The 43108-nt window shown below is 69.2% G+C and carries 43 protein-coding genes, 1 tRNA gene and 1 riboswitch; of the genes, 37 read left to right on the top strand and 7 right to left on the bottom strand.

Features of this window, described 5'->3' with window-relative positions; translation table 11 throughout:
• Window positions 1-235: 235 nt before the first annotated feature.
• Window positions 236-360, top strand: a riboswitch (SAM riboswitch).
• Window positions 361-544: 184 nt separating this feature from the next.
• The 7 genes from thrC to G6O54_RS28950 all read left to right on the top strand — a co-directional run bounded on the left by thrC (window position 545) and on the right by G6O54_RS28950 (window position 8725).
• Entirely contained in the window at window positions 545-1828 is a 1284-nt protein-coding gene (gene thrC, locus G6O54_RS28980) for a threonine synthase (RefSeq protein WP_165231470.1), read from the top strand.
• A gap of 69 nt (window positions 1829-1897) precedes the next feature.
• A complete protein-coding gene (locus G6O54_RS28975; protein WP_165231467.1) occupies window positions 1898-2167 on the top strand; it encodes a ubiquitin-like small modifier protein 1 in 270 nt (89 codons plus the stop codon).
• A 57-nt stretch (window positions 2168-2224) separates the two neighbouring features.
• The gene (locus tag G6O54_RS28970) at window positions 2225-3271 is read left to right on the top strand and encodes a ThiF family adenylyltransferase (protein ID WP_165231464.1); all 1047 of its coding nucleotides are present in this window, start codon (window positions 2225-2227) and stop codon (window positions 3269-3271) included.
• 11 nt (window positions 3272-3282) lie between these two features.
• A complete protein-coding gene (locus tag G6O54_RS28965) occupies window positions 3283-4437 on the top strand; it encodes an aminotransferase class V-fold PLP-dependent enzyme (RefSeq protein WP_165231461.1) in 1155 nt (384 codons plus the stop codon).
• 192 nt (window positions 4438-4629) lie between these two features.
• Entirely contained in the window at window positions 4630-5835 is a 1206-nt protein-coding gene (locus G6O54_RS28960; protein ID WP_165231458.1) for a glycosyltransferase family 2 protein, read from the top strand.
• 597 nt (window positions 5836-6432) lie between these two features.
• Window positions 6433-7434, top strand: a complete 1002-nt coding sequence (gene gap / locus G6O54_RS28955) for a type I glyceraldehyde-3-phosphate dehydrogenase (RefSeq protein ID WP_165231455.1) — start codon at window positions 6433-6435, stop codon at window positions 7432-7434.
• Between the two features lie 97 nt (window positions 7435-7531).
• Window positions 7532-8725, top strand: a complete 1194-nt coding sequence (locus G6O54_RS28950; RefSeq protein ID WP_165231452.1) for a phosphoglycerate kinase — start codon at window positions 7532-7534, stop codon at window positions 8723-8725.
• Window positions 8726-8762: 37 nt separating this feature from the next.
• Here the strand turns inward: G6O54_RS28950 and G6O54_RS28945 are convergent, their stop codons facing one another.
• On the bottom strand, window positions 8763-9101 hold the full coding sequence (locus G6O54_RS28945) for a hypothetical protein (RefSeq protein WP_165231449.1): 339 nt from the start codon (window positions 9099-9101) through the stop codon (window positions 8763-8765).
• Window positions 9102-9294: 193 nt separating this feature from the next.
• Between G6O54_RS28945 and G6O54_RS28940 the strand changes: the two genes are divergently transcribed.
• From G6O54_RS28940 to G6O54_RS28925, 4 genes are read left to right on the top strand one after another with little or no spacing between them, the layout of a single operon-like run.
• Window positions 9295-10149: an exonuclease domain-containing protein gene (locus G6O54_RS28940; protein ID WP_165231446.1), complete on the top strand. Its 855-nt coding sequence runs from the start codon at window positions 9295-9297 to the stop codon at window positions 10147-10149.
• A gap of 44 nt (window positions 10150-10193) precedes the next feature.
• Window positions 10194-10763, top strand: a complete 570-nt coding sequence (locus tag G6O54_RS28935; RefSeq protein WP_165231443.1) for a DUF6580 family putative transport protein — start codon at window positions 10194-10196, stop codon at window positions 10761-10763.
• A 22-nt stretch (window positions 10764-10785) separates the two neighbouring features.
• The gene (locus G6O54_RS28930) at window positions 10786-11502 is read left to right on the top strand and encodes a (5-formylfuran-3-yl)methyl phosphate synthase (RefSeq protein WP_165231440.1); all 717 of its coding nucleotides are present in this window, start codon (window positions 10786-10788) and stop codon (window positions 11500-11502) included.
• Window positions 11487-12848, top strand: a complete 1362-nt coding sequence (locus G6O54_RS28925; RefSeq protein WP_165231437.1) for an SGNH/GDSL hydrolase family protein — start codon at window positions 11487-11489, stop codon at window positions 12846-12848. Before G6O54_RS28930 ends, G6O54_RS28925 begins: the two co-directional genes overlap by 16 nt.
• Here G6O54_RS28925 and G6O54_RS28920 read toward each other — a convergent pair.
• From G6O54_RS28920 to G6O54_RS28895, 6 genes are all read right to left on the bottom strand, one after another.
• Window positions 12788-13210, bottom strand: a complete 423-nt coding sequence (locus G6O54_RS28920) for a secondary thiamine-phosphate synthase enzyme YjbQ (RefSeq protein ID WP_165231434.1) — start codon at window positions 13208-13210, stop codon at window positions 12788-12790. The genes G6O54_RS28925 and G6O54_RS28920 overlap by 61 nt on opposite strands.
• A 117-nt stretch (window positions 13211-13327) precedes the next feature.
• Window positions 13328-14548 carry a sodium-dependent bicarbonate transport family permease gene (locus G6O54_RS28915; protein ID WP_165231473.1) on the bottom strand — a complete coding sequence of 407 codons (1221 nt, stop codon included), beginning with the start codon at window positions 14546-14548 and terminating at the stop codon, window positions 13328-13330.
• A gap of 320 nt (window positions 14549-14868) precedes the next feature.
• Window positions 14869-16431 carry a proton-conducting transporter transmembrane domain-containing protein gene (locus G6O54_RS28910; RefSeq protein WP_165231431.1) on the bottom strand — a complete coding sequence of 521 codons (1563 nt, stop codon included), beginning with the start codon at window positions 16429-16431 and terminating at the stop codon, window positions 14869-14871.
• Window positions 16428-17813: a proton-conducting transporter transmembrane domain-containing protein gene (locus G6O54_RS28905; protein ID WP_165231428.1), complete on the bottom strand. Its 1386-nt coding sequence runs from the start codon at window positions 17811-17813 to the stop codon at window positions 16428-16430. Before G6O54_RS28905 ends, G6O54_RS28910 begins: the two co-directional genes overlap by 4 nt.
• 28 nt (window positions 17814-17841) lie before the next feature.
• A complete protein-coding gene (locus G6O54_RS28900; RefSeq protein WP_165231425.1) occupies window positions 17842-20955 on the bottom strand; it encodes a DUF2309 domain-containing protein in 3114 nt (1037 codons plus the stop codon).
• Window positions 20956-21375: 420 nt separating this feature from the next.
• On the bottom strand, window positions 21376-23277 hold the full coding sequence (locus G6O54_RS28895; RefSeq protein ID WP_165231422.1) for a hypothetical protein: 1902 nt from the start codon (window positions 23275-23277) through the stop codon (window positions 21376-21378).
• A gap of 384 nt (window positions 23278-23661) precedes the next feature.
• On the opposite strand from G6O54_RS28895, the gene G6O54_RS28890 reads away from it, so the two are divergent.
• The 26 genes from G6O54_RS28890 to G6O54_RS28765 form a co-directional block, all read left to right on the top strand.
• The gene (locus G6O54_RS28890; RefSeq protein ID WP_165231419.1) at window positions 23662-23883 is read left to right on the top strand and encodes a hypothetical protein; all 222 of its coding nucleotides are present in this window, start codon (window positions 23662-23664) and stop codon (window positions 23881-23883) included.
• 204 nt (window positions 23884-24087) lie between these two features.
• Entirely contained in the window at window positions 24088-25155 is a 1068-nt protein-coding gene (locus G6O54_RS28885) for a Gfo/Idh/MocA family protein (protein ID WP_165231416.1), read from the top strand.
• Between the two features lie 119 nt (window positions 25156-25274).
• Window positions 25275-25345 (top strand) — tRNA-Gln (locus G6O54_RS28880).
• A 147-nt stretch (window positions 25346-25492) separates the two neighbouring features.
• On the top strand, window positions 25493-26719 hold the full coding sequence (locus G6O54_RS28875) for a tyrosine-type recombinase/integrase (protein ID WP_165231413.1): 1227 nt from the start codon (window positions 25493-25495) through the stop codon (window positions 26717-26719).
• A gap of 31 nt (window positions 26720-26750) precedes the next feature.
• Window positions 26751-27422: a hypothetical protein gene (locus tag G6O54_RS28870; protein ID WP_165231411.1), complete on the top strand. Its 672-nt coding sequence runs from the start codon at window positions 26751-26753 to the stop codon at window positions 27420-27422.
• Window positions 27423-27687: 265 nt separating this feature from the next.
• The gene (locus G6O54_RS28865; RefSeq protein ID WP_165231408.1) at window positions 27688-27906 is read left to right on the top strand and encodes a hypothetical protein; all 219 of its coding nucleotides are present in this window, start codon (window positions 27688-27690) and stop codon (window positions 27904-27906) included.
• Entirely contained in the window at window positions 27903-28307 is a 405-nt protein-coding gene (locus tag G6O54_RS28860) for a hypothetical protein (RefSeq protein WP_165231405.1), read from the top strand. Before G6O54_RS28865 ends, G6O54_RS28860 begins: the two co-directional genes overlap by 4 nt.
• A 2-nt stretch (window positions 28308-28309) precedes the next feature.
• Window positions 28310-28807 carry a hypothetical protein gene (locus tag G6O54_RS28855; RefSeq protein ID WP_165231402.1) on the top strand — a complete coding sequence of 166 codons (498 nt, stop codon included), beginning with the start codon at window positions 28310-28312 and terminating at the stop codon, window positions 28805-28807.
• Entirely contained in the window at window positions 28807-30303 is a 1497-nt protein-coding gene (locus tag G6O54_RS28850; RefSeq protein ID WP_165231399.1) for a hypothetical protein, read from the top strand. The genes G6O54_RS28855 and G6O54_RS28850 overlap by 1 nt, the downstream gene beginning before the upstream one ends.
• 30 nt (window positions 30304-30333) lie before the next feature.
• Window positions 30334-30549 carry a hypothetical protein gene (locus tag G6O54_RS28845; protein WP_165231396.1) on the top strand — a complete coding sequence of 72 codons (216 nt, stop codon included), beginning with the start codon at window positions 30334-30336 and terminating at the stop codon, window positions 30547-30549.
• 6 nt (window positions 30550-30555) lie between these two features.
• Window positions 30556-30783 (top strand): hypothetical protein, encoded by a 228-nt coding sequence (locus G6O54_RS28840; protein ID WP_165231393.1) that lies wholly within the window; start codon window positions 30556-30558, stop codon window positions 30781-30783.
• A 12-nt stretch (window positions 30784-30795) separates the two neighbouring features.
• Complete coding sequence (locus G6O54_RS28835) at window positions 30796-32256, top strand: hypothetical protein (RefSeq protein ID WP_165231390.1); 1461 nt, start codon at window positions 30796-30798, stop codon at window positions 32254-32256.
• Between the two features lie 5 nt (window positions 32257-32261).
• Window positions 32262-32894 (top strand): hypothetical protein, encoded by a 633-nt coding sequence (locus G6O54_RS28830; RefSeq protein ID WP_165231387.1) that lies wholly within the window; start codon window positions 32262-32264, stop codon window positions 32892-32894.
• Window positions 32895-33067: 173 nt separating this feature from the next.
• Window positions 33068-34003, top strand: a complete 936-nt coding sequence (locus G6O54_RS28825) for a hypothetical protein (protein ID WP_165231384.1) — start codon at window positions 33068-33070, stop codon at window positions 34001-34003.
• Window positions 34004-34084: 81 nt separating this feature from the next.
• On the top strand, window positions 34085-34600 hold the full coding sequence (locus tag G6O54_RS28820; protein ID WP_165231381.1) for a hypothetical protein: 516 nt from the start codon (window positions 34085-34087) through the stop codon (window positions 34598-34600).
• A 58-nt stretch (window positions 34601-34658) separates the two neighbouring features.
• Window positions 34659-35168 carry a hypothetical protein gene (locus tag G6O54_RS28815; protein WP_165231378.1) on the top strand — a complete coding sequence of 170 codons (510 nt, stop codon included), beginning with the start codon at window positions 34659-34661 and terminating at the stop codon, window positions 35166-35168.
• Between the two features lie 3 nt (window positions 35169-35171).
• Complete coding sequence (locus G6O54_RS28810) at window positions 35172-35567, top strand: hypothetical protein (RefSeq protein WP_165231375.1); 396 nt, start codon at window positions 35172-35174, stop codon at window positions 35565-35567.
• Between the two features lie 11 nt (window positions 35568-35578).
• Window positions 35579-36388 (top strand): LamG-like jellyroll fold domain-containing protein, encoded by an 810-nt coding sequence (locus G6O54_RS28805; RefSeq protein WP_165231372.1) that lies wholly within the window; start codon window positions 35579-35581, stop codon window positions 36386-36388.
• Entirely contained in the window at window positions 36385-37452 is a 1068-nt protein-coding gene (locus G6O54_RS28800; protein WP_165231369.1) for a hypothetical protein, read from the top strand. Before G6O54_RS28805 ends, G6O54_RS28800 begins: the two co-directional genes overlap by 4 nt.
• Before the next feature lie 15 nt (window positions 37453-37467).
• Complete coding sequence (locus G6O54_RS28795; protein WP_165231366.1) at window positions 37468-37713, top strand: hypothetical protein; 246 nt, start codon at window positions 37468-37470, stop codon at window positions 37711-37713.
• Entirely contained in the window at window positions 37710-38561 is an 852-nt protein-coding gene (locus tag G6O54_RS28790) for a hypothetical protein (protein ID WP_165231363.1), read from the top strand. The genes G6O54_RS28795 and G6O54_RS28790 overlap by 4 nt, the downstream gene beginning before the upstream one ends.
• 10 nt (window positions 38562-38571) lie before the next feature.
• Window positions 38572-39105, top strand: a complete 534-nt coding sequence (locus G6O54_RS28785; RefSeq protein WP_165231360.1) for a hypothetical protein — start codon at window positions 38572-38574, stop codon at window positions 39103-39105.
• The gene (locus G6O54_RS28780) at window positions 39105-39599 is read left to right on the top strand and encodes a hypothetical protein (protein ID WP_165231357.1); all 495 of its coding nucleotides are present in this window, start codon (window positions 39105-39107) and stop codon (window positions 39597-39599) included. The genes G6O54_RS28785 and G6O54_RS28780 overlap by 1 nt, the downstream gene beginning before the upstream one ends.
• Window positions 39600-39673: 74 nt before the next feature.
• Window positions 39674-40561 (top strand): phage tail tube protein, encoded by an 888-nt coding sequence (locus G6O54_RS28775; protein ID WP_165231354.1) that lies wholly within the window; start codon window positions 39674-39676, stop codon window positions 40559-40561.
• 18 nt (window positions 40562-40579) lie between these two features.
• Window positions 40580-42232, top strand: coding sequence for a hypothetical protein (locus tag G6O54_RS28770; protein WP_165231351.1), 1653 nt, complete (start codon window positions 40580-40582; stop codon window positions 42230-42232).
• 2 nt (window positions 42233-42234) lie between these two features.
• A partial coding sequence (locus G6O54_RS28765; RefSeq protein ID WP_165231348.1) for a hypothetical protein occupies window positions 42235-43108 on the top strand: 874 nt, incomplete at its 3' end.

Here is a 43108-nt window from a genome sequence, read left to right as displayed (position 1 = left end):
TTAGACGAGTTCCCAGGACATCCTCGTTTATCGCAAGCACACCTGAACCGCGCACGGACATCGGGCCCGCGAGATCGAGGCGGGGACGCTGGAGGTCTCGGAGGCGGCGGGGAATTGTCCCGAAGCCTTCGTCTTCCCCGGTGTCGTCTTGTCGAACGGCGCAGAGACTCGCGCGACGCCCCCTTGACGGGCGGAAGGCCACCGGCATACACTTCCATCTCACAATTCGGCGCGCATCTTATCCAGAGTGGCTGAGGGAAAGGCCCTGTGACGCCACAGCAACCGGTCCACCGATGGTGGACGCTGGTGCTAACTCCTGCCCAGCGCGGCGAGGCCGCGATCCGGTCGAAGAGACGGGATCGTGCCGGCCGCGACAAGGGACAGATAAGATGGTCAGAGCGAACCGCCCCCCCGGCGCGTCACCGCTCCACCACACTCTGTCGCCAACCTGGTCCATCCGCCCCTCTGGATGAGTCGCCCGGATCGACCGCGGGCCCTGCCGCGGTTGCCCAAGACGCCTCATTGCACGAAGGGGAACCTTGCGATGGCCTCGGATCTCGTGACCGGTCTCCAGTGTCGCCTCTGCGGCAAGCGCTACCCCAAGGAAGCCCTCAACTTCTGCACCGAGGACTTCGGGCCGCTGGAGGTCACCTACGACTATGAGGCCGTCGCCCGGACCCTGACCCGCCGGGCGATCGCCGCGCGGCCCCGGACCATGTGGAGGTATCGCGAGCTCCTCCCCCTCGACGGCGAGCCGACCGTCGGGCGGCACGTCGGCTGTACGCCGCTGATCCGGGCGGACCGGCTGGCGAAGGCCCTGGGAGTTCGCGAGCTCTACCTCAAGAACGACGCGGTTAATCACCCCTCGCTCTCGTTCAAGGACCGGGTCGTGGCCGTGGCCCTTTCGAAGGCCGTGGAGCTGGGATTCCGCACGGTCGGCTGTGCCTCGACGGGCAACCTCGCCGGCAGCGTGGCCGCGAACGCCGCGGCGGCCGGGCTCGAGGCCTACGTGCTGATCCCGGACGGCCTCGAGCAGGGCAAGGTCCTGGGCGCGACGATCTACGGGGCCACGGTGATCGCCGTGGAAGGGAACTACGATCACGTCAACCGGCTCTGCTCCCAGATCGCCTTCCGCTACGGCTGGGGCTTCGTGAACGTCAACCTCCGGCCGTTCTATGCCGAGGGATCGAAGTCGATGGGCTTCGAGATCGCCGAGGACCTCGGCTGGCGCGCTCCCGACCACGTCGTCGCCCCGATGGCCGGCGGCAGCCTGATCGGCAAGATCCACAAGGCCTTCCGCGAGCTGGATCAGCTCGGGCTCCTGGAAGCCCCGGCCCGCACCCGGATGTTCGGAGCCCAGGCGACCGGCTGCAATCCGATCGCCGCCGCGGTGAAGACCGGCGCCAGCAAGGTCCGGCCGATCCGCCGGCCGGAGACCATCGCCAAGAGCCTGGCCATCGGCGACCCCGCCGACGGCTACTTCGCCTCCCGGATGCTCCGCGAGTCCGGCGGCTGGAGCGAGGACGTGGACGACGACGCGATCGTTGAGGGCATGACGCTCCTGGCCGAGACCGAGGGGATCTGGGCCGAGACCGCGGGAGGCGTGACCGTCGCCGTGGCTCGCAAGCTCATCGAGCAGGGCCGGATCGACCGCGACGGCTCGACGGTCCTTTGCATCACGGGCAACGGCCTGAAGACCCAGGAAGCCCTCATCGACCGCCTGGCCCGGCCGGCCGTCATCGAGCCCACGCTGGACGCCTTCGAATCGCTCGTCGAGGGCTCGCGGACGAACATCAAGGTGGAGACGGCCGCGCTGGCCGCGGTCTGATCGTTCACGACGCACACGCCTCCCTCCCGATTCACCCCGCCCCGATACGATCCGAAGAGAGACAATCCCATGCCCCTGGTTCGCATCCCGACCCCGCTTCGCCCCCACGCCGGAGGATCCGATCGCTGCGAGTCCGCGGGAACGACCGTCGGCGAGGTGCTCAACAGCCTGGGGGCCACGCACCCCGGGCTGAAGGACCGGCTCTTCGACGGCGACGAGCTGCGACGGTTCGTGAACGTGTACGTCAACAACGAGGACATTCGCTACCTCGACGACCTGGCCACCCCCGTGGCGGAGAAGGACGAGGTCAGCATCATCCCCGCGGTCGCCGGCGGCTGACCGCCCGCCCGACCCTCGCTCCGCCTGAGTTCCCCGCCCGCCTTCATGGAGTTGCTGATGCCCGCGCCGGAGATCGACCCGCTGGACCGCTATTCGAGACAGATCCGATTCCACGCCCTGGGCGAGGCCGGCCAGCGCGCCCTGATGGGAAGCCGGGTCACGCTCTGCGGCTGCGGGGCGCTCGGCACGGTCCTGGCGAATCATCTGGTCCGCGCCGGGGTCGGCAGGCTCCGGATCATCGACCGCGACTTCATCGAGACCCACAACCTCCAGCGCCAGATCCTCTTCGACGAGCGGGACGTCGCCGAGAACCTGCCCAAGGCGGAGGCCGCCGCGCGGAAGCTCCGGGCGGTGAACAGCTCGGTCGAGATCGAGGCGGTCGTCACCGACCTGGACCACACCAACGTCCTTTCGCTGGTGGGGGACGCCGACCTGATCCTGGACGGCACCGACAATTTCGAGACCCGGTATCTGATCAATGACGCGGCGGTGAAGCTGAACAAGCCGTGGGTCTACGGCGGCGTGATCGGCAGCGAAGGGCAGACGATGACGATCATCCCGGGGCAGACGCCGTGCCTCCGCTGCGTCATCGAGACGGCGCCGCCGCCGGGCATGACGCCGACCTGCGAGACGGCCGGCGTGCTCGGCCCGGCGGTCGCCGTCATCGCCTCGTTCGAGTCGGTCGAGGCGATCAAGATCCTCTCCGGCAAGCTCGACGCCATCAATCGCGACCTGATCATGGTCGATCTCTGGGACTGGACCTTCCGCCAGCTCCGGATCGCCGGCCTGCTCGGCAAGGTGGACTGTCCCTGCTGCAAGCATCGGAAGTTCGAGTGGCTGGACGGCGAGCAAGGCTCGCACACGACGACCCTCTGCGGCCGCAATGCCGTGCAGGTCGCCAACCGGCGGGCCGAGCCGCTCGACTTCCCGGAGATGGCCCGCCGGCTCCAGCCTCTGGGCGAGGTCCGGCACAACGCGTTCATGCTCCGGTTCGCCGCCGAGGGGTACGAGTTCACCGTCTTCCCCGACGGCCGCGCGATCATCAAGGGGACCAACGACATCGCCAAGGCTCGCACCCTCTACGCCCAGTTCGTGGGGAGCTGATCGGAACCATCATGATCTACCTCGACAACGCCGCCACCAGCTTCCCCAAGCCCGAGCCCGTCTATCAGGCCCTCGATCGCTTCGCCCGGACGAGCCTGGCGAACCCCGGGCGAGCTGGCCACCGCATGGCCATCGCGGCCGAGCGGACACTCGACGACGCCCGCCACAAACTCAACCAGCTCTTCGAGGGCGAGGCGCCGGAGCGATGGATCCTCACCCTGAATTGCACCGACGGGCTGAACCTGGCCATCAAGGGGCTCGTCCGCCCCGGCGACCACGTGATCACCACCGACCTCGAGCACAACTCCGTCAGCAGGCCGTTGCGGGCGCTCGAGAAGGCCGGCGTCATCCGGCTCACGCGGATCGCCTCGGTGGAGGGGTACGTCCGGGCCGGCGACATCGCCGCCGCCATCACGGACGGGACGTCGCTGGTCGTCATGACCCACGCCTCCAACGTCCTGGGGACCGTCCAGCCGATCGAGGAGGTCGCGACCGCCGTGCGAAAAGCCGGTGCGCTCTTCCTCGTGGACGCGGCCCAGTCGGCGGGCGTGGTGCCCATCAGCCTGCGCGAGCTGCCGATCGACCTGATCGCCTTCCCGGGCCACAAGGCCCTCTACGGTCCCACCGGCACCGGCGCCCTCTATGTCGGACCGCGGACCGACGGCAAGCTCCGCCCCTGGCGCGAGGGCGGCACCGGCGGGGACTCGTCGAGCGAGGTCCAGCCGACGTTGTTGCCCTACCTCTTCGAGGGGGGCACGCCCAACGTCCTGGGCGTCGCCGGCCTGGCGGCTGGCATCGCCTGGGTCGTCGACCAGGGACCGGCTCGGCTCCGGGCGCACGAGGTTGAGCTGCTCCAGGAGGTCGTGGACTGGGTAGATCGGAACGAGGACTGGCAGGTTGCCGGCCGCTGGGACCCGGCGCGTCACGTGGGCGCGCTCTCGCTCCGCGTCCCGGCAGGGATAACTCCTCAGGACATCGGCACGATCCTGGACACGAGCTTCGACATCGCCGTGAGGCCGGGTCTCCACTGCGCGCCTTACATTCACCGGGCTCTCGGCACCGCGCCGGACGGGACCCTGCGCCTGAGTCCTGGTCCCTTCACGACTCGCGCGGAAATCGACCTCTTCATCGGGGCGCTCGCGGAAATCTCCGCCAACTCGTTCTGAGCTCCGATCGGCACGTCTCACCCGATCAACGTGACGATGGCAGTGAGGACAGGAAGAGGACCGTCTGATAAACTCGTCGGTCGAAGCGGCTCGCCGAGTGGCGCCCCGGCGCCACCCTATCGACCGATGTCTCCCGACGAGTGCCTCCTGGAATCCCTGTCTCTCGAGGGCCGCGGACCGCGGTCACGTTGAATGAGCTTGCCTGCGTGGCTCGTGGCCGCCCTCTTGCTGATCAACCTGGCCGCCCTGCCGTTCGTCGCGTTCCTGTTGCTGACGAGCCTCGTCGCCGTCCTGGGCGGAAGGCGCGGCGGCGCGTCCGTCCAGCCGGCGGAGCGGTTCCTCGTCATGATCCCGGCCCACAATGAGGAGGGGGGCATCGGCACGACGGTGAGCAGTTGCCTCGCGATCGATTATCCCGCGGGCCTGTTCGAGGTGCTTGTCATCGCGGACAACTGCACGGACAGGACCGCGTCGGTCGCTCGCGACGCCGGGGCGACGGTCGTGGAGCGATCCCACGAGACGAAACGGAGCAAGGGCTTCGCCATCGAGTATCTGATCGAACGTCTCAAGGAGTCGGGCCGGTTCGAGCAGCTCGACGCCCTGGTCCTGGTAGACGCCGATACGGTCGTGGAGCCGAACATCCTGCGCAGCTTCGCGGACCTGATCCGATCGGGGGGGCGCTGGGGTCAGTGCTATTACACGGTGGCCAATCCGGATGCCTCGTGGCGGACCCGACTGATGACGTATGCGTTCGCGCTCTTCAACGGCGTGACGCCGCTGGGACTGTCCAGGCTCGGGCAGAGCGTGGGCTTTCGCGGCAATGGGATGTGCCTGACCACCGAGGGGCTCCGGCGCGTCCCGTGGACGTCATACGGCCTGGTGGAGGACATGGAGTTCTCCTGGAAGGTCCGGCTCGCCGGCGAGACGATCGCGTTCCGCCCCGATACGGCCGTTCGCGGCCTGATGCTCAGCCAGGGAGGGAAGGCCGCCGCGGACCAGAGGCAGCGCTGGGAACATGGTCGCCGCGAGATCGCCCGACGCTTGCCGGCCGCGATCCTCCGCTCCGATCGCCTGGGACTGCTCGAGAAACTTGCCTGCCTCATCGAGGTCAGGATGCCCACGATGATGATCCTCCTTCCCCTCATGGCCGCCCTGCTCGCCGCCAACGCAGTCGTGATGTGGACCACTCAGCCGGTATGGATCGTCGCCACGCTCGCGATCCTGAGCGCCATGATGGCCGTGGCGATCGTCGCCACGACGCTGGGTCCTTTCCTCTGCTTCGGGCTCCCCTGGCGCTATGCGCTGTCCCTGGCCTATGTGCCCGTCTACGCCTTCTGGAAACTGCTCCTGGCTCTCCGACCGCGCCCCGATCGATGGGTGAGGACGGTTCGCGAGTAGGCGGGCGGCCGTCGAGCCTCCGGTCAAGCCTCGGGACGCCGTTTCACGGGGATGGGATGCGGAGGCGGCACGCTTTCGAGGATCGGACCAGAGCCGAGGTGGTTGGCGGAGGTGATCCACCGCGGCAACCCAGCGGGACGGGCCGACCGCGACGCCTGTCGAGGATCGCCGTCGCCGTCGGATACGAGGACGTCCCCGGGAACCGGCCCCAGTCCCAATTCCTTCCGAATCGCGAGGATCGGAACGCCCGGGCGAGTACGATCGGAAAACCGAGATTCTCGGACCGGGACGGGGCGCCTTATCTAGGGAATCCGGAACGTCTTGAAGCCACGATCGGCGGCCGCAAGCCGCCGCGGCAACGGCCCAGACTCTTGCGAACGGGCCGAAAATACGGTCTGATCTGTCTATGCGACCAGACGGCCGGATGACCGAGCGGGTCCTCTCCATTCCATGAATGCGATGCCGTATGCATGTCCTCTCCAGGCCGACTCGTGCGGCGGAGATCGCGACGGCCACGGGGTCGAAAGCGGTCGGGGGGCGTCGTGGTGCTGGTCGCGAACAGCCAGATAAATGGCAGAAAGAACCAGGAGTCCAGTCATGGCAGTTCGTGTTGGTATCAACGGGTTTGGTCGTATCGGTCGGCTCGTCTTTCGTGTTCTGGCCGCGCACCCCTCGGATTATGAGGTGGTCGCCATCAATGATCTCGCAGACCCCAAGCACCTGGCGGTCCTGCTCAAGTACGATAGCGTCCACGGCCGGTTCAACGGCACCGTCGAGGCCGGCGAGAAGGCCCTCATCGTCAACGGCAAGACGATCCCGATCCTCACCGAGCGCGACCCGGCCAATCTCCCCTGGAAGAACCTGGGCTGCCAGGTCGCCCTCGAGTCCACCGGCTTCTTCACGAGCCGCGAGAAGCTCCAGAAGCACATCGACGCCGGCGCCGACAAGGTCATCCTCAGCGCCCCGGCCAAGGACAAGCTGGACGCCACGCTGGTGATGGGCGTCAACGATCAGATCCTCGACAAGTCGATGAAGATCGTCTCCAACGCGTCCTGCACGACCAACTGCCTGGCCCCCATGGCCAAGGTCCTCAACGATACGTTCGGTATCGAGAAGGGCCTGATGACCACGATCCACGCCTACACCAACGACCAGCGGGTCGCCGACCAGATCCACGAGGACGTCTACCGCTCGCGGGCGGCCGCCGTCAACGTGATCCCGACCAAGACCGGCGCCGCCAAGGCCGTCGGCGAGGTCATCCCGGAGCTCAACGGCAAGCTCACCGGCTTCGCCGTCCGGGTCCCCGTGCCCGACGGGTCGATGACCGACCTGACCGCCGTGCTCAAGAAGCCGGCCACCAGGGACGAGGTCAACGCCGCCATCAAGGCCGCCGCCGCCGGCCCCATGAAGGGCATCATCGAGTACAACACGGATCCGATCGTCTCCAGCGACATCGTCGGCAACCCGCACTCCTGCATCTTCGTGCCCGACCAGACCCTGGTGATCGAGAACCTGGTCAAGGTCATCGCCTGGTACGACAACGAGTGGGGCTATTCCTGCCGGACCGCGCAGCTCATCAGCAAGCTGGGCGCCCTCTGAGCGCCGCCCGACAACCGACTCCACCACGACGGATCCGGCCGGGGCCTCCCCGACCGGATCTGTTCACGCGCACGGGCCATCATTTCAGGGAGTTCCCATGTCCAAGCAGACAGTCCGAGACCTCGACGTGAAGGGCAAGAAGGTCCTCGTCCGCGTCGACTTCAACGTGCCCCAGGCGAAGGACGGCGAGGTCGCCGACGACCGCCGCATCCGCGCCGCGTTGCCGACCCTCAAGGACGTCCTCGACCGGGGCGGGAGCCTAATCCTGGTCAGCCACCTGGGCAGGCCGACGGGCGACCCGGCCAAGGACGAGCCGTTCCGATTGAACAAGGTGGCCGACAAGCTCGCCGAGCTGATCGGCCGGCCCGTGAAGAAGGTGAACGACACCGTCGGCCCCGAGGCCGAGGCCGCCGCGAAGGAGCTGAAGCCGGGCGGGATCCTCGTCCTCGAGAACGTCCGCTTCAACAAGGGCGAGAAGAAGGGCGACCCCGAGTTCGCGAAGAAGCTGGCCTCGCTCGCGGATGCCTACGTGAACGACGCGTTCGGCACCTGCCATCGCGACGAGGCCTCGATGGTCGCGGTCCCGGAGCAGTTCCCGGCCGACCACCGGGGCATCGGCTTCCTCGTCGAAAAGGAGCTGAAGATCCTGGACACCCTGCTGGCGAACCCCAAGAGCCCCTACGTGGCGGTGATGGGCGGAGCCAAGGTGTCCGACAAGATCCTCGTCATCGAGAACCTGCTCAAGCAGGTGGACAAGCTCCTGGTCGGCGGCGCGATGACCTACACCTTCCTGAAGGCGCAGGGCCACTCCGTCGGTAACAGCAGGGTGGAGGCGGACAAGCTCGACGTGGCGAAGCATGTCCTCGAGCTCGCCGGCTCCAAGCTCGTCCTGCCCGTGGATCACCTGATCGCGGACAAGCCGGCGGCCGACGCCCAGATCAAGGTCGTGGAAGGCCCGACGATCCCCGACGGCTGGTTCGGCATGGACATCGGCCCGAAGACGATCGAGCTCTATGCGAAGATCATCAAGGACGCCGGCACCGTGGTCTGGAACGGCCCGATGGGGATGTTCGAGGTCGAAGCCTTCGCCAAGGGGACGAAGGCCGTCGCGCAGGCGATGGCGGATTCTCCGGCCGTGACGGCCGTCGGCGGCGGCGAGTCCGCGGAGGCCGTCGAGAAGTTCGGCCTCGCCGAGAAGGTCAGCCACGTCTCGACGGGCGGCGGCGCCTTCCTCGAGTCGCTCGAGGGGAAGTCCTTCAACTCCCTCGGCGTGATCCCCGACGTGAAGTGAGCCGGGCCCGGGCCAGGGCCAGGGTCCGGACCCGCGATCAGCGGGCCGGCTCCGGGGGCGCCCCGACGACGATCTGCTTCATCTCGTTGTAGATCCCGGAGGGTACGCCGATGAACGTCGCCCTGGCCGCCTTGACGACCTTGTTGTTGCCCCCGTCATCCCAGTAGTCTCTCGGCTTGTACAGGATCGGGTGCCGATCCACGTAGCCGGTCGACTGGGCGGGCGGGGCCTCGACGACCGGCGCACCGGAATCGAGCGTGCCCGAGAGGGTGGTCTCAGGCGCCGCGGCCTTCTTGGAGCCGATCCCGTGGCAGCCTGCCGAGGTCAAGATGAGGGCGGGAAGCAGGAGCCTCCCCGGCCAGCGTCCGACGCGCATCCTGATCCGTCCTTTCCGAAGAGGGCGGCGTGTGCCGCCTGGGAGATCGCGAAATGCTCCGTCCATGGTGTCTTCAAGGATAGCCGACCGCGGCGGCGAGTCGGGATAATCTCTGAGCGGCCCGGTGCCGGAGATGTCGAGATTCGCGACCTTGCCGGCTCTTCGGGCGGAGGAGACTGAGGAGGGATGGTCGATGAGACCCAGCGGACCGGCTCGCGAATACATCGCCTTCGACCTCGAAACGACCGGCCTCTTCGCGCGGATCGATCGCGTCGTCGAGATCGCCGCCGTCCGTTTCACCGAGGCGGGGGAGGAGATCGGCCGGTTCGAGCGGCTCGTCAATCCCGGCCGGCCCATGGCCCCCGCGGCCCAGGCGATCCACGGGATTTCCGACGCCGACCTCGCGGACGCGCCCGGCGCCTGGGAGGTCCTGCCGGAATTCCTCGACTTCCTGGGCGATGATCGAACCACGGCCCTCGTCGCCCACAACGCGTGGTTCGACGCGGGGTTCCTCGGCACCGAGCTCCGCCGTGCCCGACTGGACGCGCCGGGCCACAGGGTCCTTGACACGCTCCCGCTGGCCAGGCGAAGGCGGCCGGAGCTACCCCGGCACCGACTCGAGGACCTGGTCCGGATCCTCGCCATCACGCCCCGGAGGTCGCATCGGGCGCTCGATGACGCGCTCTGCGTCAAGGATCTCTGGCTCGTCCTGGACGGCCCCGCCAGCCCGGCCGGGACTCTGGTCTCCTATCCGATCCATTCGGTCGAGGAGACGCCGGCGGCACCCCTGGGCTGGGACTTGCTCTCGTTCGCGATCGAGTCTCGATGCGTCGTCCGGATCGAGTATGATGGAGGGACCAAGGGCCGCGCCCCGCGACAGATCCTCCCGCGACGATACGTCCGCAAGGGGGGGGAGGCCTATGTCCTGGCGCACTGCCAGAAGGACGGGTTCGAGAAGGCCTTCCGCCTTGACCGAATCCTCCATTGCGAGCTCGCCGCCGAGCCCCCGCTTGTCCCCGTTGTTGAAGCCGGCCCGTCCGGCCGATAAACTAAACCACCGAAGCTCACGCGAAATCCTGCTCGGAGAATGAGATGCGAATCCTTGTTGCGCTTGCCCTGGCTGCCGTCGTGGTCGCTCTGAGGCTCGATCCCACTCACCAGGTGAACTTCGTCCCCATCGGGGCCCTGGCGCTCTTCGCCGGGAGTTGCCTCCCGTTGCGATTCGCCTGGGCTGTCCCCGTCGCGGTGATGGGCCTATCCGACCTCGTCCTGGACCATGGCACCGGACGTCCCCTCTTCGAGGCAACCCGGCTGCTGGACTACACAGCCCTCGCCCTGATCCCCCTGCTCGGCACCCTGACGCGCCGCTCGAAGGCCGACCTCTACCTGGTCCCCGGGCTGGCCGTGGCCGGATCGTTGATCTTCTTCGTCCTGAGCAACCTGGGTTCCTGGATCGACTTGCCGGGACTCTACACGCGCGACCTCGCCGGCCTGATGGACTCGTACTGGAAGGCAATCCCCTTCTATCGCAACTCGTTCCTGGCCGATCTCGTCGTGGCCCCGGTCGTCTTCGGCGCCGGCTACCTGGTCGAGCGTGCCTACCGGCGGATGCCGGCCGCCCAGGCGATCGCCCCGGAGACCGAGAAGCCCACCGCCGCCTGACAGACATGGCCGACCAACCGACATGGCGCAACTGCTCGTGAGCGTCCGCTCGGCCGCCGAGGCGGCCCTGGCCCATCGAGCTGGGGCCTCGATCATCGACGTCAAGGAGCCCGACGCGGGCCCGCTGGGCATGTCCTCGTGGCGCGACTGGATCGCCGTCCGACAGGGCCTGGGAGGGTCCGTGCCCGTGAGCGTTGCCCTCGGCGAGCTCTCGGACTGGATCGGCCCGTCGCCTCCGGCCGTGCCTCCCCATGCATGGCCCGGCCTGGCCTTCCGAAAGGTCGGCCTGGCGGGGTCCAGCCCGCGCTGGCGGGCGGAATGGGCCGAGGTCCGCGAGCAACTGGGAGACGCCGGGCCGGCATGGATCGCCGTCGCCTATGCCGATTGGAAATCCGCCGGAGCCCCCTCGCCGGACGAGGTCCTCGAGGCGGCGACCGAGTCCGACGCGATTTCGGGCCTGCTCCTGGACACCTGGTCCAAGGCATGCCCGCTTCGGATCGACCCGGAGCTGGTGGCCTGGTCGCGACGCGTCCGCGCGACCGGGAAGCGGCTCGCCGTCGCCGGGGGCCTCGATGCCGCGGCGATCCCCGGCGTCGCCTGCCTGAGGCCGGATATCGTCGCCGTCCGAGGGGCGGCCTGCGGTGGGGGGGACCGCCGGTCGTTCGTGGAACCCGAGCGAGTGGCGAAACTGGCGATGCTCGTAAGACGCCTGGAATTGACGCCGTGTCGAGACGATTGAACCAGCGGACCTTCCGCTTCATCGAGCGTCCCCAACGCCTCGCACGCCGATTCAAGGCCGGCATCCTCGCGGCCACGGCCCTGCTCGTCGTCCTGACGATCGGCGGCTCCTCGCACGGACGCAACGCGATCGCGTGGCTCGCCTCGCGCGGCCGATGGGCGGCGATCCGGGCCGTCGGCGGAAAACCGTCTCGCGCCGAGATCGACGCGGATTGGGCCCGCAGGCGCCGACATGACGTCGAACAGGCAAGAATTCGATTGCGGAAAACCTACGATCAGTACGACCCCGCAATGCGACGCCTGCTCGACTATGCCGGGCTCGATCCCGACCACGCACTGCTGCGGTGGGGGAATTTCGATCGGGTCGTCTATCTCCCCTCGACGGTCTTCGAGCCGGACGAGGACGGCCGATCCTACCGGCTCCGTCCCCTCACCCGTTCGGTCTGGATCCGGAATCTCAAGCTCAAGGACGGACTCCTTGCCTACTTTCCGCTTCCGGACGGCCCGCAGCTTGACGAGCTGGTCCAGGCGGCCGGCGCCGTGCTCGTCAAGACGTCCCGTCAGACGACCAGTTCGTGGGGCCTGCGGGGCCCGGAGCCGGAGCTTGCGGCCGATCTGCGGGGGATCGTGCTCGGCGACTCCTACATGCAGGGACTGTTCGTCGGCGACGACGAAACCCCGGTGGAATGCCTCAAACGCGAGCTGTCCGCGACGCTCAAGCGACGGGCCGAGATCCTGAACACGGGCCACCTCGGGTACTCGCCGGAGCAGGAGTTCTTCACGCTCCGGAGTCTGGCCGAGCGATTCCCGCCTCGATTCGTCGTCCTCAGCCTCTTCGCGAACGATTTCGGCGAGCTGTTCGAAGTGCTCGACGGCCGGGGAGACTGGGAGGAAAGCCGGTACTGGATCGAGCAGATCCTCGACTATTGCCGGACCCGGGGGATCGTCTGCCTGGTCGTCCCTGCCCCCTGGGTCAACCAGCTTCGGGGGCCTCGTCGGACGGGCCATTACCCGGGACGCCTCCCGGATCTCATCGACGTGGACTCGCTCGCTTATCTCGATCCCATCGAGGCCTTCGCCGCCGAGACGCTTCGGCTGTCCACCGGCCCGAAGGCATCCGCCGGCGCCGTCACGGCCAACCCGCTCTTCAATGGCGGCCTGGGCGATGGCCATTTTTCCGGCGCGGGATGCCGCCTCTGGGCGAAATCCGTCGCCGAGCGCCTGATCCTGCTGCTCAATCGGGAGGATTCGCCGCCTCGTGCGAGTGCCAGCCTCGGGTCGTCCGGTCACTCGCCGATGATCTTCACGAGCACCCGCTTGGGCCGCCGGCCGTCGAACTCGCCGTAAAAGATCCGCTCCCAGGGGCCGAAATCGAGCTTCCCCCGCGTGATGGCCACGACGACTTCGCGGCCCATGATCTGCCGCTTCATGTGGGCGTCGGCGTTGTCCTCCCCCGTCCGGTTGTGGCGGTATCGTTTGGGGGAGGCGTCGAACGGTGCCAGCGCCTCGAGCCAGTCCCTGTAATCCTCGTGCAGGCCGGGCTCGTCGTCATTGATGAAGACGGATGCCGTGATGTGCATGGCGTTAACCAGGAGGAGCCCCTCCTGGACCCCGGACTTGCGGACGATCTCCTCGATTCGAGGGGTGAGGTGGATGAACCCCACGCGCTCGGGGTGATGGATGGTGAGGTACTCGGTGTGTGACTTCATGCAGGTCTCGGGATCTCGTGATTCGTGAGTCGTTCCACGCCTACTTCCTAGCAGACGGCGTGCCGCCCAAGCCGGCACACCGCGAAGAGCGCCGGTGGTCGGAGTCCTGGCATCGCCTCAGGCGATGGGGAAGTTCCGCGTCACCGCCTTGGCGATCTCCATGTAGACGGGGATCCCGATGGTGACGTTGTACGAGAACGTGAGGCCCAGTGAGGCGGCCAGGGGGAGCGTGGGGCTCGCCTCGGGGATGGCCAGCCGCTGGACCGCCGGGACGGCGATGTAGGAGGCCGCGCCGCAGAGGACCGAGAAGAGGACGTAGGTCCCGAGGTCGAAGGGGACCCCGGTCGCCCAGGAGTAGGCATGCGCGACGACGATCCCGATCGTGGCGAAGAGGTTCGGCGCCAGGATTCCAAAGAGGACGTAGGGCAGCCCCGCGGTCTTCAGGTCCTTCAACTTCCGGGAGGCCGTCATCCCCATCTCGAGCAGGAAGAGGCAGAGGACGCCCTGGAACAGGTCGACGAAAAAGCTGTCGTCGGCGCGGGTGACCGCCTGGCCCTGCAACCCGCTGATGAGGCCGATGATGATGCCGCCGAACAGCAGGTAGAGGCCCGTATTGAGGAAGACCTCGTGGAGCAGCTTGCCGCTGATCAGCGGGGGCTTGCTCCTGACGCCATTCTCGCCCGCTTCTTCGTCGGGATGTTCCATCTTCTCGAGCGCCAGCTCGGCCTCGGATTCGACGTCCTGTTCGCGCTTCGTGGCGACGTGGGGACCGGGCTCGGCATGGGTCGGAAGCGGCGCGGAGCCTATGTCGTAGCCCGGTTCGTCGGGCATGTTGCCCTGGGGGTCCATGCCGTGGCTCCGGAGCCTGGCGATGAGGAAGAGGGCCACCAGACAGCCGGGGACTTCCATGACGGCCAGCATGACCGGCATGTAGGCCGCGTAGGCGACGTTGGCCGTGGTCAGCACGCCAAGGGCGGTCACGAACGTGCCCGCCGAGTCGGAGCCGTAGTAGCCCGCCACGGTCGCCTGATCGACCCTCCTCATCCGGGTCACGGCCCGGAGGATCAGGTAGGCGAGGACCCCAATGACGCCGTTGGTCAGGAAGCCGAGGAACATGAATCCCACGATCGAGCCGAGGTGTCCGGGATCGAGATGGGCCAGCTCCTCGCCCCCGTGCCAGCCGATCGCGATCAGGAGGTAGATCGTCAGGGCCTGGTACATGACGTACGGGAATTCGAAGTGCACGCGGAGGATCGGCACCAGGAAGCCCAGGTAGAAGAAGAGCAGGAGGGGCTTGAAGAGGTTGTGGCGGAAGTTGTTCCAGAACTCGGCCAGCATCGACCGGCCCTCGGGCTTCTCGGCCTCCGCGGGCGTGCCCTCCTCGACGGTCACCCGGGAGGCGGTCACCGAATCCAGGATCGTGACCCGCGAGCCGGGCTTCACGTCCTTCAGCTCGGAGACCCCCGAGGCGCCGGACTTCAGGGCCGTGGTCTTGTTGAAGTTGACCACCACGTCACGCTGGGCCTTCTCGTCATGGATGACCATCCGCGAGTTGTCGCGATCGATCGATTTGACGGTGCCTCGGATCTCGTCCGCGAGCAGCGGGAAGCCGACGACCAGGGTCGCGACGCCGAGGATCGCCGAGATTCGCAATAGTCTCATCGGTTCGAGCTCCTTGAACGTGAAACGGGCAGGACTCCCTCGGGCGCCCTCGGGATGGGGCGGCCGGAGATCGGCGACGCGAGGCCAGGTTCGATGCCGCCCGGTGCCGCCCCCGCCCGCCTCTCCGGCCCGGCCGAAGGAGGGGCTCCGTCGTGTTCGCCGGCGCCGGGGGCCACGTATTCCCTCCGTTCCTTGAGGATGGCGACGGCCGCCTCGTGTCGCGTGGTGACGCCGGGCTGGGGGAAGATCCCTCCGCCGAGAATGAGGGCGGAAAGGGTCAGCAGGGCGAATCGCTCCCGCTCCACGATCTTCAGGGGGATCGTCGATCGGTGCTTCGCCCCGGTGAACAGGATCAGGTAGGCCCGCACCACCGCGATGCCGTTCAGCGCCGCCGCCGCGACGACGACGAATCCCACGTACGGGCTCGCCTCGACGGCGCTGTCCACCAGCAGCTCGGCCGAGATGAACCCGACGGTGCCGGGGAATCCCACGCAGGCCAGCCCCGTCAGCAGGAAGCAGACCGCGAGCGTCGGCGAGTGCTCATAGATGCCCAGGTGATTCATGAGCGGAAGGCGGCCGTATCTCGACTCGAGCGCCCGCATCGTCAGCCCGAACCCGCCCAGGGACAGGATCACGCTGAACCAGAGGCAGAGCGACGCGGTGAGGGACATCTCCGTGTGCAGCTCCAGCCCCACCAGGACGAGCGACGCGTGGCTCAGGAAGAGATTGGCGAACATCCGCTGGCAGTCGCGCTGGATGGCCGCCATCCCCGCCGCATACGCGGCCGTGAAGAGCGAGGCGATCCCGATGCCCTGGAGCACCCACGCCGGCGCGATCGGCAGCACCAACCGGACCGCCGCGTAGACGCCGGCCAGCGGCGCGACGAAGAGGATCGCCACGCCGAAGGAGGCGTGTTCGAACCAATCCGTCACCCAGCAATGCGCCGGGACCGTGCCGCTGCGGACCAGGATCGCTGCCATCAGCATGACCACGGCCCAGATCGGCGGCGCCCCCCCGAGATTGGCCTCCACCCCGGCCCAGCCCAGGACCAGGAGCGTCACGAACAGGGCCATGTGCACCACGTAGACGCGCGTCGGGCGGCGGCGATTCCGGAGCTCGAAGTAGGGGGGGACCGTGCAGATCGAGAGCAGCCCCACCAGCAGCCAGGACGCCCTGCAACTGAACATGGCCAGGAGGATCGACTCGGAGGCCAGCGACCACGCGAACGAGAATCGCCGCATCCGGACCCGCGTGGTTGCCAGCGCCGTGAGGAAGTGGAGCAGGGCCGCCGCCGGGACCAGCGGCGCGCTCAGGTCATCCAGCGTCAGCAGGTCTCTACCGAAGAGCCGCGGCTGGAGGCTCGCGGCCCGGATCGCATCCGGATCCGCGCCGGTGTGGAAGCCCAGCCATGCCAGCACGCTGAAGGCGAAGACCGCCGCCGTGAATCCGAGCCCGATGCGGGCGGCTCGATGGGGATCCCGCACCCGGCCGACGGCGAGCGAGCCGACCACGCAGGCGCTGATCGTGATGTCCAGCCAGGGAAGCTCCAGGACGCTCATGAAGACTCCTCGATCGCCCCGAAGTGCGGCTTCTTCTCCTCAGACTCGCGCGATCGCTCCCCCGCCAGGAAATCCGTCCAGCGCCGCTCGAGCGCGTCGAGTCGACGCATCAGGGTCACGAACGGGACCGCGACGAAGTCCCTGAGGATCGCATCCAGGTATCCACGCTCCAGCGCCAGTCGATAGAGCCAGTCTCGCCGGCCCCGCCGCGGCCCGCCCCAGTCCGCCCTCCGCGGCAGCCGCCCGCCGATGGCGTCCTCGATCGCGTGGTAATCGCGGAGGATCGTCGGGGCTCGTACGAACTGGAGCGTCCGCAGGCAGGCGTGGCCCAGGATGTGAACGAGGGCCACATAGCGAAATCCGAGCCCGATCTCCGCGACGATGATCCCCACCTGCGAGAGGGACGCGAACGAGAGCGCCGACTTGATGTCGGTCTGGACGCTCCCGGCCAGGTAGGCGAAGACCGCGGTGTTCAGCCCCAGGAACGCGACGAGGGCGGCCAGCGGCGGGCTCGCGTCCAGCAAGGGGCTGGCCCGCAGCAGCAGGAACGCCCCGAGGTGGACCGACAGCGCCCCGTAGAAGACGGCGCTCGATGGCGTGGGCCCTTCCATCGCCCTCGGGAGCCATCCCGAGAAGGGGACCAGGGCCGACTTGCCGGACGCCGCCACCAGCAGGAGGATCCCGACCAGGAACGCCTGGTGGCCGGTGAGCGACGTCGCGACCTCCGGCCACAGCCCCGAACCCACGAGCTTGTCGAAGTCCCCCTCGCCGCGCAGGTGATGCATCGCGACCGCCGCGAGCAGCAGCGCCGCGTCCGAGATCCGGTAGATGATCCAGACCCAGAGCCCGTTCCGCGCCGGGCCCAGGCGGTGCTGGAAGAACGCCACCAGCAGGGCCGACGAGAGGCCGACCAGCTCCCACCCCGCGAAGAGGGTCTCGATCGTGCCGGCCAGCGACGTCACCACCATCCCCAGCACGAAGGTCGTGTAGAGCACGAAGAACCGGTTGTACCCCTCGTCCCGGTGCATGTACCGGCTCGCGAAGGCGCCGATCGTCCCGGAGAGGGTGAACGACAGGATCGCCATCGGCACCGAAAGTCGGTCGAACACGAACTTGATCGCGAAGTGGTACTGGCCCGGTATGACCACCCAGTCGCCGACCTCGATCGGGACGTGCCGCACGCCGCTCCAGAGCATCAGCCCAAGGTTCGCCAGCGCCGCGACCAGCCCCGTGACCGTGCCGGCCTTAAGGACCCGCGTCGTCGTCGATTCGCTCAGCACCCGCCCGAGCAGCGAGCTGATCCCGAGGATCAGCACCAGCAGCAAGGGGGCCGCGATCACGACATCCCCCAGGCCAATCATGACCTTCTCCACGGTCGGCATGTCCGGCAGACTCCTCGATTCCCCCGCCTCAACCCCGAGGCCCGATCTCCGCGAACTCGAGATGATCGCGCCAGCCCCGATACCAGCGGACCGACGACTCCGCCGACGGCAAGCCCGCGGCCTGCGGGCTATAGGGCCGGAACTCCCCCCCCTGATAGGATGCGAACTCGCCGCTGACGGGATCCAGCAGCGCCAGGCGGACCCAGCGGTTGCGGCAGAGCCGGCCGATGCCCTCCATCCGGTCCATGATCCGGGTCATCACGGCCGGCGTGGTCTCTATGATGAACAGCAGCCGCACCGGCTCGTGGCTCTCGACCATCTGCCAGGGGAGGCCCGTCCGCAGGTCGCTGGCCGCACCCTCCATGACCCCGAGCATCGCCGAGACGTTGTGCGGCAGTTTCGTCCCCGCGCCCCAGCCGTAATTGTCCACGTGGGAGAAGTAGTATTCCAGGTTGATGCCGCCGCAGACCGGGAACACCGCCCCCAGGATCCGTGCCAGGATCGTCCCATCCTCATCGTCCTGGCGCGGGTCGTACGAGGCCAGGAAGGCGCGACGGTCCAGGTAGAGGCCCCGGGACGACTCGCGCCGGCCCACGATGCAAACGGCGTTGGTCGCGTGCCCCCACTCCGGCCGGACCTGCGCGAGGTCCTCGGCCCGGCCCTCCACGTGCTGGCGGGCCGCCTCGAACGTCAGCGACAGTGGCGCCAGCTCGAACCGCCGGCTCCGCTCGTGGGCGTTGCGGGCGGCGGCGGCCTCGATCCGGGAACGAAAGGTCAGGAATTCGTCCGCGAGCGACTCCGGGACGAGATCCGCGTCGTAGAACGCCATCGACTCGTTCGTCGTGTTGTGCATCCCCCCCACGAAATGCGTCCCCGCCGGCACGGCGAGCCCCCGCCCCGCGAGGATCTCCCGGACCCCGGGGTGGTTCATGATCTGGGCGAACGCCCGCGCATTGGGACCGCCCCGTGCCCCGCCGCAGGCCCCGCAATCGTAGGCGGATTCGTGGGGATTGTTGATCGTGGAGGATCCGTGGCCGATCACGAAGACCAGCGGCGAGACGTACCGCGTCATGGCGATCTCGCGGAGGACCTTCTCGGCGATCGCGGCCATCTCCTCCACGGTGAAGCCCAGCCCATCCCCCTCCGGCCCGGGGTCGCACCCGCCGCGTTCCAGCCGGAGACGAGTCGAGGGCGCGGAGTCGACGAACCGCCCGAAGCGACGCCTCACTCGAGAGGTCGTCCGGGGGAAGAGCGTCCGGGCGACCAGCGGGATCGAGGCGAGGACCCCCACGAGCGTCGCCAGGAATGCACCGAAGGTCAGCGAGCGGCTGCCGACCTGGAGCTGGTACGACGCCAGCCCGAGCGCCCGGCGAAGCCGCTGGCGGACCCTCCGGCTGTCGCCGACGACGTCCTCCACGACCCAGTTTCGCGGCTGGACCATCCCCGGGCAGAGCGGCATGAAATGGGCATCGGTCGCCCCGCGATAGTACATCGGGACCGCGAAGTAGCCGGCCGTCCCGAACGTCTGGACCTCCGGCAGCAGCTCCTCGAGATGCCGCCGGATCGACTCCTCGCGCTCGTCGAGGCAGAAGATCGCCTGGAACCGTGGCTCGGCCGGCGTCGGCGCCGGCCTGCGGACGTGGAGCGCCACGGCGTCGGCCGCCTGGGTGTAGAATCGCCGCTCGTAGGCGAGATGATACACCCGCCGCCGCTCGAGGCTCCCGAAGGACTCGATCTCCCGGAGCATCGCCCCCCATTGCTCTCGCGTCAATCGATACAGGACGTCTGGGGGCAATCCCCGGAGCTGGACGAGCTGGAAGACGAGGAACGCACGCTGCTCCACGCTCGGCTTCGGAGGCCAGGGGAACTGGAGCCGGCAGACTTCGCGCAGGACGTCCAGGGCGACGGGCTCGCCGAATGCCTCCGCCGCCGTGTAATCGAGCGCGTAGCGGTCCAGGATCAGGCGGACCGCCAGGAATTCCACCAGGCTCCCCGCCGGGATCGGATGGACCACCCGGTCCCTGCGGGACTCCACCTCGCGGATCATCCCCGCCCAGCCCCGCAGCGCCAGCAACGTCGCCGAGATGAACGGCTCCCAGTGGGACGGCCCGACGCCGAGCTTCCGGAGCGACTCGCGGATGGAGGCGAGCGGCGTCACTCCGGCCTCGGATAGCTTCGCCAGCTCTTCCGACAGTCCCCGCATCCAGCGGTCCGGCGGGCCGTAGGGCTGGCCGTAGAGCCGGCAGAAACAGCGGAAGAACCCCTCGTCGCGGCCGGGCATCGACCAGCCGGCCATCCCCTGGTCCAGGAACGCGGCACAGAACCGGATCAGGAGCTCGTTGACCGGCCGGTCGGCGTCGAATCCGGTCGCCACCATGAGCTTGTCGCGATGCCGGATCGGCTCGGGGGCGGCCGACCGGTAGAGGGGCAGGTCGCGGACTCCGTCGCAGCAGAGCCTCCAGAGGGCCTGGACCGTGAAGCCCTCCCATTCGGACTCGCTCCAGTGCTCCATCCGCGAGTCGTCGAAGCGCTCCAGGAGCTCCTCCAGATCGCCGGGCCGCCGCGGCTCGGCCGGGGCCGTCACGACCGATGGGGCGTCGTCCTCGGCCTCCGCCGAGGTCCGCAGGTCGCGAATCACCCAGCGGCGGGTCTCGGCGATGAGCAGCGCCCGGTCCGCCGCCGAGACCTCCTGGCGGACGCGACGGAGCCCGTCGGCTTCCGCCACGAACCAGACCAGCTCGTCCGTCGGCGCGAATCGAGGGGGATGCTCCAGCATCTCGAGCTGCAGCTCGAGCCTGGTCCCGAAGCAGGGGACCTCCCGGCTTGCGGCGTCCCCCAGGTCCTGGACGAGCGCCTCGCGGAGGTCCTCGAACCGGATCCGCCCTCGGAGCAGCTCCTGGCGATAGCGATCCTCGCTCAGGTACGGCTCGCAGCCGTAGATCTCCGACGCCCGGTTCAGGGCCTCGTTGAACGGCAGGTCCTCGAACGCGTGCAGCGTGTTGTGGTGGATGAAGACGGTGATCGGGCCCTGCGCGGGCAGCAGATGGCCAGCGTGCTCGATCATCTCGCCGAGGTGCCCGAGGTCGTCCTCGAGCCCCTCTCCCGACGCAGAGACCGGCTGCCGTAGGCTCGAAGCGGACATCAGCGACACGCCGCCGTCATGACGGCGGGCTCCTTCACGGATAGCGATCATCCAGGTGAATGCGGGTGGTCAATCCCCGCGCCGGGCGACCTCGCCCCTCTCGTCGTCAGACGGATCGCGACCGGCGACGATCCCCGCCCGGCCCCGCGGTGCGAATCGATAGACGTCGTCACTCATGTTCATGGGCGCAGCGGTCCGCCACCCGTCGGAAGAATCCGGAAATCATCGAGGCTGCCCGGGTGGGAGAGGATGGGCATATGTCTCGAATCGATCTTTCATCGCAGATTGGACGCCGCAGAGAGCCGGCAAGTCCGACGATAGGATCATACCGGAAGCGCCCCGGTTCGGGCAAGTCCGACCGCGAGGGGAAGGAAACGTAGCAAGACGATGAAAAGGAGCTTCAGGCGGCGTCCCCGGCGATCATCTCGGGCTGCGGGCCAACGGGAGCCGCTCGCCCGAGGCCGATTCGGGATGCGGCGGTATCTCCGCCCAGGCCGAGACCCTTCGGCCCCGTGAATCGACGCCCACGGCCCGCACGACGATCGGGCCGGCCGATGCCACCTCGCCGGCCAGTGGCACGGGGCGAGAACGAAGGATGCCATGGCCGGCGAGGGCGGACGACCCGAAGGTGGACGCGATTCCGAGCATGTCCAGCCGCCCGCGAGCGACATCCACGGCACGCGGGGACGCGGCCGGCACCAGCGGCCCCCAGGAGAGCGCGACCAGCCGCAGGGGCTGGCCGTCCCGCTCGCGGACAACTCCGCGGAGTTGGGGTTCGCCGCCCGCGGAGGCGGAGACCTCCGCCTCCAGCCGCAGCGAGGGGAGCCCGCTCGGGAGCGGCACCAGGGTCACCTGAATGTCCGCTTCCTCCGGCCCCTCGATCTCGACCTCGACTCCTCCCGAGGCGCGAGAATCGAGCACGACATAGTGGCTGCTCGTCCCGGCCGTCGACCATCGATGCGGCTCGCCTCCCGGCTCCACGATCGACGCGCGAGGCCCCCCGAGCTGCCACTCCTCCTGGTCCGCGGACGAGGAGGCGTCTCCTCCATTCACCCCACGCCCTCCCGCTCCAAGGCCGGCGAGGAAGAGTTCGACCGACCAGTCGCGGTAGAGATCGGAGAAGCGGCAACCGGTCGCCGCCTCCAGGTTCTCCGTCCCCGACAGCGGCGATTGGATCAGCGTCGGGATCAGGTCCCGACCGAATCGCTCCGCACACCATCTCAGGAACAGGTAGGTGCTGCCCCGATTCCCGTGGCTCCGGAACAGGTCCGCCGCGTAGTAATCCCCCACCACGAGCTGGTAACGCTCCGGACCGGCCAGGTAGGCTGCCACGCGATAGTCGATGTTCGTCCGCGAGAAGGCGTGCATGTCCTCGGCCAGGTGGGCGATCGCCTCGTCGAGCCACCCTTCCTCCTCGATGCCCGGGGATTGCTCCTTCGACCGGCCGGCCGACCTGGACTTGCCCCCGAAGACCACGGCGTGCATGTACTCGTGAGCCAGGATCGTCCTCAGGTAGGGCCCGGCCGTCAGCCCGCTATTCACGTACATCATGTCGCAGCGGTTGCCGAACGGCGGCGCGAAGGCGAGGTCCAGGTCGGAGACCCGGACGAAGCCGTCCACGGCGTGCCGGCCATTCCCGAGCCGCCCGAGCCAGCCGGAGACCAGCACCGTGAACCGGCCGTCGCCGTCGACGTCATCCGCCAGCCCGGTCGCCTTCGAGGCCACGGGGTAGATCCGATCGTCGAAGGTCTCGACGATGTCCTGGAGCAGGTCGGGCCGGACCGTGGCCACCTCCTCGGCCCCCACGTAGACCTGGACCCGCTTCCCAACCGCCCGCAGGACCCCCCGGACCTCGCCGTAGTTGCTCGCGTTCGTGACGTCGCCGTCGCGCATCATGAGCTGGAATCGACGCTCCCGCGGAGGCGTCCCCTTCAAGGGCTCCGCGACCGGCTCCCCCCGATAACCCCGCAGTTGGGGCGGCCGACGCACGGGCGCCTCGGGCCGCTCGATCCGGCGCGAGCCCGGCGTCGCCAGGGCCGTCGCCCGGAGCTCGATCGGGAAGGGACCGGGGCGACGAGCCAGCGACGAGACGACCAGGAGCGATTTCTCTCCCGGCCCCGTCACATCCCAGGCCAGGCTGGCCCGCCCTCGATTCACCGCGACCGGGACCGGCTCGGCGAGTCGATCCCCGACCGGAACCGCCGCAACCGTCGGATGGCTCGTGTCGGTCCCCGCACGCACGCCGGCCAGCACCACCATAAGGGCTGTCACCAGGAGCCCCAGGATGCGGACCGAGGCAAGCGAGTGAGGCGAAAATCCCATTCGAGATCACCAGGCCGGGACGACGAATGACCCGGCCTCGGTGCCGCGGCCGGCACCTGGGGAAACGCCGAGACAGCCTTTCGATCGGCCCTGCCGGATGCCGGGCTTGAATCGATCGCGCAAGGAATCCCGACCGCGATTTCGGGGGGAAAACTTGAGGCTTTTCCCGCGATTCCGGGCCGCGAATCGGCCGCCCCGACGGACGGCCTGCCACGGAACAACCCCCTTCAGGATTAGAGGTTAGACCGCATGGATCGGTCACGCGGATTGATCGCCCGGGATCGGCCCACGATCCGGCGAATCCGGGGGCGCCCGGCGTTTCCCCGGACGATACCATTTCCGACCGCGCGGCCTTTCTCCGCCTACCAGGAGGTCCAGACCAAGATGCCCTCAGGACGACACGTCTCTCGCCGCAAGTCCTTTCTGATTCTCGGCTTCCTGGCCGGCTCCGTGGCGGGCTGCGCCTCCGATCGATTCGGCGGCCCCCCTCCGGACTCCACGAACGTCGTCCAGCGCCCCGTCTATCCGGTGCCGGGAACCAAGCCTCTCTACATCGGCGGCTATGCGGGCGCCTACTACGGGCCGACCCGGTTCCCGGGCCGATAAGGCGGGCCTCGCACGCGCCGCCGGGCCGGGACGAGGCACAGGTCGTCGAGCCCACCGCCTTGGATGCCGGACGGGCAGATCCTACAATCGGAAGGGTCGCTCAACGGGGACCTCTCGAGTGTCCCCGGCGAGATGCCCGCCAGGTCTCCCTTCCACTTGAGCCGCAGGCACTTCGCCGATCGTCGCGAAGAGACGGGCGGAATCATGGCGCAGGGTCAGATACGTATCGGGATCGTGGGGGCCGGCCAGGTTGTCCGCGCCAGGCACATCCCCGGATTCCTGAAGCAGCCCGGGGTGCGGCTCGTCGGGGTCTGCAATCGTCACCGCGAATCCTCGGCGCGGGTGGCCCGCGAGTTCGACATCCCTCGGATCTATGCGAACTGGGAAGAGCTGATCTCCGACCCCGAGATCGACGCGGTCCTGATCGGCACCTGGCCTTACCTGCATTGCTCCGTGACGCTGGCGGCCCTGGACGCGGGCAAGCACGTCCTGACCCAGGCCCGGATGGCCATGAACGCCCGCGAGTCGCAGCGGATGCTCGAGAAGTCGAAGGAGCACCCGAGCCTCGTCGCCATGATCGTCCCCAGCCCCTACGGGCTCACCGGAGAGTCCTTCATCCGCTCGCTCATCGACGACGGCTTCCTCGGCGAGCTCCGCGAGCTTCGGGTGGACAGCATCAATGGGGAGCTCGCCGATCCCGAGACCCCGATGGGCTGGCGTCAGATGACGCGCTATTCCGGGTTCAACATGCTGACGCTCGGGATCGTGTATGAGACCGTCCTGCGCGTGGCTCCCCCCGCCGATCGAGTCCTCGCCTACGCCTCGAAGCTGGTGGAGCGTCGGTTCGACCCCGAGCTCGGGAAGCTCGCCCGGGTCGGGACGCCGGACAGCATCCAGGTCCTGACGACCCAGGAAGGGGGCTCGGTGGGCGTCTACCGGATCAGCGGGGTCTCCTGGCACGACCCGACGATGACGATCACCCTGGTCGGGAGCGAGGGGACCATTGTCTACGACCTGCTCCAGGACGAGATCCGAGCCGCCCGGTCGAGAGAGACCGACCTGAAACCTCTGCCCATCCCGGCCGAATCACGGGGCCGCTGGCGGGTCGAGGAGGACTTCCTCGCGGCGATCCGGGAAGAGCGTCCCGTGACGCACACCGACTTCGCGACCGGCGGCCTCTACATGCAATTCACCGAAGCCGTCGCCCGCAGCTCCCGCCACCAGGTCCCCGTCCGCCTGCCGCTCCAGGAGTTTTCCAACCCCAGCCTCTAGCAGGCGTGCCCGAACCCACACCCCCGCGACGAGTTCCGACCAGCCGCTTCGACCTTGAAAGAAACCGGCGAACCTCGTACCATGACCTGTGTGGCCACGATTGGCCAACCGCCTACCTTTGGGGATTGGTGTAACGGTAGCACGACTGACTCTGGATCAGTTAGTCTAGGTTCGAATCCTAGATCCCCAGCTTAACCTAAGTCGCCATCAAATCAGGAGTTACGACGAAAAACAGAGCTCTTCGCGACGGGCTTTGGGGAAAATTTGGGGAATCCGCCGGGTCGCATTGGGGTTACGTTGGCGTCCTCCGCGTAAGATTGCGAGGGAGGACTGCGACGTGGCATCACTCGAACAGCGACCGGGCGGTCGGTGGCGGATCGTGTTCGTCTGGGAAGGGCGTCGGCATTCTCATTCGCTGGCGAAGGCCACCAAAGAGGAGGCGACCGCCTGCCGACACCGACTGGAGGAGAGCCTCCGGCTGGTCGATCGGGGAATTCTCCAGATCCCGCCGGGGGCGGACGTCGGACGGTTCCTGGTCTCCGGCGGCAAGGTCACGGCCAAACCGGGGGGCGAGGCCCCGCTGACCCTCTCGGCGCTCCTGAAGCGGTACGAAGCCGAGCACCCCGCCGGCCGCAAGGAGGCCAACACCCGCGACACCGAGCGGATCCACGCCGCACACCTCACGCGGCTCCTCGGCAAGTCGCTCCCCGTCGCCTCCATCTCTACGGAAGCCCTGCAGCGGTACGTCGACCGTCGCGGGCTCGAAAAGGGGCGACGGGGCCGGACCATCTCGCACGCGACGGTCCGGAAGGAACTGGGGACGCTCGCCAGCATCTGGAACCGGTGGGCCAAGCCCCTGGGACTCGTACCAGGGCCGCTGTCGCTCGCCGGGCTCACTTTCGGTAAGGTCCGCGGCAAGCCGCCGTTCCAGGTCCGCGAGCAGATCGAGCGGCAGATCGCCCGAGGCGGCCTCACGGACGCCCAGATCGACGAGCTGTGGGGGAGCCTCTTCCTCACGCTCGATCAGGTCCGCGAGCTCCTCGACGCGGCCCGGGAGAGGTGTCACGCCCGCTGGGCGTTCGTCGCCATCAGCCTGGCAGCCTACACCGGCGCCCGGCGGTCCGAGATCCTCCGGTCTCGGGTCGACGACCTGGACTTCGACCGCGGCGTCGTGACGCTCCGCGAGAAGAAGAAGGACCGGGGCAGCGAGCTCACGTTCCGGACGGTCCCCATGGCCGGCGAGCTGCGGGCCATCCTCCGCGAGTGGCTGGATTCGCAACACCCGGGCGGTCCTTACACCGTCTGCGGCAAGGGCGGGCGACCGATCTCGGTTCAGATGGCCGCGAAGGCGTTCCGTCAGGCCCTGAAGGGGAGTCCCTGGGCGGTCGCGCCGGGCTATCACACGCTCAGGCACTCCTTCGCCAGCAACTGCGCCCTCAAGGGGATCGACGAACGTGTCGTGGACAGCTGGATGGGCCACCAGACCGAGGCGATGCGACGGAGGTATCGCCATCTCTTCCCCGACCAGCAGCAGGATGCCATCCGGTCGGTCTTCGGCGACTGACAGTCTTTGACACCACCTGCGGAGCGGCACCATGTGGATCTTGCCCAGCGATGACGACGATGACGACAGCGAGGGCGTCTTGACCGGGGCGATGAAGGACCTGTTCGTGGCGGGCGTGTCGGCGTACTGGGACGGCGTCGAGCTCGAGCTCGAATGCTCCGACGACGACGAGCCCTGGAATCCCGACGGCACGCCCTTCGAGCGGCTGCCGTCGCCCGAGCGGCTCGTGGTGCTGGCCCGGGTGGCCGGGGGGCTCCTCGATCGGGACGTCCCGGCCGTCGACCTGACGGCCGTCGACGACGCCGCGGTCGCCGCGATCTTCGACTGCATCCGGGATCGCGTCGATGAAGAGATCCGATCCCGCCAGCGGGGCCGCGAGTTCCGGGTCCTGGCGGCCAGTGCCGCCCGCGAGGCCCTGCCGAACCGGCTGGACGGCTATCCGCGGGTCACGAGCACCGACAGGGAGGCGTGGGACGATCTGCTCGACGCCCTCGCCGACACGGTCCTCTTCGATGAGGACTTCGCGGAGGACCCGCTCTTCCAGGACCTGGACCCGGCGCGGGCGGCGGACGTGCGGCGGGCGGCCGGCATCCACGAGGACTATTTCGCCGCCGCGCCGCCGCTGGCGAGCCCCGCCGCGATCGAAGCCGCCCGCGCCGTCCTCCGGCGGGTCTGCGGCCGTCCCGCCGCCCACCGAATCTGAGCTTGCCCGGCCCCGCGGGGGGCCCGCCGTGACGCGGAGGAAACCACCCCTCAAGTCATAAGTCGTTAAATATCAATCCGTTATAATCAATAACGTTATCACCTTGGCATCTCTAACGTCTCGGTGAGGTCGTCGCGTCCTCACTCACGCGAACGATCAACTCGCCCGCGCCTCTATGCTCGCGATTTCCGCGTTCCAGAGCCTCTCGGCGATACTGGAGAGCGTCGGACCTTCGTTCGCTTTACGGACGGAAAGGACGCCCTCCATGACCATCCCGCAACTGCAGGCCCTGCTCACGGTCGTCCTCAAGTGGACGCTCTCGCATTCCGCCTCGTTGGGCGCGGTCGCCACGGCGCTGCTGGCGATCCTCTCTGGCGACGAGGCGGGCGGTTATCGCGAGTTGCTGGCCGCGGCGGCCGCAATCCTGTTCGGGACCGCGACGGTCCAGGCGAAGTCCCAGGCGGCGAAGGCTGCGGCTCAGTGAGCGTCCGCCGGGAAATGGAGGCCGTCGCGGGATGCGGCGGGATCGAGATGATCGCGTCGGGCTGGCTGGCGGAGGTTCTGACTCCGGGAAGGTCGGCGGTGCTGGGGGCGGTCGTGGGGCTCCCCTCCGCGACCCTGGCAGTCGTGGAAGGCCGGCCGGACCTGGTCATCGCGGGCGCGGCCATTGGTGTTGCCGCGTCGATCTGGGCGATCTGGTCGAGCGGGGCCAATGGACAAGTGAGGCTCCTGCGGCGACGACTCGACGAGGCCCAGGCGGATGTCGACAAGCTCCACGGCGAGGTCGACGAGAGCCGCGAAGCCCGCGCTGTCCTCAAGGTGGAGGTCGCGGAGCTGAAGGCCAAGCTGGCCGCCGCCGAGTCGCACCGGTCGACGGGAGGGTGATCATGGCCGCCAGGAAGAAGCCGCAGACGGGCACGGCACTGGAGAGGCCCCGGGTCCTAACGCCGGACGTCTGCAATACGATCCTCCAACTGGTCGCGGCCGGGAACTACCAGAAAGTGGCGCTGAAGGCCGCGGGCGTCACCCAGCAAGCCCTCAACTACTGGCAGCAGCGGGCGAGATCCGGCGATCCCGGCGTGCCCGCCGCGATCCTCGATTTCTTTGTGCAACTCGAGAGGGCTTCGAGCATAGGGGAGGCCCGGGCGCTGGACCGCGTCCTGAATGACCCGGCCAATTCGCCCGGAAATCGCTGGTTCCTGGAGCGCAAATTTCCGCAGCGGTGGGCCAAGCCGTCGGAGCGGCCGGCTAGTGCGGACACCGCCGATCGTCGCGAGGTCGTCGAGGAAGCCCAGCGGCGGGCGGAGGAGCTGCGTGCCGCCAGGGAGGCCGAAGAAAGGGAAGCCGGGCGGGCGGATGCCGAGGGCGTCGAGGGGGCATCCTGATGGCCTTCGACGCTGAAACGGACGCCCTGTGCGACCTCCTGGCCGAGTGCCACGACGATATCGCGCTCTTCAACACCGCGGTGTTGAACAAGCCGCCCCTCTGGTCGGGCCGACCCAGGGGATACGACGGCCAGCTGGAATGGGCCGAAGCGCTCCAGCGTTACAGGGTCGTGGTGGCCGAGACGGCCAACAGTTTGGGAAAGGACATGCTTATTGGCTCATTGGCGCCCTGGTGGCTCTACACACGCGTCGATAGTCTGGTCATCGCGACCGGCCCGTCGCAGACGCTCCTGGGGTCTGTGACCTTCAAGGAAGTCCGGCGCGCGATGGAAGGCTGCCCTTTCCGCAAGCACTTTCCGGAGATCTTCCAGGTCGATATCAGCGAGGGCGTGAAGGCATCGCCGCTGACGATGACGCTGGCCCCCGGGTGGGGGGCCCTGGCCTTTTCCACGACGTCGATCGAGCGCGCCTCGGGGCAGCACGCGGGCAACCTCCTGGTCGTCATCACCGAGGCCAGCGCGATCTCCGCCGAGATCGGGTCCGCCCTCGACAGCCTCAACGCGACCAAGATGTTCCTCGCCATGAACCCGGTCCGGGCGACTGGCTGGGCGGTCGACATCTGCGACCAGGGCGACCGCGACGCCAGGGAAAACGTCCCGCCGCACCTGGCCGTCAGGCACTTCGTGACGCCCGCGATGGCATCGCCGCACGCCCACCTCGACCGGAGCCCTTACGGCCTGGCGGACCGGTCCTGGATCGAGTCGATGGCCCGCAAGCACGGGAAGAACTCGCTCTGGTATCGCGTCCACGTCCTGGCCCAGCGGCCCAGGCTCGACCAGGACACGCTGATCCCGCCGGAGCACCTCGACGCCTGCACGTCGCCTGAGGCCGCCGCCGCGGCCGCCGAGGCCCGGAAGGCGGGCCGGGGCGGCCAGAAGCGGATCTCGTGCGACGTCGGGGAGGGTGTCGGCCGTGCCCGCTCCGTGGTCTTCGTGCGGGACGACGTCGGGATCCTGGAGTGCGACGCCTCGCCGTATACCGGCCCGTCCGGGGCCGCGGCGGTGATCGCCAGGCTCCGCGAGAAGTGGGGGGTCGCGGAGCGGGATTGCTCATACGACGGCGCGGGCACGACCGGTAAGCGGATGTCCAACGCCCTCCAGGCCCAGGGCATCTACGGCGCCGTCCCGTACCTCGGCGGGGGAGCCGGCGGCAAGCGGTTCACGAATCTCCGCACGGCCGCCGCGATGGCCCTCGCCCGGCGCCTCGACCCCGAGCACTTCCTCGGCGAGGGCGTGGCCTGGCGGCCCTTCCACATCCCGGTCCAGCCCTGGTGGCCGGCCCTTCGCGAAGAGCTGCTGGCTTTGCGGTACAGCCTGAAAGGCGACAAGTCGGCCCTCGAAGACAAGGAGTCCATGCAGGAGCGGCTCGGGCACGCGCCGGACACCTGCGACGCCCTGACCCAGAGTTTCCGCGACGAGGCCGTCCGCGGCGACTGACTTACACTGGAATCATCAAGGAGGCCCAGGATGGCGAGCCCCGCGAACACGATCGTCGTCGCACCCGAGCGTCTCAACGGCCCTTGGCTGGCCCGCGTCGGCAACGAGACCGTCCGGATCGAGCACCGGGCGGACCAGCCGCTCGCGGCCCTCTCCGGGCTGCTGACCCGGATGCTGGCCGAGGGCTGGGCCTTCGATCCCACCCCCTGGCCGGTCGCCGAGGCCGCCGTCGAAGTGAAGGAGTGACGCCCCATGTCGATCACCGTCCGGACGCCGGGTTCGAAGCGGGTCGCGGCCTTCGGGGTCGGCGACATCGTCTACCTCCGGATCGACGACGAGCCGACTCGGGGGATGGTCACGGGGGTGAGCGTCACCGCGACCGCCGAGCTGTATCACGTGCTCTGGCCGAACCGGTCGGAGACGCGACATTACGACATCGAGCTCGCCGGCGAGTTCGTGCCGGAATACGAGCGGGCGTAAGGAGCCACCCACGTGCCCATCGAGCCGCTCCCCGACGACTTCCTGTCGGCGATCGAGGGCGAGATCCTCGCCGGCCTGCCCAACGAGCAGGGCCGTCGCGAGGTATGCCTGCGGTCGGCCGCCTATTACGCCCTGCGCGGCGTGGACATGATCCCGCACCGGGAGGCGGAGGACGACGCCGACTACCGCCGCCGGCCGAAGCGGTCGCTGCCGTTCGCCCGGCGGGTGGTCACCGTGCTGGCCAGCCAGCTCTACGCCCCCGCCCCGGCCCGGTCCCTCCCCGGGCACGAGGGGGCGGCGGACTGGCTGAACGCTGCCTACGACGCCGCCCAGGTCAACGGGGTCTGGCAGCAGGTCGACCGGATGTCGCACCTCCACGGGATGGCGGCCATCCAGGTGGCGGCGACGGGCGACCCGGCCCGGCCGCTCTCGTTCCAGGTCTGGTCGGGCTGGCACGAGATCGTCCCCTACGAGGCCCCCTGGAAGGCCAACGAGGTCGCCTGCTGCGTGACGATCGACTGCGCCGATAACCGCACCCGGTACACGTTCTGGACGCCCGAGTTCTTCCGCGTCTACGAGACCGATCAGCTCCGGCCCGGCCAGACGGCCGGCGGCCGGCTGCCGAGGTTCCGGCCCGAGCTCTCCGGCCAGAACCCCTATGGGGTTCTGCCGTTCGCCTTCGCCTGGTTCGAGCCGCCGACCTCGGGCATCGACGCCTGCGGCGGGCTCGGGCCCTTCCTCTCGGCGATCAACTCGACGCTCGACGTGGAGGCCTCGGACCTCGCCCAGGCCGTGCAGGAGTATCACGCCCCGATGGGGGTCGCCTTCGACGTGGACGTCGCGGCCAACCCCGTCCGGGTGATGGGCCGGTTCGCGAGGCTCGCGTCGCTGCCGACCGACCTGGAGAAGTCCCCGCCCGGCCGGCTGGAGTACCTCCAGGCGGACCTCGACATCGAGGGGGGCTGGACGAACATCCGCTCGGTGATCGACTCCGAGCTGGAGGGCCTGGGCGTCCCGGTGACGTCCTATCGGATGGGGAGCAAGCCGCTGGCCTCGGGTGCAGCCCTGGCGATCGAGCAGAAGCCGCTGGCCGACTACGCCACCGAGCGGAGGCAGCCCTTCCGTCGGTACGAGCGGGACCTGGCGGTCGCCTCGCTGGCGGTGGGCGGGACGCATTACGACCGGGCCGACCTGCTCGCCGCGGCGAAGGAAGGGCGGCTCTCGCTGGCCTGGCCGGGGGCCCAGGTGGACCTGCCGGGGCCGGAGCGGGACGCGCAGGACAGGGCGGCGATCGAGCTGGGGATCGAGTCCCCGGTGACGATCGCGATGCGGCGGTACGGGCTGACCCGGGAGCAGGCGATCGCCCACCTGGCGCAGGTGGCCGCCGACCCCGGTTTGGTGCGGGAGGCCGCCGCGAGGCTCGGGGTGCCGACGCCCCCGGCCGTGGATCCGGTCCAAACCAACGGAGGATGACGGCGATGGCCGAGAAGGCGGCTGATGAGCGGGAAGGCGCGGGGGGCAAGGACCCCCGCAAGATCGCGAGCCTGTACTACAAGATGCGGAAGGGGCGGGACGAGCTCGCCGCCGTCGAGAAGGAGCGAGACGCCCTGGCGGCCTCCGTGGCCGCCCTGACGAAGGAGCGGGATGAGTTGGCGAAGCGGGCCGATTCGTCCGCGGCATCCAAGCGGGTCGCCGAGCTCACCGCCGAGCTCCGCGGGTTGAAGCATCGCCGCGTCTTCGACGCGGCGGCGACGAAGGCCGGGGCCAGGCTGGACGCGGTCGGGGACCTCTGGCAGCTCGCCGGCTACAAGGCCGAGGTCGACGAGCCCGACGAGGCCGCGATCGCCAATCTGATCGAGGAGCAGCGAACGACGCGGCCGTACCTATTCGCGGAGACCTCGAAGGGCGAGAATCCTGGCGAGAAGCCGGCCGAATCGGTGGCGGCTTCTCAGAAGCCGGGGCCTGGGGCGGGTCGCGGGGGCCTGGTCAAGGAAAGCGGGAAGTTCAGGGTCAGGTCGAGCGACCTGAGGTCCCGCGAATGGATGGCGGCCAACCAGGCGCGCTATAGCGAGGCCCTCTTGACGGGCGGGGTCGAGCTGATCGACGGGTGACGGCATTTCGGCCGGCGGCGGCGCTCGCGTAGGATAGAATCATCACCCCGGCGCCCGCCGCCGAGGCCACCCCGGACAGGTGGCTCTCCAGGTCAAGTCGATCACGCCGCGAAAGTTGCCGGACTTTCGCAGAGGGCTAACAGCCCTTCGGAGCCCGCCGAGAGGCTCCTCGAATGGCGAATTCCGTCAGCGGCATTTTCGAAACGCGCCTGGTTCCCGCCACCGTCATGGCGATCCAGTCGCTCACGTACACCAAGGCGGCCCTGGGGAGCATCTACTGGGACTTCCAGGCCGCAGGGGGCGAGATCGGCCAGACGATGAACGTGCCGATCCCGCGCGTCGACCAGTCCGACGCGGCGGACATCGGCGGCGGCCCGCTCCAGCCGTCGGATACCCAGCACGACCTCGCCCAGATCACGCTTTCCAACCATATCTCGGCGAGCTTCGTCATCAAGAGTTGGGACGCCGTCCGAACGCCCGAGAAGCTCTCCGAGCTCTACGTGCAGCCCAAGCTGGAGGCGGCGCTGCGGCAGTGCAACTCGCTGGTCACCGGCCTGTTCACGAGCAGCAACCTGAACGCCTACTCGTCGCTCACCTCGGGAGCCGCCAGCACCTTCCAGCGCGCGGACGTCAACAAGCTGTGGGGGTACTTGGTCGGCAACGGCTGCCCGACGTCTCAGTCCGGGAACCTGACGTTCCTGACCCACCCGGCGGCCTATGCCAACATGCTCTCCGACACCGCGTTTTACTCCGCCCAGGTCGTAGGGGAGGACGCCGCCCGCATGGCCCAGCAGGGGGGCGTCCTGGTGCCGGCCCTGGGGGCGACGATCAAGTTCGACCAGCAGATGCCGACCCCGAGCAGCAAGTACGCGGGTGTCTTCCTGCATCGCTGGGCCGTCGCGGGAGTCTGCGCCCCGCCGCCTTCCAACGCCGAGTTGGGAGGCGTCGAGGAGACGTACGTGTACCCGCTCGCCGACGCCCCCAAGTTCACGTTCCAGATCCAGATGGGCTACAGCCTCCGCGACCAGGGCACCCTGATCAACATCCACACGAACGTCGGCTTCAAGATCGTGCGGAAGGACTTCGCCGCCTACGCCGTCACCGCCTGATGCCGCGTCTCGCCGCGGGCACGGGAGCGTCCCGTGCCCGCCGCCCGCGCTCCTATCCGCCTTATTCGTGGAGATCCGCAGATGGCCAGTGAGCTCGTCGCGTCGGTCGTCGACGCCCTCCAGCGCGAGACGACCATGGGTTACGAGGCCGGCCTCCAACTGGTGCCCACCGGCACCGTCCGGGGCCTGGCCCTGCCCAGGAACAAGAATGTCGGCTACGACGCCGTCCTGAAGATCCCCGGAAACGCGACCCTGACGACCGGCCTCAAGGTCGACGTCGTGGTCGTCGATGACGGCTCCAACGCCGCCGACCTGGGGACGGCCGTGGTGATCGGCGCCTCGGTCAAGCTGCTCGCCGACAACACCGACAGCCTCGACCTGACCTCCGGCGCCGGCACCGAGCAGACCGCCACGGTCACGCTCGCGTCGACAGCCGGCGTCCTCCGCGTCGGCACGATCTCGATCGCCAACGCCAACCTCGACTCGGCGGCCGCCGGCAACTGGATCGGCGTCCGGATTCGCCGCGTGGCCGACAACGCCTCCGACACCTGCACCGGCCGCGTCGTCCTCGCGGGGGTCGCGATCTACGCCTACTAACCTGCCGGCCCGGGCCGCTCGTCGCGGCCCGGGCCGCCGCTCGTACGGAGGAGGGTCGATGAGCGGAGTCCCATCCGGGCCGTTCGCCGACTGGATCGGCTCGCAGGTCGCGGCGATGGCCGGGGGCTGGTCGCTCGCCACGGACCAGATCCTGGCGAATTTCGCCGCCATGCGGGTGGCCAATCCCGTCGCCGAGGCCCCGCTCGTGACGCGGCCCGTCGCCTGGACGTGGGCCGACGTGCTCGCGCTCCTCTCCGACGCGAGCTGGAAGCGGCTCCGCGAGTCGGGCTTCCAGGATCGGCTGATCGCGGAGTTCAACAGCGAAACGCCGAGCCTCGCGTCCGCCATGGACCTCCTGACGGCGACGGCGCCCGACCCGGAGTCGACGACCCGGCCGATCATCACGGGCGGCGAAGAGGCGTCGCTCCGCGAGCGGCTGACCCGCACCGAGGACGTCCCGGACGCGGCCTGGTCCGCCGAGATCAGCCTCGCCCGCAAGCTCTTCGGCCGGGACGTGACGGCCGCGGACATCCTGTACGTCAGGCCGGCGACCGCGGAGGAGGACTGAGCCATGGCAGGACCCAGCATCGCCTATTCGACGGCCGGCCAGGACAACGGCTCCAACACCCTCTACAACGGCTCGCTCGCCGCGGCCACGACGTCGAGCCCGTTCACCTTCGACCTCAGCACCGGCGGCGCGTTCGGCGGGGTCGTCGGCTTCGAGGTCACGGCCGGCGGCTCCGTCTCCGGGACCAACGGATGCCGGCTCGACCTCTACGACAAGGCCGACGCCAGCAACTACGAGCTGACCCCCTCGATCAGCTACACGTTCTCGCCCGTCGTCGTATCGACGACCTATCGGAAGGCCGTGCGAGTCCCGACCGGTCAGTGGTCGGGCAAGGTCACGAACCTCGATGCCGGCCAGCCCCTGAGCAGCGTCAAGGTCACCAGCTCGAAGCTGTCGTAAGGGGGCATTCGATGCGCTGGCTCAACAAGCCCCTGTTCGGCACTCGCGTCGACCCGGCCCATCCGCTCGGCCGGGACGTCACGCTGGCGCTCGCCGTGAATGCGGGGCAGGGCGCGTCGCTGGCGAACGATGCGGGGCCGGACGCCTGCACCCTCACCGGCTCGCCGGCATGGCTGTCGACCGACCAGGGCTACGGGCTGGGCTTCACCGGCACCCAGTACGGCCTCGTCCCGGCCTCCGCCCGGTATCGGCCGACGGCGGGCTTCACGCTCCTCGCCCGTGTGTACATCACCACGTCCACGAACCTCTCGACGGTGATCCGCCTCGACGACGGCACGAATCGCGTCGGCATCCTCGACGGGATCGGCCTGGGGACGTTCCGGGCGCTCGCGTTCACGGCGGCGGGGAACGTGGCGGCGACCAGCGGCAATGTGCTCACCAATAGCACCTGGGCCGACCTCGCCGCGACCTACGACGTCGCCACGGCGACGGCCACGGCCTACCTCAACGGGGTCGCGGTGGCGACGGCGACCGGGACCCCGGGCTCCGCATTCGTCGGCACGGCGGCGGTGCCGGTCGGAATCATGGTGAACCCAAACGGACTCGGGTCGATCGGCCGCGGGACGCTCGCACACGCACTGATCCTGAACCGGGCGTGCTCGCGGGCCGAGATCGCCTCTCTCGCGTCGAATCCCTGGGAATTGTGGGAACCCCCGCCGTCGTGGCGCGAAGACCTGCTGACCGCCTACTACTACTCCGGCGCGACCCCTCGCTTCCGACGCACGATCTCGCCTCGATTCGGGTCAAGGAGCGTGGCATGATCAGTTACCCGCTCAAGCAATCGAGCACGTCGCAGCCCCTGCTGTTCCTGCTCGTCGCGTCGACCGACCATGTCGCGCCCGTCACAGGGGCGACCCCGACCGTCGTGCTCAGGAAGCCTGGCGGGTCGTTCGCCTCCCCGTCCGGCCTCGTGACGGAGATCGGGAACGGCTGGTATCAGGTGGCCGGCAACGCGACCGACACCAACACGCTCGGGCCGCTCATCCTCCACGCCACCGCGACCGGCGCGGACCCGTGTGACGTGATCTATCCCGTCGTCGCCTTCGACCCCCAGGCCGCGACGAATCTCGGACTGTCCGCCTTGCCCACGGCGAGTCCCGCGTCGGCCGGCGGCCTGCCGACCGTCGGCACCGGCTCGGGCCAGGTCAACCCGGCGTCCGGCAAGGTCCCCGCGACCCTCTCCAGCGCGGACGTGTCGGGCAACGTCGCGGCCGACCTCCAGACCATCAAGACGCAGGCGGTCACCTGCGCGGGCGGCGTGACGGTCCCGGCCGCGACCCTCGCCAGCACGACCAACATCACGACCGTCGGTGCCGTCTCGGGGGCGGTCGGCAGCGTGACGGGGAACGTCGGCGGCTCCGTGGCCAGCGTCACCGCGGCCGTCACGCTGCCCTCGATTCCGGCCAACTGGATCACGGCCGCGGGCGTCGCCGCATCCGCGAGCTCGGCCTTCGCGACGGCCGTCTGGACCGATCTGACCACGGGGGCGGATTTCGCCGTCTCGAACAGCATCGGCAGGTCCCTGGCGGCCGCTGCGACGGTCCAGGACCTCGCGTCCGCGATCCTGGTCACTCCGGCCAACAAGCTGGCGACCGACGCATCCGGCCGCGTCTTGCTGGCCGCCGCCGGCCTCGACGCCGTCCCGATCGACGGCCTCAACGCCCGCCAGCTCCTGGCCGTCCTGGGAGCCCTCGTCGGCAAGCGGGCCGGCCTGCCCAACGGCCCCCTCACGCTGACCGGCGTCGACGGCTCGACGGTGCGGGTGTCGACGACCTTCGACCCCAGCGGCAACACCACGGCGATCACGATCACGCCGCCGGCATGACCCGGAGGATCCGCCATGTTCCCGAGCTCCTTCTTCCCGGAGGCCTTCTTCACTCCCCGGTTCTTTCCGAGGCCCGCGACAGCCGCCGGCTGGACGCTCTTCGACGCCTTCCAGTCCGCCCTCGTCGACGCGGCCGCCGGCTTCGCGGCGATCGACCCGGGCCGCACCCTCGCACTCGCGGCGGACGCGGCCCCCGACGACTTCGCGGCGGTCGACCCGAACCTCACCCTCGCACTCACTGCGGCGGAGGTGGCCCGATGAGCGATCCCCTCGTACTCACCGTCGGCACGTCCCGCGACTTCCCCTTCCAGGCGATGACCGCATCGGGGCCCGCCGCGAGCGTCTTCCTGGCCACCGACGCCCTCGTCGCGAGGCTCTGGCCGGGCGACGACCGCGCCCCGCTAGCTACCCCCTCGGCGAGCTGGATCGACGCGCCCGGTGCTGCCACGTTCCAGGTCAGCTTTCAGGACGCGGACACCGTCGGCATCCCGCCCGGCGACTATCCGCTCCAGGTGTGGGCAAGCCGCTCCGGTCGGACGACGACCCTGCTGCCGCCCGGGACGACCCTCAAGCTCCTGGCCGCACCGGGGACGGCCACCGCCCCGTCGAGCTACTGCACGTTCGCCGACATGCAGGCCGAGTGCGGCTGGATCGGCAACGTCGCGAACACCGACGCCGACCAGGCCGGCTTCGCCGAGCAGCGGGCGCTCGCCAGGGCCTGGCTGGACTCGCTCATCGCCGCCGCGATGCCCGGGGGGCCGATCGGCGGCGGTCCCTGCTTCGACTCCCTCGCGGCGATCCCCGGCGGCAACGCCGGGTCGCCCCTGGCCGGCTCGTGGTTGCAGTCCGCTCTCGACGGCGGGGCCGTCCTGCTCACCGGCCCTCGCGGGGCGGCGGTCCGGCGGGCGACCGCCTGCCACGCCCTGGCGGCCGTCCTGCGCAGCCAGGCGTCTCCCGGCGGGGGCGCCGACCTCACGCGGTACGCGGCCGTCTTCGCGAGGATGGCCAACGCGCTGGCCTCGAACCTGACAGTCGACCTGGACCTCGACCTCGACGGCACGGCCGACGCGGCCGTCAGCCTGGGACAGGTCAGGGTCCGGCGGGGCTGAGGAGCTTCCCATGGCAGGCGGCACGAATCTCGACACGACGGCCCTCGACGCGAAGTTCGCGGAGCTCTCCGCGGCGTCCCGGCTCGACTTCGCGCCGCTCCTGGCCGGGTGGGCGGCGATCGTCGAGGAGGAGAACCGCGCCGGGATCCTCGCCGGCCTCGACGCCGCCGGCCGGCCGCTGGCCCCGGTGACCTACCGGCCCCGGCCCGCGACCCATTCGCCCGACTTCACGCCGCTGGCCCACGACAACCTCAGCGGCTCCGCCTACAGGGTCCTCTACGGGCCGCCGACGGCCCCCCGGGGGGCGGCCAGCCGCGTGATCACCCGTTTCCACGCGGAGCCGGCCGGGCAGGGCGACGGCTGGTCCGTGCTCGGCTCGTGGGACGACGTCGTGGACGCCAACGGCCTGCCGTTCCTGGAGGACCTCTTCGCCGGCCGCGGGGATTCCCCGCCCAGGGACCTGGCCGGCGTCCGGCCGAACGCGGTCCGCCGCTGCGTCGAGTCCCTGCGGTCGTTCGTCCTCAAGGCCCTCGGAGGTGGCTGATGCCCCTGGTCTCGCCGAAGCTCGCGCTGCCCGCGTCGCCCGAACGGCTCGCCTTCCGGGCCGTCGACTCGATCCTCCGAGAGGACCCGACCCTGCGGCGGGTCGTGAAAGCGTTCTCGTCGTGGACCGGCGAGGCCGCCGACTCGCTGCCGCCGACGCTGGCCCGATTGCCCTATCTCGCGACCGGTCCGCTCCCCAGCTCGTCGAGCTGGGAGGCCGAGGGCATGCACCGGGTCGACTTCACGATCGGCCTGCGGCTCGTGGTCGCCGGCACCGACGTCGATCCGCTCCTGGACCTCTGGGGGGCCGTCCGCGACGCCCTCTGGCCGGCCGAAATGGCCAGGTTGAACGCGATCCGCGCGAAGGTCGCGGCGGTCGGCGTCGTCAAGCCGGAGCTGAAGCTCGTGTCGCTGGGCCACCGGAACGCCGACGCCGGCATGCACATGCTCGCGGCCGACGGGACGCTGCGATTGCTGCTCCACGTGCCGACCTGAACCCCGACTTCGCGGGCGGGCGGCGATAATCGGGGTAGGGGACCCGCGGCGGACATTCGGATAAGGAGAAGAGCATGGGATGGGGCGCGCAGCAGTGGGTCCGGTGCACAAAGGAGGCGACCTACGGGACGTTCAACGCGTCCGCCACGACGCCGGACATCGCGTGGTTCCGGATCGTCGGCGACGACGCCATGACCGTGAGGGCCGTGCCCCAGCGGCAGGTCATCCGCTCCGCGGACGGCGGGAATCGACGTCGCCAGGTGGTCGCCAACCGGAAGGTCGTCTCGGGCGGGCTCGCGACGCTCTTCTACCCGAGCCAGGCCAGTTACCTCCTGGCGGCCGCCACGACCCTCACGTCCAATGACCTGAATAGCTACACGCTGGACTATTTCGACTCGACCCAGGTCCAGAGGTTCCTCGGCTGCAAGGTCCAGCGGCTGGCCGTCGCGGGGACGGCGCAGCAGGATTACCTCACCGCCGCCCTCCAGTGGGTCGGCCAGTCGAAGTCCACCGCGACGCTCGCCCAGCCTGCGGACAGCGTCTTCCCGACCGAGAACCCCTACGCCCACTACGAGAGCAAGGGGCTCCTCTCGATCGGCGGGACGGCCACCAAGTATTCGAGCCTGTCCGTGACGGTCAGCAACACGCTCGCCCCGACGTGGGACGAGGACCAGTGGATCACGGCGCTCTACTACGCCGGCCGCGACGTGGACGCCTCGGTGCGGCTCCAGTACGTCTCCGCGACCCTCCGCGGGAACCTCGAAACCCAGGCCCCGCTCACGGTCTCGGCGGCCTGGGCCCGGAGCGGCGGCCTGACGACCACCATCGACCTGAAGACGAAGAACTACGTCGCCTCGGTCGACGACAACCTACCGCTCGGCGACGCGACCTACCAGACGATCGGCATCCAGGCGTTTTATGACAGCTCGGCCTCGACGGACCTGGCCTTCACCGTAGCCTGACCCCGGGAGGGATGGCCGATGGCCGACGAAGCCCGCGTAAAGCTATCGCTCGACAACTCCGAATTCGTCGCGGCTCTCAACCAGGCCACGGCGACCGGCTCGGAGTTCCTCGACGCGCTGAAACTCTTCGGCCCCGAGGCGTCGAAGGCCGAGACCGCCACCGAATCGCTCGCCGACGCCCTCTCTCGCCTCAAGTCCGACGAGATCGCCCTCCAGCCGGCCGTCGCCCAGACCTCGGCCGCTGTGGCCTTGGGCGTCGAGAAGGTCGAGAAGGCCGCCGAGGCGGCCGGCAAGCTCTCCGGCTCCCACGCCAATCTCGGCCGGTCCGCACTCGAAGCGAGCCGTGCCCTCCAGGATTTCGCGCAGGGCGGCCTGGGAGGCATCCTCAACAACATCGAGGGCTTCACCGCCGCCGTAGGCGGCGGCCCCGGCCTCGCCGGCCTGATGGCCGGCCTCGGCGTCGCGGCCCTCCTCGCGAAGCCCCTCGTCACGAAGCTCTGGGACGCGCTGGCCGCCGGCGCCGCCAACGAGCTCCCGACCAGCCGCGACCGCGTCAAGGAGCTCACCGACGCCCTCGACGAGAACAGGAAGCGGCTCAAGGAGCTTGAGGACCAGCACAAGCTGACCGCCGGCCAGCTCCAGGAATACAACACACGCCTGGCCGCCTCCGCGAAGCTGGAGCGCGAAGCCGCCGACGCGAAGAAGACCCGGGCCGCTCTCGAAGCCGCCCGCGACCGGCCCACCGATGAGGCGAAGGACATCGCCGCGGACGTCCAGGCGGTCGTCGGCAACGACCCAGACTCGCTCATCAAGGCCGCCCAGGCCGCCCTCCTCAAGTCCGGAAGCTCCGGCGGCGAGCTCGGCAGACGCCAGGAGGCCCTCCGCAGATCGATCCGGACCTATCAGGAACAGGTCGCCAGAGATCCCTTCAACCTGGTAGGAACGCAAGGCGGGATGGAACGGGACATCGAGGCCCGACGCAAGGCCGTCGAGGCCGAGCGGGGCCGCATTGGCCAGCAGGCCGAGGACCTCGTCGGCCGGGCCCTCCGCGGCGACTCCAGGGCCCTCAATGACCTGGTCGGCACTCTCCCGGCCGGCCGCACGCGGGACGACCTCTCCAGCCTCACACCCGACGCCCGACGCCGCCAGGATGAGGAGGAGCGGGCTACCGAGGCATTCGGCGAGCGGGCCCACGACGCGGGAGTTTCGCGGAGGAAGAGGGCCGGCGAGGATCGCGCCTTCCGCGAGGCCGCCGCGAAGGAGGCGAAGCAGGCCCAGGCCGAGGAAGAGGCCGGGATCGAGGCCGCGTCGAAGGCCGAAGAGCAGGCCCGGGAGAAGGCCGCCCACGAGGCGGAGCAGGCGAGGAAGCGAGCCGAGCGCGACGCCGAACCCTCCAATAGGCTCCGGGCCATGCAGTCAGCCCAGCAGGACGCCCTCACCGCCGAGGCCCTCCGCCAGTCAGGCAACGGCGATCTCCCCACTGTCCGCACGCCCCAGCAGCTCGACCGGGTCGTCCGCGACGCCGTCGACCGGCTCCCCGACACCGACGGCAACCTCGCCGCCGCCATCCAGCAGGCCGCCTGGGCCGGCTACCGGAAGAGCCAGCAGGCAATCGCCCGCGGCATGCAGAGACAGCAGGTCGATTCCGAGAGCTTCTACGGGGGCTTCTGATCGTGGCCAGCGTCCTCGCCATCAACGGGTCCGTCGTCAACCGCGGCGCCGCGCGTATCGTCCTCAATCGGCTCACGCTGAGCATGGACGGCCCCGGCTCGCTCGAATTCACCGAACTAGTGACGACGACCCCGGGATCGTACCGCCAGGGCTGGCCCGTTACCCTAACGGTCGACGGCACCCTGCGCTTCACCGGGGTGATCGTCAGCCTGCATCCCTCGGGCATCGGCTCCGGCCCGATCAGCGTCGGCTACCGCTGCCTCGACTTGACGTGGTTGGCCAATCAGATCCCGATCACGGCCAGCGACGGCACCGGAACGCTGACCTTCAACTTGCCGAGCACCGACGACGATTACGTCCCGTCGCTGTCCGGATTGAGCATCGGCGACATCCTCAAGAGGCTCTACGACGGCCACGCGGCCCAGCTCGCCGCCACCGGCATCACGGGCGGCTACGACCCGGTCGAGCTTGCCGCGCTGACCGCGGTCCCGACCGCGCCCGTGGTGCTCCAGGGAAGGCTCTGGAACGCCGTCGTCGGGCTGCTCGCCCAGTGGTGCAACAAGTACGGCAGTTGGATCTCGGCGGATGGGGTGATCCACCACCCGTCCCTCCTGTCATTGCCAACGACCACGTTGACATTGGACGGCGATCCGGTCGTCCTGGACGACATCGCCGAGGCCTTCTTGGAGTGCTACACCAGGGTCGTCTTGAGGGGCGGCCCCTGGGTCGAGGCCGCGTACCTCTCGCTGGCCGATGGCTTGGTCGCACCACGCTGGACAGCGGCCGAGCAGGCGGCGTGGACGATCAGCGACTTCCTGACGCCGAAGGGAGCCTACGAGCTCGGAACGGTCACCTCGATGAGCTCGACGACACTAA

It is taken from the genome of Aquisphaera insulae (assembly GCF_011064615.1).
In the GTDB taxonomy this organism is placed as follows: domain Bacteria; phylum Planctomycetota; class Planctomycetia; order Isosphaerales; family Isosphaeraceae; genus Aquisphaera; species Aquisphaera insulae.
This window is presented reverse-complemented; position numbering and strand designations above follow the sequence as displayed.

Excerpts from the sequence above, each read along its gene's own strand:
- thrC (WP_165231470.1), top strand. The coding sequence starts at position 545 with ATGGCCTCGGATCTCGTGACCGGTCTCCAGTGTCGCCTCTGCGGCAAG.
- G6O54_RS28975 (WP_165231467.1), top strand. The coding sequence starts at position 1,898 with ATGCCCCTGGTTCGCATCCCGACCCCGCTTCGCCCCCACGCCGGAGGA.
- G6O54_RS28970 (WP_165231464.1), top strand. The coding sequence starts at position 2,225 with ATGCCCGCGCCGGAGATCGACCCGCTGGACCGCTATTCGAGACAGATC.
- G6O54_RS28965 (WP_165231461.1), top strand. The coding sequence starts at position 3,283 with ATGATCTACCTCGACAACGCCGCCACCAGCTTCCCCAAGCCCGAGCCC.
- G6O54_RS28960 (WP_165231458.1), top strand. The coding sequence starts at position 4,630 with ATGAGCTTGCCTGCGTGGCTCGTGGCCGCCCTCTTGCTGATCAACCTG.
- gap (WP_165231455.1), top strand. The coding sequence starts at position 6,433 with ATGGCAGTTCGTGTTGGTATCAACGGGTTTGGTCGTATCGGTCGGCTC.
- G6O54_RS28950 (WP_165231452.1), top strand. The coding sequence starts at position 7,532 with ATGTCCAAGCAGACAGTCCGAGACCTCGACGTGAAGGGCAAGAAGGTC.
- G6O54_RS28945 (WP_165231449.1), bottom strand. The coding sequence starts at position 9,101 with ATGCGCGTCGGACGCTGGCCGGGGAGGCTCCTGCTTCCCGCCCTCATC.
- G6O54_RS28940 (WP_165231446.1), top strand. The coding sequence starts at position 9,295 with ATGAGACCCAGCGGACCGGCTCGCGAATACATCGCCTTCGACCTCGAA.
- G6O54_RS28935 (WP_165231443.1), top strand. The coding sequence starts at position 10,194 with ATGCGAATCCTTGTTGCGCTTGCCCTGGCTGCCGTCGTGGTCGCTCTG.
- G6O54_RS28930 (WP_165231440.1), top strand. The coding sequence starts at position 10,786 with ATGGCGCAACTGCTCGTGAGCGTCCGCTCGGCCGCCGAGGCGGCCCTG.
- G6O54_RS28920 (WP_165231434.1), bottom strand. The coding sequence starts at position 13,210 with ATGAAGTCACACACCGAGTACCTCACCATCCATCACCCCGAGCGCGTG.
- G6O54_RS28915 (WP_165231473.1), bottom strand. The coding sequence starts at position 14,548 with ATGCTGGCCGAGTTCTGGAACAACTTCCGCCACAACCTCTTCAAGCCC.
- G6O54_RS28910 (WP_165231431.1), bottom strand. The coding sequence starts at position 16,431 with ATGAGCGTCCTGGAGCTTCCCTGGCTGGACATCACGATCAGCGCCTGC.
- G6O54_RS28905 (WP_165231428.1), bottom strand. The coding sequence starts at position 17,813 with ATGCCGACCGTGGAGAAGGTCATGATTGGCCTGGGGGATGTCGTGATC.
- G6O54_RS28900 (WP_165231425.1), bottom strand. The coding sequence starts at position 20,955 with ATGTCCGCTTCGAGCCTACGGCAGCCGGTCTCTGCGTCGGGAGAGGGG.
- G6O54_RS28895 (WP_165231422.1), bottom strand. The coding sequence starts at position 23,277 with ATGGGATTTTCGCCTCACTCGCTTGCCTCGGTCCGCATCCTGGGGCTC.
- G6O54_RS28890 (WP_165231419.1), top strand. The coding sequence starts at position 23,662 with ATGCCCTCAGGACGACACGTCTCTCGCCGCAAGTCCTTTCTGATTCTC.
- G6O54_RS28885 (WP_165231416.1), top strand. The coding sequence starts at position 24,088 with ATGGCGCAGGGTCAGATACGTATCGGGATCGTGGGGGCCGGCCAGGTT.
- G6O54_RS28870 (WP_165231411.1), top strand. The coding sequence starts at position 26,751 with ATGTGGATCTTGCCCAGCGATGACGACGATGACGACAGCGAGGGCGTC.
- G6O54_RS28865 (WP_165231408.1), top strand. The coding sequence starts at position 27,688 with ATGACCATCCCGCAACTGCAGGCCCTGCTCACGGTCGTCCTCAAGTGG.
- G6O54_RS28855 (WP_165231402.1), top strand. The coding sequence starts at position 28,310 with ATGGCCGCCAGGAAGAAGCCGCAGACGGGCACGGCACTGGAGAGGCCC.
- G6O54_RS28850 (WP_165231399.1), top strand. The coding sequence starts at position 28,807 with ATGGCCTTCGACGCTGAAACGGACGCCCTGTGCGACCTCCTGGCCGAG.
- G6O54_RS28845 (WP_165231396.1), top strand. The coding sequence starts at position 30,334 with ATGGCGAGCCCCGCGAACACGATCGTCGTCGCACCCGAGCGTCTCAAC.
- G6O54_RS28840 (WP_165231393.1), top strand. The coding sequence starts at position 30,556 with ATGTCGATCACCGTCCGGACGCCGGGTTCGAAGCGGGTCGCGGCCTTC.
- G6O54_RS28830 (WP_165231387.1), top strand. The coding sequence starts at position 32,262 with ATGGCCGAGAAGGCGGCTGATGAGCGGGAAGGCGCGGGGGGCAAGGAC.
- G6O54_RS28825 (WP_165231384.1), top strand. The coding sequence starts at position 33,068 with ATGGCGAATTCCGTCAGCGGCATTTTCGAAACGCGCCTGGTTCCCGCC.
- G6O54_RS28820 (WP_165231381.1), top strand. The coding sequence starts at position 34,085 with ATGGCCAGTGAGCTCGTCGCGTCGGTCGTCGACGCCCTCCAGCGCGAG.
- G6O54_RS28815 (WP_165231378.1), top strand. The coding sequence starts at position 34,659 with ATGAGCGGAGTCCCATCCGGGCCGTTCGCCGACTGGATCGGCTCGCAG.
- G6O54_RS28810 (WP_165231375.1), top strand. The coding sequence starts at position 35,172 with ATGGCAGGACCCAGCATCGCCTATTCGACGGCCGGCCAGGACAACGGC.
- G6O54_RS28805 (WP_165231372.1), top strand. The coding sequence starts at position 35,579 with ATGCGCTGGCTCAACAAGCCCCTGTTCGGCACTCGCGTCGACCCGGCC.
- G6O54_RS28800 (WP_165231369.1), top strand. The coding sequence starts at position 36,385 with ATGATCAGTTACCCGCTCAAGCAATCGAGCACGTCGCAGCCCCTGCTG.
- G6O54_RS28795 (WP_165231366.1), top strand. The coding sequence starts at position 37,468 with ATGTTCCCGAGCTCCTTCTTCCCGGAGGCCTTCTTCACTCCCCGGTTC.
- G6O54_RS28790 (WP_165231363.1), top strand. The coding sequence starts at position 37,710 with ATGAGCGATCCCCTCGTACTCACCGTCGGCACGTCCCGCGACTTCCCC.
- G6O54_RS28785 (WP_165231360.1), top strand. The coding sequence starts at position 38,572 with ATGGCAGGCGGCACGAATCTCGACACGACGGCCCTCGACGCGAAGTTC.
- G6O54_RS28780 (WP_165231357.1), top strand. The coding sequence starts at position 39,105 with ATGCCCCTGGTCTCGCCGAAGCTCGCGCTGCCCGCGTCGCCCGAACGG.
- G6O54_RS28775 (WP_165231354.1), top strand. The coding sequence starts at position 39,674 with ATGGGATGGGGCGCGCAGCAGTGGGTCCGGTGCACAAAGGAGGCGACC.
- G6O54_RS28770 (WP_165231351.1), top strand. The coding sequence starts at position 40,580 with ATGGCCGACGAAGCCCGCGTAAAGCTATCGCTCGACAACTCCGAATTC.